34 protein-coding genes and 2 tRNA genes (2 of these 36 only partly in view) are annotated in these 57,671 nt (G+C 65.3%); 22 read left to right on the top strand and 14 right to left on the bottom strand.

Features of this window, described 5'->3' with window-relative positions; translation table 11 throughout:
* The 3 genes from GGR46_RS01905 to GGR46_RS01895 all read right to left on the bottom strand — a co-directional run.
* A protein-coding gene (locus GGR46_RS01905; protein ID WP_183994042.1) for a tryptophan halogenase family protein crosses the window boundary here: on the bottom strand, positions 1-279 show its 5' end (the start). It extends 1,284 nt beyond the left edge of the window; only the first 279 of its 1,563 coding nucleotides appear in the window; the start codon lies at positions 277-279; its stop codon lies beyond the left edge, outside the window.
* Positions 280-346: 67 nt separating this feature from the next.
* Complete coding sequence (locus tag GGR46_RS01900) at positions 347-3,706, bottom strand: TonB-dependent receptor (protein WP_183994040.1); 3,360 nt, start codon at positions 3,704-3,706, stop codon at positions 347-349.
* 490 nt (positions 3,707-4,196) lie between these two features.
* Positions 4,197-5,741 (bottom strand): MFS transporter, encoded by a 1,545-nt coding sequence (locus GGR46_RS01895; RefSeq protein WP_246425871.1) that lies wholly within the window; start codon positions 5,739-5,741, stop codon positions 4,197-4,199.
* A 58-nt stretch (positions 5,742-5,799) separates the two neighbouring features.
* Here GGR46_RS01895 and GGR46_RS01890 point away from each other — a divergent pair, with 58 nt between their 5' ends.
* A complete protein-coding gene (locus tag GGR46_RS01890) occupies positions 5,800-6,813 on the top strand; it encodes a LacI family DNA-binding transcriptional regulator (protein ID WP_183994038.1) in 1,014 nt (337 codons plus the stop codon).
* Between the two features lie 585 nt (positions 6,814-7,398).
* A complete protein-coding gene (locus tag GGR46_RS01885; protein WP_425506506.1) occupies positions 7,399-8,670 on the top strand; it encodes an MFS transporter in 1,272 nt (423 codons plus the stop codon).
* 52 nt (positions 8,671-8,722) lie between these two features.
* Here GGR46_RS01885 and GGR46_RS01880 read toward each other — a convergent pair whose 3' ends face one another.
* Together GGR46_RS01880 and GGR46_RS01875 are read right to left on the bottom strand one after the other, a co-directional pair.
* Positions 8,723-8,893: a hypothetical protein gene (locus GGR46_RS01880; RefSeq protein WP_183994034.1), complete on the bottom strand. Its 171-nt coding sequence runs from the start codon at positions 8,891-8,893 to the stop codon at positions 8,723-8,725.
* Between the two features lie 80 nt (positions 8,894-8,973).
* A complete protein-coding gene (locus GGR46_RS01875) occupies positions 8,974-9,981 on the bottom strand; it encodes a LacI family DNA-binding transcriptional regulator (RefSeq protein ID WP_183994032.1) in 1,008 nt (335 codons plus the stop codon).
* Positions 9,982-10,064: 83 nt separating this feature from the next.
* On the opposite strand from GGR46_RS01875, the gene GGR46_RS01870 reads away from it, so the two are divergent.
* Positions 10,065-10,817, top strand: coding sequence for a kinase (locus GGR46_RS01870; protein ID WP_246425870.1), 753 nt, complete (start codon positions 10,065-10,067; stop codon positions 10,815-10,817).
* A 341-nt stretch (positions 10,818-11,158) separates the two neighbouring features.
* On the opposite strand, the gene GGR46_RS01865 is transcribed toward GGR46_RS01870, so the two are convergent.
* From GGR46_RS01865 to GGR46_RS01855, 3 genes are all read right to left on the bottom strand, one after another.
* Positions 11,159-33,097, bottom strand: coding sequence for a YDG domain-containing protein (locus GGR46_RS01865; RefSeq protein ID WP_183994030.1), 21,939 nt, complete (start codon positions 33,095-33,097; stop codon positions 11,159-11,161).
* Between the two features lie 11 nt (positions 33,098-33,108).
* The gene (locus tag GGR46_RS01860; protein ID WP_183994028.1) at positions 33,109-34,821 is read right to left on the bottom strand and encodes a ShlB/FhaC/HecB family hemolysin secretion/activation protein; all 1,713 of its coding nucleotides are present in this window, start codon (positions 34,819-34,821) and stop codon (positions 33,109-33,111) included.
* Positions 34,822-35,133: 312 nt separating this feature from the next.
* On the bottom strand, positions 35,134-36,264 hold the full coding sequence (locus GGR46_RS01855; protein WP_183994026.1) for a helix-turn-helix transcriptional regulator: 1,131 nt from the start codon (positions 36,262-36,264) through the stop codon (positions 35,134-35,136).
* Positions 36,265-36,510: 246 nt separating this feature from the next.
* Here GGR46_RS01855 and GGR46_RS01850 point away from each other — a divergent pair, with 246 nt between their 5' ends.
* Positions 36,511-37,191, top strand: a complete 681-nt coding sequence (locus GGR46_RS01850; RefSeq protein WP_183994024.1) for a response regulator transcription factor — start codon at positions 36,511-36,513, stop codon at positions 37,189-37,191.
* A complete protein-coding gene (locus GGR46_RS01845; protein WP_183994022.1) occupies positions 37,178-39,088 on the top strand; it encodes a sensor histidine kinase in 1,911 nt (636 codons plus the stop codon). The genes GGR46_RS01850 and GGR46_RS01845 overlap by 14 nt, the downstream gene beginning before the upstream one ends.
* A gap of 99 nt (positions 39,089-39,187) precedes the next feature.
* Here GGR46_RS01845 and GGR46_RS01840 read toward each other — a convergent pair.
* A tRNA-Ala gene (locus GGR46_RS01840) sits at positions 39,188-39,263 on the bottom strand.
* A gap of 83 nt (positions 39,264-39,346) precedes the next feature.
* Entirely contained in the window at positions 39,347-39,667 is a 321-nt protein-coding gene (locus GGR46_RS01835; protein ID WP_183994020.1) for an FYDLN acid domain-containing protein, read from the bottom strand.
* 102 nt (positions 39,668-39,769) lie between these two features.
* On the opposite strand from GGR46_RS01835, the gene aroA reads away from it, so the two are divergent.
* The 3 genes from aroA (at position 39,770) to GGR46_RS01820 (ending at position 42,781) form a co-directional block, all read left to right on the top strand.
* Entirely contained in the window at positions 39,770-41,095 is a 1,326-nt protein-coding gene (gene aroA / locus GGR46_RS01830) for a 3-phosphoshikimate 1-carboxyvinyltransferase (protein WP_183994018.1), read from the top strand.
* Positions 41,092-42,081 carry a proline iminopeptidase-family hydrolase gene (locus tag GGR46_RS01825; RefSeq protein ID WP_183994016.1) on the top strand — a complete coding sequence of 330 codons (990 nt, stop codon included), beginning with the start codon at positions 41,092-41,094 and terminating at the stop codon, positions 42,079-42,081. The genes aroA and GGR46_RS01825 overlap by 4 nt, the downstream gene beginning before the upstream one ends.
* A gap of 61 nt (positions 42,082-42,142) precedes the next feature.
* Positions 42,143-42,781, top strand: coding sequence for a (d)CMP kinase (locus GGR46_RS01820; protein WP_183994014.1), 639 nt, complete (start codon positions 42,143-42,145; stop codon positions 42,779-42,781).
* A gap of 31 nt (positions 42,782-42,812) precedes the next feature.
* Here GGR46_RS01820 and GGR46_RS01815 read toward each other — a convergent pair whose 3' ends face one another.
* Complete coding sequence (locus GGR46_RS01815) at positions 42,813-43,085, bottom strand: hypothetical protein (RefSeq protein WP_183994012.1); 273 nt, start codon at positions 43,083-43,085, stop codon at positions 42,813-42,815.
* Between the two features lie 305 nt (positions 43,086-43,390).
* Here GGR46_RS01815 and rpsA point away from each other — a divergent pair, with 305 nt between their 5' ends.
* From rpsA to GGR46_RS01800, 3 genes are all read left to right on the top strand, one after another.
* Positions 43,391-45,103 (top strand): 30S ribosomal protein S1, encoded by a 1,713-nt coding sequence (gene rpsA, locus GGR46_RS01810; protein ID WP_183994010.1) that lies wholly within the window; start codon positions 43,391-43,393, stop codon positions 45,101-45,103.
* Between the two features lie 178 nt (positions 45,104-45,281).
* The gene (locus GGR46_RS01805; protein WP_116838546.1) at positions 45,282-45,560 is read left to right on the top strand and encodes an integration host factor subunit beta; all 279 of its coding nucleotides are present in this window, start codon (positions 45,282-45,284) and stop codon (positions 45,558-45,560) included.
* An 81-nt stretch (positions 45,561-45,641) separates the two neighbouring features.
* Positions 45,642-45,728 (top strand) — tRNA-Leu (locus tag GGR46_RS01800).
* 95 nt (positions 45,729-45,823) lie between these two features.
* Here the strand turns inward: GGR46_RS01800 and GGR46_RS01795 are convergent.
* Entirely contained in the window at positions 45,824-46,960 is a 1,137-nt protein-coding gene (locus GGR46_RS01795; RefSeq protein ID WP_183994008.1) for a tyrosine-type recombinase/integrase, read from the bottom strand.
* Between the two features lie 164 nt (positions 46,961-47,124).
* On the opposite strand from GGR46_RS01795, the gene GGR46_RS01790 reads away from it, so the two are divergent.
* The 11 genes from GGR46_RS01790 (at position 47,125) to acpS (ending at position 55,219) form a co-directional block, all read left to right on the top strand.
* A complete protein-coding gene (locus GGR46_RS01790) occupies positions 47,125-48,513 on the top strand; it encodes a hypothetical protein (RefSeq protein ID WP_183994006.1) in 1,389 nt (462 codons plus the stop codon).
* A gap of 227 nt (positions 48,514-48,740) precedes the next feature.
* Positions 48,741-49,112, top strand: coding sequence for a hypothetical protein (locus GGR46_RS01785; RefSeq protein WP_183994004.1), 372 nt, complete (start codon positions 48,741-48,743; stop codon positions 49,110-49,112).
* 10 nt (positions 49,113-49,122) lie between these two features.
* A complete protein-coding gene (locus GGR46_RS01780; protein WP_183994002.1) occupies positions 49,123-49,479 on the top strand; it encodes a helix-turn-helix domain-containing protein in 357 nt (118 codons plus the stop codon).
* Positions 49,472-50,491: a protease inhibitor I42 family protein gene (locus GGR46_RS01775; RefSeq protein WP_183994000.1), complete on the top strand. Its 1,020-nt coding sequence runs from the start codon at positions 49,472-49,474 to the stop codon at positions 50,489-50,491. Before GGR46_RS01780 ends, GGR46_RS01775 begins: the two co-directional genes overlap by 8 nt.
* On the top strand, positions 50,488-51,126 hold the full coding sequence (locus GGR46_RS01770) for a C1 family peptidase (RefSeq protein ID WP_183993998.1): 639 nt from the start codon (positions 50,488-50,490) through the stop codon (positions 51,124-51,126). The genes GGR46_RS01775 and GGR46_RS01770 overlap by 4 nt, the downstream gene beginning before the upstream one ends.
* A 2-nt stretch (positions 51,127-51,128) precedes the next feature.
* On the top strand, positions 51,129-51,950 hold the full coding sequence (locus tag GGR46_RS01765; RefSeq protein ID WP_183993996.1) for a thymidylate synthase family protein: 822 nt from the start codon (positions 51,129-51,131) through the stop codon (positions 51,948-51,950).
* Positions 51,947-52,522 carry a hypothetical protein gene (locus GGR46_RS01760; protein ID WP_183993994.1) on the top strand — a complete coding sequence of 192 codons (576 nt, stop codon included), beginning with the start codon at positions 51,947-51,949 and terminating at the stop codon, positions 52,520-52,522. Before GGR46_RS01765 ends, GGR46_RS01760 begins: the two co-directional genes overlap by 4 nt.
* Positions 52,509-53,279 carry a dCTP deaminase domain-containing protein gene (locus tag GGR46_RS01755; RefSeq protein WP_183993992.1) on the top strand — a complete coding sequence of 257 codons (771 nt, stop codon included), beginning with the start codon at positions 52,509-52,511 and terminating at the stop codon, positions 53,277-53,279. Before GGR46_RS01760 ends, GGR46_RS01755 begins: the two co-directional genes overlap by 14 nt.
* A gap of 99 nt (positions 53,280-53,378) precedes the next feature.
* On the top strand, positions 53,379-54,380 hold the full coding sequence (locus tag GGR46_RS01750; protein ID WP_183993990.1) for a nucleotide kinase domain-containing protein: 1,002 nt from the start codon (positions 53,379-53,381) through the stop codon (positions 54,378-54,380).
* A 74-nt stretch (positions 54,381-54,454) separates the two neighbouring features.
* Complete coding sequence (locus GGR46_RS01745) at positions 54,455-54,808, top strand: hypothetical protein (RefSeq protein ID WP_183993989.1); 354 nt, start codon at positions 54,455-54,457, stop codon at positions 54,806-54,808.
* Between the two features lie 3 nt (positions 54,809-54,811).
* Positions 54,812-55,219, top strand: a complete 408-nt coding sequence (gene acpS, locus GGR46_RS01740; protein WP_183993987.1) for a holo-ACP synthase — start codon at positions 54,812-54,814, stop codon at positions 55,217-55,219.
* A 365-nt stretch (positions 55,220-55,584) separates the two neighbouring features.
* On the opposite strand, the gene GGR46_RS01735 is transcribed toward acpS, so the two are convergent.
* The gene (locus GGR46_RS01735; RefSeq protein ID WP_183993985.1) at positions 55,585-56,370 is read right to left on the bottom strand and encodes an aKG-HExxH-type peptide beta-hydroxylase; all 786 of its coding nucleotides are present in this window, start codon (positions 56,368-56,370) and stop codon (positions 55,585-55,587) included.
* Positions 56,371-56,377: 7 nt separating this feature from the next.
* A protein-coding gene (locus tag GGR46_RS01730; RefSeq protein WP_183993983.1) for a hypothetical protein crosses the window boundary here: on the bottom strand, positions 56,378-57,671 show its 3' portion. It continues 128 nt past the right edge of the window; 1,294 of the gene's 1,422 nt are visible here — the last part of the coding sequence; its start codon lies off the right edge, out of view; the stop codon is at positions 56,378-56,380.

Genomic DNA, 57,671 nt, shown 5'->3' with positions numbered 1-57,671 from the left:
CCAGCCGACGAACTCGATGCCGAGCTTGAAGCTGCCCTGGGTGGCGCGCAGGAACTCGGCCTCGTCGAGCCCCAGCATCGCGTTGAAATCGCGGATGTGCGGCAGCGTCGCCTCGCCCACCCCGACCGTGCCGATCTCGTCGGATTCGATCAGGGTCAGCGCGTAATCGGTATTGGGAAGCAGGCGGGTCAGGCCGGCCGCGCACATCCAGCCTGCGGTCCCGCCGCCGACGATGACGACGCGCAGGGGCGTCGCGCTAGGGTTCGACCTGGGCTGCATGGCACCCGCTCGTGAAGAGGAAAAAACTGGCGCCGCCGGGGAATGAAGCCGACGGCGCCGAGGGGAGTTAGAACTTGAACCGGGCGCCGAACTGGAAGCGGCGATCGACGCGGCTCCAGTTTGCGTCACGGTAAACAGGCTTGGCACCCGGCGTTGCCGCGGAGTCGCCGAATATCTGCTGCTGGAACACCGTGGTGGTGCCGAGCAGGTTCGATCCTTCGATCGAGAGCTCGACCCATTTGGCCAGCGAGAAGCGGATGGATCCGTCGAGGAAGCCCGCCGCCTTCTGGAACACCGGCAGGCCGATGCAGCAGTCGAGGTTGTTGGTCAGGAAGCGCGAGCGCCAGTTATAGGCGAGACGCATGCCGATCGGGCCCTTCTCGTAGAGCGCGACGGCGTTGAACGTGTGCTTCGAGATGCCCGCCAGCTGGTGCGAGTCGATCACCACCCCGCGGCCGCCCGACACGTCGAGGCCCGCGCCGAAGCCGCCGGTGCCGCCCGCATCAAGCGCACCCTGAGTCACCAGGTTCGAGTTGTTGATCCCCGACTGGTCGACAAAGGTGTAGTTCAGCTGGGTGCCGAGGCCGCTGAGCGCGCCCGGCAGGAAATCGAAGAAGGTCTGGAACGCGACCTCGACGCCCTTCAGCGTACCGCCATCGGCCGAGTTGCGCGGACCGCGCATCTGCACCGTCTGGGTGGAGCCGTTGTTGGTGAAACTGCGCAGGAACTCGCCGTAGGAGATCGTGCCGTTGAGCTTCTTGTAGAAGCCGTCGATCGTGAACGAGCTGCTGCGGCCGAAGTAATGCTCGAAGGTGAGGTCGAACTGGTCGGCCGTGATCGGCTTGAGCGCCGGGAAGCCCGATTCCGCGCGGAACACGAAATTGTAGCCGGTGACCGTGCCGCCCGCGTTCTTCACCAGATAGGGCGAGTTCGCGGTGCCATCGAGGATCGGTCCCTGGATCGAGACGAAGTTGCGCAGCAGGCCGAAGTCAGGCCGCGACATGCCGCGCGAATAGCCGAAGCGGATGAAGCTCTTGTCGTCCAGGCCGAGGCGCAGGTTGAAGCTGGGCAGCCAGTTCTCGTAGCTCGACTTGTAGGCGTTCGGCGAACCGGCGCCATTGGCGAAGGCCGACACCGCCGGGGTGACGAAGCACATCGGGTTGACCACCCAGCCCGCCGGCAGCGGACCGCCGCAGGGGACATAGTTGTTGAAGGTGGTGGTCAGCGGATACCCCACGCTGCCGTCCGAATTGATGTCGGTGCGGACATAGCGCAGGCCGATATTGCCGCGGATGTTGACCCCGCCGATATCCTTGCCCTCGCCGCCGAAGCGGAGCATCGCATAGGCCGCCTTGGTCTTCTCCTTGACGTGCATGATCTCGGACGGGAGGTAGCAGCCATCGACCGTGCCGGTGCGCGAGCAGATCGGCTCCCAGCCCATCGGCGAACCGGTGGTCGTGCCGCTGACGCCCTGCACCAGGCGCGCCCGGTCCATCAGCGTGTCGCGGTTCATGTAGACCAGCGGATCATTGGCGTAGACGCCACCATTGTAGAAGTTGTCGCCGAGCGTGACCGACTCCCACATGCCCGCGCCATAGCCCTTGAAGGGTGCGTGGGTGGCGTTGCAGGCGGGATAATTACCGCCGGTGGTGTTGTCGATGTTGAAGCCGGGGCCGTTGCAGTTCCACGAGGCCGCGACCGGGCTCCAGTTGAAGGTCGAATAACGGACCGTCTGGCTGCGATCGGCATAGCGCACGCCGATCTTCAGCGAGTCCAGCCAGCTGCCTTCGTTGAAGTCGTAGCCGACATCGCCGCGGAAGGCGGTTTCCTTGGCGTCGTTGTTCTCCATGTGCGCCTGGATGAACGGCATCCAGTAATTGTGCGGGTTGGAGAGGCCACCGGCCGCATAGTTCACGTTCGAGCCCGGTAGCAGCTTCACATTGGGCGTGCCGTCGCTGTTCGTGCTGTACTGCATGTTGGCCATCGAGCCGACCGCGACGAGGATGTCGTCATTGGTCGTGTTGGCCCAGATGTGCTGCACGTCGAGATTGACGTGGAGCTTCTCGGTCACGTCCCAGCTGATGTTGCCCGAGAGATCCTGGGTCCGCTCGCGGTGATCGAAGTTGCGCGCCTCGTTCTGGAAATAGAGGCCGTCCTGCAGCGTGGTGCAAACCGACGGGGCGGCGCAATTGTTGACGAAGGGCTGGCCCGGCACGGCCGAGCCGGTGTTGATCGCTTCCTGGGTGCTGTCCCAGCTGCCGCGCCAGCTGCCATGCGCCTGGGTGAGCGTGCCCGAGCGGAGCATACCGTCGGGACCGAAGACGAAGGCCGAGGTGCCCGGCGCCGCGCCGAGGATCGAGCTGGTGCGCGGGAAGAAGGCCGACTTGCCGTATGCGTCGCCCTGGAAGATCACGTGGCTGGCGCGCTCGAGCCAGGCATTGTGATATTCGCTGTCGTTGTACTGGGCGGTCATGCGGAAATTGCCCGCATTGTTCTCGTACTGCGCCGCCGCCGAGATGCCGCGACGGGTGCGGTCGTAATCGACCTGCGAGTAGCGGATGCCGTCGGGGATATAGGCCCAGCCCGAGCCGCCGAAGGGATTCGAAGCGCAGGCGACCGAACCGTCGGAACCGACAATGCCGTTGCCCTGGGCGTTGGTCGAGCCGGTGGTGCAGAAGGTGTCGATCTTGTCCATGATCACGCTTTCGGTGCGCGTGACGACATGGCTGCGGGCGAAATTGGCCATCAGGCCGAAGCGGCCGATATTGGTGTCCCAGGTATTCGAGATCAGGCCCGAGAACTCGCCGGTCCACTCCTTCGAGCGGGTGCCATAGGTCGCCTTGGCATTGCCGGCGATCACCAGGCCCTTCTGGTCGAACGGCAGGCGGGTGCGCAGGTTGACCGTGCCGGCCAGGCCACCCTCGATCATCTCCGCCGTCTGGTTCTTGTACGCGTCGACGCCGCCCATCAGCTCGGGCGAGACGTCGTTGAAGTTGAGGCCGCGATAGCTGTCGGCCGAGAAGCTGTCGCGCCCGTTGAACTCGGTGCGGACGAAAGTGAGGCCGCGGATGAGCACGCTGGTCGGCTCGCCCGAGGGGTGCGTGGAGTCGTCGGTCGACTGCAGGCGCGAGGTGGTGATGCCCGGCACGCGCTGGAGCGCGCCCGACACCGAGGTGTCCGGAAAGGCGCCGATGTCGGTCGCGGTGATCGAATCGACGACGGTGTCGGAATCGCGCTTGATCGTCTGTGCGGTCTCGAGCGCCTTGCGGACGCCGACGACGACGATCGCGCCGCCGCTGCCATCGTCTTCCTGCACCGTTTCGGATGCGCTGGCCGGCGCGGTCTGCGCCTGGGCAATGCCGGCCAGGCCCATCAGGGCCAAGGCGGCTAGCGAGGCGCTGCCCCGCAAGATGGTGGTCTGCTTCATCTTTCCTCCCTCCGTCGCGCCTTTGCGGCGCTGTTGCATGCACGCAGCCACGGAGCCCCCGCCCCGCGACGTCGCTTCAGATTTCGTGTCGGTGTGCAGAGGGGCGGATGCGCGAAAGCCGCGCAGGGCGAAGCCCGACGCTGCTGCGCATGATCGCAAGCCGGCTATGCCGCGCTTCCCCCAAGACACCCTCCTATGTGCCGGCGGCGCTCTTCGGCGCAGCCATCCACTGCGAGCCGCCCAGGCCGGGAAGCTCTTTGCGTAACTTTGCGTAAATTGAGCAAAGCCGCAAGAGGGAAATTTTCGAAAGTATTATTGGAGTTATACTGTTATAAAACAACCATATTATGCCATATTCCGAGTGAATTTGGCCTTAGAGAGGGCTGCCGCCGCGAGTCGCGGCGTGCAATTTTGCCTTGCAATCAATGCAAGTTTTGCACAACTTGGCACGGCTATGCAAAGCAGTGCAAAGCCTTGCGCCCGCAAAGGGCTATTGCCGGGAGCCGGTATCGGCGCTGGGCGGGAGCGTGAGCGCGAAGCCGGCCGCGATCAGCAGCGCCGCGGCGGCGAGGATCAGCGCATATTCGGCCTGGCCGTGGAAGACATGGCCGACCAGCGGACCGAGCATCGTCGAGGCGACGAGCTGGGGGATCACCAGGAACATGTTGTGGATGCCCATGTAGACGCCGGCCTTGCCGGGCGGCACGCTGCCGGCGAGCATGGCATAGGGCATCGACAGTATCGCCGCCCAGGCCAGCCCCACCCCCACCGTCGGCAGCCAGAGCGCGAGCGGATCCTCGACCAGCAGGAAGCCGACCAGCCCGACCGCGCCGAAGACCAGGCACAGCGCATGGGTCGCGCGGCGGCCGAGCCGCTCGCCGATACCGGGGAGCAGCAGCGCGCCCAATGCCGCGACACCATTATAGCCGGCGAACAGCACCCCCACCCAGTCGGCCGCAGCGTTATAGCCCGGCGAGGTGGGGTCGGCGGTGCCATAGTGGCGCAGCGCCAGTGCCGGCACGGTATAGATCCACATCGCGAACAGGCCGTACCAGGTGAAGAACTGGACAATGGCGAGGCGCTTGAGCAGCGCGGGCATCGAGCGGATATCCTCGACAATCTCGAGCATGCCGATCGAGCTGCGGCCGAGACGGCGCAGCCGGACCACCACCGCCTGGAGCAGCCCGAACAGGAAGCAGATGCCGGCGACGACATAGATTTCGCGCTTCCAGCCGGCGAGCGCGGCGGCGCCGGCGATCCCGGCCCCGGCCAGCATCCAGGCGACGCCGTGGCGGACCAGCGAGGCGGCGCGCTCGGGCGAGAGGACATGCGGCGGCATCGCCTCTTCCGGCAGGCGCGGCGGCGCCGGGCACTCGCGGGTGGTGACGATCGTCCAGCTGACCGCGACGAGCAGGCACACTCCGCCGATATAGAAGGCGGTGCGCACCGATTGCGGCAGCAGATGCGGTTCGGGCTGACCGCTGAGGCCGGCCCAATGGACGAGCATCCAGGGCAAGGCGGAGGCGAACACAGCGCCGATGCCGATGAAGAACACCTGCATCGCGAACCCGGCGGTGCGCTGCGCCTCCGGAACGCGGTCCGCCACCAGCGCGCGGAACGGCTCCATCGCGATGTTGATCGAGGCGGTGAGCACCCAGAGCATCAGGCTCGCCGCCCACAGGCTGGTGGCGTTGGGCATCAGGAACAGCGCGAGCGCCGTGCAGACCGCGCCGGCCAGGATATAGGGGCGACGGCGGCCGAGAGGGCCGCGGGTACGATCGCTCAGATGGCCGATGATCGGCTGGACGAGCAGCCCGGTGGCCGGGCCGGCGATCCACAATATGGCAAGGTCGTCGAGCTCGGCGCCCAGCGTCTGGAAGATACGGCTGGTGTTGACGTTCTGCAGGCCCCAGACGATCTGGATGCCGAGCAGGCCGAAGCACATGTTCCAGAGTTGCAGCAGGCGAAGCCGGCCCGTGCCGGGCGCTGGCGTGCAGGCGATGTCGATCGCCTCGCTCTGCCGGCCTGCTTGCAATGCTCCCCCCTCACCGTTCTAAACATGCCGTATTCGGCTTTCCTCAAGCTTGGGCACAATGGGCAGCAGTAGCAACAACAATACGACGCTGGAGGATCTGGCGAAGCTGGCCGGCGTGTCGATCTCGACCGTGTCGCGGGCACTCAACGATCATCCCCTGATCAGCGCGCGTACCAAGCAGAAGATCTGGGCGCTGGCACGCGAGCACGACTATCCCTTCCGTCCCTATATGCCGGCCGCGCCGGTGGGCGCCGAGGGGACGATCGTGATCGTCACGCCCTTCATGCGCGGCCGACCACTGCCGCTCTCGCATCCCTTCTTCCTCGAGCTGCTCGCCAGCATCGGCGAGGCGGCGCGTGCGCGCGACTGCGACTTCACGGTGAGCCACACCACGCCGGCCAATTACGAGGACCTGGTCGCCACCACCACGACCAGCCGGGCAAGCGGGGTGATCTTCCTCGGCCAGTCGATGCTGCACGACGCGTTCAACCAGCTGACCCAGACCAACGCCAATTTCGTGGTGTGGGGCGCGCAGATGGCCGGGCAGCTCTATTGCTCGATCGGATCGGACAACCAGCTGGGCGGCCGGCGCGCGACCGCGCATCTCGCCCGTCTGGGGCGCAAGGCAATCCTGTTCCTGGGCGGCACCGATCCCGAATCGATGCAGCGCAAGCGCGGCTATGACGAGGCGCTTAAGGAGGCCGGGATCGCCGCCGATCCCAAGCTGGTGGTGCCGGTCGATTTCGAGCTCGAATCGGCCGATGCCGCGATCAGCCGGCTGCTGCGCCGTCACGTCCATTTCGACGGGATCGTCGCCTCGTCCGACCTGATCGCGCTGGGTGCGATCCGCGCGTTGCGCCGCGCGGGCGTGTCGGTGCCCGGCGAGGTATCGGTGATGGGCTATGACGACATGCTGCTCGCCCGGCTGTCCACCCCCGCGCTCAGCACGATCCGCCAGGATACGTTCGAGGCGGGACGGCAGCTGGTCTCGCGTATCCTCGACCCCTCCCCCGATCCCAGCGCCGAGCGGTTGCCGACCGACCTGATCGTACGGGAATCATGTGGGGCTTGAATGCAACCGGTTCCGAGACGAACCGAATTGCGGCAGCACCCCGAGCAGCTAGGAAGGTAACAATGTGAAGCAATCGTCTCCCGCTCCTTGTTCCCTTGGCCTTGCTGGCAGCTTGTACGCAACAGCCTGAACGCGAAGCGTGGGCGGTAGTCGTCAGCATCGCGCCGCATGCCAATCCCAAATGGAACGCCGACGAGGTGGTTGTCACGGCACGAAGCGAGGGTGGCGCGTTCGGGGAGAAACGAGTGTTGATTGCTCGCCTCAATTGCCGTGTCGGCGACACGGTACATGGCGTTGCACGCGGACTGGCCCTGACTCTCGACGAGCGCGCCTGCGAGCGTTGAAACTTGCCATCGAACCCCGTCATCCCCGCGAAGGCGGGGATCCAGAACCAGGAGCGGAACAGCAGAGAAATCCTGGATCCCCGCCTTCGCGGGGATGACGGTCAAAGAAGGCCCGGCGCGGGGGAAACCGATTAACCGATTGCCGCCGTGCATGCCGCTCGGCTATGCCCGCCCGACATTCAGCGGAAAAACCGCAATCAGAGGTGAAGGTTAGCTTATGCATGGTGCGGCGCTCGGTTTGATGCGGGAGCGCCGGTTCCTGCCGCTCTTCGTCACCCAGTTCCTCGGCGCGTTCAACGACAATCTGTTCAAGAACGCGATGATCTTCTTCGCGACCTACCAGATCTTCAACTCGGTCGAGGACGAGACCCGGTTCAGCGCGATCGCGACGGGCATCTTCATCCTGCCCTTCTTCCTCTTCTCCGCGCTCGCCGGCCAGCTCGCCGACAGCTACGACAAGGCGAAGATCATGCGGATCATCAAGGCCGCCGAGATCGGGATCATGCTGATCGGCGCCTCGGGCATCTTCCTCAAGAACCTGGAGCTGATGCTCGCCGCGCTGGTCGGCATGGGCATACACTCGGCGTTCTTCGGCCCGATCAAATACGCGATCCTGCCGCAGCACCTGGATGAGGACGACGTGCTCGGCGGCACCGGCATGGTCGAGGCCGGCACCTATATCGCGATCCTGTGCGGCACGATCGCCGGCGGGGTGATCAGCGCCAAGGCCGCCGCGTTCGCGGTGATCGGCGTGGCGCTTGTCGGCTGGCTGGCCTCGCAGCGCATCCCCTCCGCGCCGCCGCTGACCAAGCTCAAGATCGACTACAACATCTTCCGCGCCTCGTGGCGGCTGATCTCGGCCACCATGCACATCCGCCGGCTCTATCTGGCGATCATCGCGATCAGCGTGTTCTGGACGATCGCCGCGGTGCTCGGCGTGCTGTTCCCGCCGCTCGTCAAGAACGTGTTCCACGCCCAGAAGGACGTGGCGAGCGTGTTCCTGGGCATCTTCTCGGTGGGCATCGCGATCGGATCAGTGATCATCAACCGGCTGCTGAAGGGGCATGTCTCAGCGAAATATGCCGTGCGCTCGGTGCTCTCGATGATGATCTTCGTGATCTGCTTCTATCTCACCGCGCACTTCTGGCCGGTGCATGAAGGGCCGCTGCTCAAGACTGCCGATTTCCTGTCGATGCCGATCGGCTGGGCGGTGCTGGGAACACTGCTGGCGATCGCGACCACCGGCGGCATGTTCGTGGTGCCGCTCTATGCCTTCCTGACCACCACCGTGGAGAAGTCGCAGACCGCGCGCACCGTGGCGGCGAACAACATCGTCAATTCGGGCTTCATGGTGTTCGGGTCGGTCGGCATCTTCGGGATCAGCAACATCCCCGGAGTCGGCGTGGCCGAATGCCTGCTGGTGGTGGTGGCGCTGTGCCTGGCCTCGGCCTGGTGCGCGAACCGGCTCTACAGGGCCGAGGACGCGCCGCACGCACCGGACGTGCTTCCCTGATGCGGTTCAGCTGACGCTGAAGCTGGACGGCACCGGGCCGGTGCCGTCGCCGTCAGGCAATGAACGTGAAGAAGCAGACGAAGAAGGCGGTGAAGCTCAGGGCGAAGAGCTTCACGTCGCTGTCGTCGCGCAACTTGCGCTGCTGCGCCACGGCGCGGCGGACATAGCGGCGGAACGGGTGGCGGCGGGGGGCATAGCCCTCAAGGACGAGCTGGCGTTGCATGCCAGCAGTTAACGACTTCTTAACTTTTGCCGCCAGCACCAGCTTTGGTTAACCGAGTCCAACTGCGGGACGGCATTTGGTTACCGGGGCGCCGGCCCCGTGCTCGCCCGCACCATCAGCTTGTGCTCGAGCGTCACGCGCGATTGCGGCGCCGTCCCGGAAAGGATCAGCTCCGCCGCCGCCGAGGCCAGCTCGTGCACCGGCTGGCGAATCGTGGTGAGCGGCGGCCAGACCGCGCGCGCCAGGTCCGAATCGTCGAAACCGGCGATCGAAAGCTGGGCCGGCACTTCGATGTCGCTCTCGTGCGCAGTCGCGAGCGCGCCGGCAGCCATGTCGTCATTGCCGGCGAAGATCGCAGTCGGCCGGTCCTTCAGCGTCAGCAGCTCGCGCGCGGCGGCCGCGCCCGAGGCGAAGTCGTTCTCCGCCGCGACGACCAGCGCCGGATCGAAGGGAATGCCATGCGCCTCCAGCTCGGCCCTGTAGCCGGCGAGACGGTCGGCCGAGGAGGCGTGGCTCTCGAGACCACGGATCATCGCGATGCGGCGATGGCCGAGCCCGATCAGGTGCGCGGTCAGCTCGCGTGCGGCAGCGACGTCGTCCATCGAGGCGGACATGCCGGCTTCCTTGCGCGTGCCCGGCGCGATCCGGACATAGGGCAGGCTGCGCCGGTCGAGCTCGTCGAGCAGTGCCGTCGCCTCGGTCACCGGCGGCGACAGTATCAGGCCGTCGAGATGGGTCTCGTCGATCAGCGCGAGCACGTTCGAGACCAGATCGGGCGACTGGCTGTCGATCGGCTGGAGGAGCAGGCGATAGCCCAGCTCGGTGCAGCGCTGCTGCGCGCCGGTCTGGACGTGATAGATGTAATAGGGGCTGGGATTATCGTAGAGCAGCCCGACCTGGAAGGATTTGCGCCCGGCAAGCGTGCGGGCGGCGTGGCTCGGGCGGAAGTTGAGTCGCGCGACGACTTCCTCGACGCGGCGGCGCGTCTCTTCGCTGACATGCTTTTCGTTGTTGAGCACGCGGCTGACGGTCTTGAACGACACGCCTGCGATCTTCGAAACTTCCTTGATCGTCGGACGACTGGACATCGCTTTCCCCACCGGGAGGCAGCCCCGGCCCGTGACAGCCTTATTTGACAGCGCTGGCAGTGCGCAAGCACAGAAGCAGGGCAATGGCCCCGCTTCCACCCCTTCCCGCCGCGGACTGGATCGCCGCAAGGCTGCGGCCGGGCACAAGGCGGCCCTTCGTGCTGGGCATCGCCGGCGCCCAGGGCAGCGGCAAGTCGACGATCGCCCGCGCCCTCGCCAGCCGCTTCGGCTGCCCGGTTCTGTCGCTCGACGACCTCTATCTCGACGGCGCGGCACGGCAGCGGCTCGCCGAGACCGTCCATCCGCTGCTGCGCACCCGCGGCGTGCCGGGCACGCACGACGTGGCGGCGGGACTGGCGGCGATCGAGGCGCTGGCGCGCGGCTCCGCCCTCCTCCCCCGCTTCGACAAGGCGCGCGACGAACCCGGCGCCCCCGAACAGGTCCCCGGCCCCGCCGAGATGCTGATCCTCGAGGGCTGGTGCCTGGACGCGCGGCCGCAGGGCGAGGCCGAGCTGGCAGCGCCGGTCAACGCGCTGGAGCGCGACCGCGACCCCGATGGCCGCTGGCGGCGCTGGGTGAACGAACAACTTGCCGGGCCCTATGCGGCGCTCTGGGCGCGGATCGACCAGCTGGTGTTCCTCGAGGCGCCGGGCTTCGAGATCGTGGCGGACTGGCGGATCGAGCAGGAGCGCAACGCGGGCGGGCCGATGACCGACGGCGAAGTTCGCGGCTTCGTCCAGCATTACGAGCGGCTGACCCGCCACATGCTGCGCCATGGCGCGGAATGGGCGGACCTGACACTGCGGCTCGACGTCAGCCGGGCGCCGATTGGCTGAAGAGGCGATCAGGACAGGGGAGAATGCGACATGCGTTCAAGCCGCTGACGAGGATATTCAAGGAGAAAGCGCCCTCCCTGCGCTAGGCTGCCGCGTGACAGCCGCGGCGCGACGCGGGGTGGCTGGATCCCTACCCGCTCGCGCTTGCTGGCGCCGGCCCTTTGGGGGGGCCGTGAGGGCCCGTGCAGGGGGACTGCGCGGGCCCTCTTTGCCACCTGCCCCACACCGGCCTGCAGCAACCGGTTTCCATGCAAAGGGCGCCGCGGTCCCCCCACCACGGCGCCCCACCCCTCCCCCGAAGGGCCGAGAGCCCGCGCGGCACAGCCACGCGGGCTCTCTTGCTACTTGTCGTTATCGGCTTGGTCCTCGCCTTCGCCATCGCCCTCGAGATTCCGGGAAGGGTCCTGGTTGAGCGAGAAGCCGCCGCCGATACCGACCTGCAGCGTCTTTAGGGCGTCGCCAGCGTCGGCGCCCGATTGGGTGAAGCTGATCACCAGCGTGCCCGGGATCACGGTGAGCAGGTAATTGGCGGAGAGCGCCAGCGTGCCCTGCCCGATCGCATAGCTGCCCACCTGCTCGCCCGCCGCACGGGCCAGCGCGCCGGTGAAGCCGTCGCCGTTCACCACAGAGCCGTTCGAGACGGTGTAGCCGAACACCGGATCGGGCTGACCGAAGATCTTGGTCGTGCCGTTCACCGTGACGGTCACCGCGCGGCGGGTGATGTCGGCGGTCACCGGGGTACCGGACAGAGTGACCGAGTAGTTGGCCGCATCGGCCCCGGTCAGCGCCAGGCCGCTCACCTGCACGGTGCGGCCGGTGCCGGCATTGGCATCGGCGAAGCGGTAGCTGGCCGTACCAGTCACCGTGTCGCCCGAGATCAGGCCGGTCAGCGCAATCCGGCCGGTGGTGGCGGTGGTACCGTCATAGGCCCGGCCGTCCGCCGTCGCCGTGGCGGTGATCGCGCGGGGCGAGATCACCGCGGTGCCGGTGGTGGTGCCGGTGATCGTGTAGTTGCCGGCATCGGCGCCGCCCAGCATCAGGCCGCCGGCGGTGGCGGTGCGGGTGCCGGCATTCTTGCTGTCGAAGGCGATGCCGCTGGTGCCGACCGTCACCTGCTCGCCCGAAAGCACGCCGTTCAGGCTCAGCGAGCCGGTGGCGGCGGTGGTGCCGTCATAGGTCTTGCCATTGGCGGCCAGCGTGGCGGTGATCGCCTTCGCCACTATGTCCGCGAGGTCGGTAGCCATTGTGCTGGCGATCACATAGTTCCCCGCGTCTGCGCCCGAGAGGCTGATGCCGCTCGCGGTTACGGTCCGGCCGGTGCCGGCATTCTTGTTGTCGAAGGCCATGCCGGTGCTGTTCGCCGACACCGCATCGCCGCTCACGACCCCGTTCAGGCCCAGCGTGCCGGTGGCGGCAGTGGTGCCGTCATAGCTGCGGTCGTTCGCCGTCAGCGTCACGGTGATCGCCTTGGCGAGGATGTCCGCCAGGGCCGTCGCCGACAGGTTGACGGTGTAGTTGCCCGCATCCGCGCCCGACAGGGTGATGCCGCTCGCGGTCACGGTGCGGCCGGTGCCGGCATTCTTGCCGTCGAACGCCAGGCTGCCATTGGCGCTGACCTGGTCGTTGCCGATCACGCCACCCAGCGTCAGCGTGCCGGTGGCGGCGGTGGTGCCGTCATAGGTCTTGCCGTTGGCCGACAGCGTCGCGGTGATCGTCTTGGCGAGGATGTCCACCAGGGCCGTCACGCTGGTGCCGCTGAGCACATAGTTGCCCGCGTCATTGCCCGAGAGCGCGATGCCGCTCGCGGTCACGGTGCGGCCGGTGCCGGCATTCTTGCTGTCGAAGGCGTAGCTGCCGTTCGCGCTCACCTGGTCGTTGCCGATCAGGCCGTTCAGCGTCAGCGCGCCCGTGGCGGCGGTGGTGCCGTCATAGGTCTTGCCATTGGCAGACAGCGTCGCGGTGATCGCCTTGGCAAGGATGTCCGCCAGATCGGTGACCGTCGTGGCGGCGAGGACATAGTTGCCCGCATCATTGCCCGACAGGGTGAGGCCGCCGGCGGTGACCGTGCGGGTGCCGGCATTCTTGTTGTCGAACGCCAGGCCCGCGCCGTTCACCCCGACCGTATCGCCCGCGAGCACGCCGTTCAGGCCGAACGTGCCGGTGGCGCCCAGGGTGCCGTCATAGGTCTTGTCGTTGGCGTTCAGCACCGCGCTGATCACGCGCGGATCGATCACCACCGTGCCGGGGACGAAGGCGAAGGTGTAGCCCATCTCCGAGGCGAGCGTGCCCAGCGCGCTATAGGCGAAATAGGTGCCGGCATTGCGGCCGACGCCGCTGATCTCGGCCGCGCCCGACCAGGCATTGGCGGCGCTGTCGCCATTGACCAGGCCCGTGATCGTCGTGGTGACGTTGGGCACGGTGCCGTCATAGACCAGGTGCAGGCTCGACGGCGTGACCGTCAGAACCGGGCGATAGCCATAGACGAAGCGGTTGCCCGCATTCGGCGCGGTGGCGAAGCTGCCGGTGGCGAAATCATAGGCGTCGCCATAATAGCTGATGCCCGCCAGCCCGCCGAAGTCGTTGCCCGGATCGGAGATGCCCGGGTTGCCGCCGGTCTGGGTGTAGACCAGCCAGCGGCCATTCGACGCGCTCAGTGCCGAAGCGCCGGCGAAGTTGGCGAACAGCCCGTCCGAGGCGAGCGTGATCGCATCCCCGCCGGCCGAGGAGACGATGCTGCCGTCGGTGCCGATCTCCATGCCGCCGTGCGAGGCGATCGTGACGGAGCCGCCATTGCCCTGGACCAGGCCATCGATCACGAGTGCCGCGATGGTGTTGAGCTTCAGCCCGTTTGCCGAGAAATCGCCCAGCACGCCGATCCGGTTGTCGCCACCCAGGGTCGCGGCGCCGGTCACCTGGCCTTGCAGGCGATCGGCGGCGATATAGCCGCTGCTCTGGCTGAGCGCCCCGGTCACCCCTAGGTTCAGCGTGCCACCGACTTCGATCGCACCGTCCAGGGCGAGATCGGCCAGGTTGCGGAGCGCGAAGCCGCCATGAACCGCCAGCCCCGTCAGGCGGGCGACGCGCGAGCCCGTGCCGCCGGCATCGAGATCGACATCGCCGTTCACCGTCACCACGCCGAGTGTGGCGGCCGATACGCTAGCGCCGGTGATCGCGCGCGCCGCCTGGAGCGACACGTCGCCGCCGGTCACGTTGCCGAGGGTCAGGCTTCCGGTGCTCGCGGCGAGATTGACGACGAAGTTGCCCCGGACGTCGCCCAGGCTGGTATTGCCCTGGCCGCTGATATTGATGTGGCCGGCGCTGGTGGTCACATCGCCGAGGGTGAGCCTGCCCGACGGCCCCTGGACGGCGATCGCGCCCACCGCATCGATGTTGCCGGCGGAGAAATCACCGTTCCTGACGGAGATCTGCACCGTACCGCCGTCGATCGCGCCCAGCGCACTGGCCTCGTAGAGGTTGATCGCGACATTGCCGCCGGCCTGTATCGTGGTGCCGGTCAGGCTCGCGCCATAGTTGGTGAAGACGTTGCCCGCCGTGACCGAGGCCGCATCGGCCGCGCCGAAGCGCAGGTCCCCACCGGCGATGAGCGACAGGCTGTTGGCGCCGGTATCGAAGTAGCGGGCGCTGGCGAGCGACAGGTCGGTGCCGGCGGTCAGGCTGATCGCACTGCCCGCCTGGAGATTGCCGATGTTGAGCAGTCCGTGCGAGGCACTGATCGAGATCGCTCCCATGAACAGGAAGTCGGTCGCGCCGAAGTCGAAATCGCCGACGGTATCGGTGATCGTCAGCGAGCCGGCCCTCGACGACCAGGGCGCCAGGGTCTCGCCGGCAAAGTCACCGGCGGTGAGCGTGTAGTTGTTGTCCACGCCGACCGAGTTGACCACCTCCGCGGTGCCGGTGCCCGCGTCGATGGTGACGTTGTGGCCGAACACGCCGTACAGGCGGACGCCCTGCCCGATCGCCGTGACGTCGCCCTGGGCATCGAGCGACAACAGGCCGGTGATCGCCCCGTGCTGCGCCTCGACATGGATGTCGCCGGAGGAAATGAACACGCCGCTCGCGCCAAGATCGCCTGCCGTGTCGATGATCGTGACGTCGCCGAACGCGCCGGCGCCGCCGGACAGCGTGGGATGGAGCGCGTCGCCGCCAAAGTCCGCCGCGGTCAGCGTGTAGCTGCCGCCGCTGTTCCCGACATCGAACATCGTCAGCACGCCGTCCACCGAAGCGCTGATATTGTGGCCGCGGAGCTGGTTGATCCCCAGGTCGCCAGTGCCGACCGCGATGGCGACGTCACCCGCATCGGCGCGGACCGCGTCGAACACTCCGGTAACGCCGGACAGGTTGATCGAGACGTTCCCGCCCTGGGAGACGACGATCCCGCCACCGCTGTTGCCGCCCAGCGTGCCACCGGTCGAGACCGTATTGCTGGTGCCGGGTGTCACGCCCGCATCGGCACCGAGCGTGACATTGCCCTGCGCGTCGAGGCGGAAGCCTCCGCTCGCGATGACGGTGCGCACCGTGAGCGCGTCACCACCGAGAAGGACCGCGGCAGTGCCGGTGCCGGCATCCAGCCGGTCGATCGCCAGATCGCCGAAGCTGACGTTCACGCCGACATTCTGCGCCCGGACCAGATCGAGCGCTGCCGAATGATCGAGGTTGACGAACGCGCCGCCCGAACCGGTGACCGAGACGGTCCCGACGGAATCCGCCGCGCGCTCGAAATAGTTGTCGGTGGTGATCGAGCCAATGTTGCTTGCACCGAGCGTCGCCGTTCCGGTGATGCTCTGCACGCTGAGGCTGCCGGTGGTGCCGGTGAGCTTCGCCTGGCGCAGCGTCGCGTTGCCCATCAGCGAGAAGACGCTGATGTCGCGACCCGCGCTGGCGGAGCCGGCCGTGGTCGATCCCATCGAGGTCAGGTTCACATCGGTGCCCGCCTCGACGCCGCCGGTCACGGTGAGATTCGCCTGGCCGCGCAGCGTCACGCTGCCGGTGGAAGCGCCGGCATGGACCAGCTGGAGCCCGCCCATGGTAGAGGAGAGGTCAATCTCCGTCGCGGCCGTGATCTGGTCCAGGTTGATGGCATTGGCGCCGCCGGTAACGGCACCATGGGTCGAATTGATCGAACCGTTGCTGAGCAGGCCCGCGACGTTGAAGTCGATATCGCCCTTATAGGTGACCGTGGCGCCGCCCAGATCGAGGGCGCCCAGGCCGGTCAGGGTGAAGCTGCCTGTCTGCAAGCCGACCGGCGTGAGCGCGCTGTTCAGGAAGGTGCGGCCGGTCAGCGCGTAATCGCGACCGACGCTGACCGTGCCGACATCGACCGTGCCGGTGCCGTTGAGCACCACGTCATAGGCATTGTTCGCCTCGGCCAGCGTGATGTTGGCGCCGTTGACGGTGAGCGTGCCGTCCATGGCGAGGCCCGCACCCAGTATCGCCGTACCGCCGAGCACATTGCCGGCAGCGGTGATCGTGGTGTTGCGGCGGGCCGCGATGGTGCCCGACAGGGTGAGGTCGCCGGCAGTGTCGGTGATCAGGATGTCGAGCGGGTTGCCGCCCAGGATGTTGAACGCGCCCCCGCCGATGTCGTCGGCGGTGACCGAATAGACTCCGGGCGTGGTGATCGAACTCGCGATCAGGTCGGTGCCGGCGATCAGCGTGACGTTCGCGCCGGAGACATTGCCCAGCAGCAGCTGGTTGTTCGACTCCGCATGGACGTCGCCGGCCGCGGAGATGCTGACCGCGGTATTGTACATGGCGTCGACGGCCAGCGTCGCGTCGCCGGTAGCCAGGACGGTGATCGTGCCCGGCGTCGCGCCGACGCTATAGTCGACGGAGTTCGAGCCGCCCGGGGCGCCGAGCATGACGTTATGGCCCGAGATCAGCGCATTGTAGCCGTCGCCCGCCACGTCGTTGTTGCTGGAGCGATAGAGCGTGCCGACCGTGACATTGCCGGTGGCGGTCACCGAGATGTCGTCGCTGGTGATGATGTTGCCGATCGTCAGGTCGTTCGCCCCGCCGATGACGGTGACGCTGTTGCCCCACAGCTCGCGCATATAGCCGCCAGCCGCCGTGATACGGATGTCACCGTTGGTATCGATGCCGGCGTTGTTGATGAAGTTGCCGCCGATATCGAGCGTGACGTCGCCCGATCCGAGATTGCCGATCAGAGTCAGGCCGCCGGCGTTGGTGAAGCTGAACGCGGTGCCGCCATAGGCGCTGCCCTGCAGCCGGTTGACGTGGTTCTGCCGCTCGGCGGTGATGCCATAGCCGTTGAGCGTCAGCAGATCGGCGGTCAGCGATCCTCCCGATTGGGTGAGCTGGCCGTCCACGTCGATCACCGCGCCCATCGTCGCGACGAAGTTGCCGGTCAGATCGAGCGAGCCGGCATTGTAGATCTCGAAGTTGCCGGCGCTCACATTGCCCAGCGCCCTGAAGCTGACGGTGCGCGGATTCATCGGCGTGCCGTAGAAGCTTGCCCAGGCGCCCGGGGTGAACACGTTCAGTGTGCCGCCGCTGACCGGATCCGCGCCGGTGATGCGGATGTCGCCGCCCGCGGTCAGCGTCATGGCCGAGGTCGCGCCGGCGGTGAGCGTGCCGGAGATGTTGAGGGCGCCGCTGGTCTTGAAGGTCAGGTCGCCGGTGGCGGTCAGCCCGTTGATCCGGCCGATCGTATTGTTGCCGCCGAGCAGCACATCGCCGGTCGCCATGCCCTGGATGTTCGCGGCGGCGATGACCGAGCCGCTTGCCTGGGTGATCGAGCCATTGGTGGCGCTGAGGAATACACCGCCCCCGCCGCCCGCCTGGACGGTGCCGGTGAGATCCACCGACGCGGCGCCAAGCCCGATATAGCCGCTGCCGGTCAGGATATCGCCGAAATGGCCGATATTGTCGGTGCCGAAGTTCAGGCTGATATCGCCGGTATTGTTCTGGGCGCTGATCGTGCCGCTGATGGCGCTGGGTGCGCCGGAGGCAGTGATGGCGCCGTTCGCGCGGAGCGACAGATCGCCATCGACGACCGCGTTGTTCAGATAGATCGCGCTGCTCGACGCGTTGATGCTGGCATTGCCGTTGAAGTTGAAATTGAGCTCGAGCTGGCTCGACGGGGTGGTGATGCTGGTCAGCGTCGCCGTGCCCGCGCTGCCGGTGTTGCTGAGGCTGATCATCCGCGCCCGCAGCGCGCCGCTCGAGCCCATCCCGAGCGCGAAATCGGTCGCCAGGCCCGAGCGGACAAAGGCGATGCTGTTCGAGGCGTTGATAGAACCGGTGATCGCGGTCTGGCCGACCGCCAGCGAGATATTGTCGCCGAACAGATAGCCGAGACGATCGATCAGATTGTCGCCCGTCAGCTCGATATCGTGGCCGGTGGCATCGACGTTGAGCAGGCTCGCCTTGACCGAATTCGCGGTGATGCGGCCGACGGTGAGGTCGACCGTGCCGTTCACGGCCGAGATCAGGTTGCCGCCGAAGATGTTCGAGGTGGTGATGACAGTGACGTCGCCATTCTGCGACACCAGCCGGTCGATAAAGTTGAAGTTGCCGCCGTTCAGGTTGACCTCGCCGGCCGCAGTGACGTCGACGATGTTGGCGGTGAACAGCGCGCCGGGGTTGGTGACGCTGCCAGTATCCGAATAGAGGCCGAACTTGCCGCCCACGACGCTGTTGCCGCTGGCCCAGAGCTCGATGTCGCCGACGTTGCGGAAGAGGAAGTCGCCGCTGGTGGTTACCAGCCCGAGCTGGTCGACCACATTGGCCTGGCGCAGGTCGGCGCTGCCCGCGTTGACCGCCAGCGACTGGGCAGTGATCGTGCCACCGGTCTGGCTGATGCCCGCGCCGCCGTTCAGCGAGGCAGTGATGCCGGCGGTGACGTCGTCGGTCAGCGCATAGGCGGTCGAGCCATAATAGGTCAGCTCGGTGCCGGCGCTGAGCTTGCCGAGAGTGCCGATCACATTGCTTTGGTTGAACGAGATCGAGCCATGCGCCGAGGCAGTGAGCGAGCCGCCGTTCATCACGCCCGATTGCCAGATATTGCCGTTGGTCGAGGTCAGGTCGATCGCGCCGGTGGTCCCGGCATCGATCCCGCCGACGGTGAAGGTCCCGTCGTTCACGAAGGTCACATTGTCGCCGCTCAGCGAGACGGTGCCGCCGGCATCGACAAGATTGGCCGCATCGAGCGTGACGTCGCCAGCAGCGTTGACGTAGAGCCAACCCGCCTTGATCCGCCCCCCGGTCTGGTCGATCGCGCCACCGGCATCGAGGCTGAGATAGCCGCTCGCGTCGATATTGCCGGTCAGCGCGACCGCGTCGAGGCTCTTGATCACGACGTCGCCGAAGCTGCTGCTCAGCGTGCCGAGCGCGGCGATATGGTTGGTGGTGCCATCGAGGTTCACGCTGCCATAGCCGCTGGCATTGAGCAGGTTGGCGGTGATCGAGCCGGAGGTCTGGCGGATGAAGCCGCCATTCGCGGTCCCGCCCAGCGTGACGGTGTCGCCGCGGATGTCGCCCTGGATATCGAGCAGGCCCGACAGGATCGAGACGTCGCCGGTGGTCGTGGTCGCCCCGTAGACATAGCTCAGATTGCCGGTGATCGAGATGCCGGTCGCCGCCTGAAGCGTGACGCCGCCGCTGTTGACCGCACCGCCCGCCATCGAGATCGAGCCGCTCTGGCTGGTCAGGAAGGTCTGGTACATCCCGTTCTGGATCGCGCCGGCAATCGCGAAGCTGCCGTCGTTGACGAACTCGAACTGGTAGCCGTTGAACCCGCCGATCGAATTGACGTGGTTGGCGGTGTTCAGGAAGACACCGCCGCCGATCGGGTTCACGGTCAGGAGGTTGGCGGTGATGTTGCCGCCACTGATGTCGCCGCCATTGTTGATCGTGACATTGTGGCTGCCGGCGTTGATCGCGTCGATCTGCAGCGCCACGCCGTTGCGCAGGCTGAGGTCCGAGCCAGTCGAGATCAGGCCGATGCGGCTGATCTGGTTGCCCGTGTTGTCGAGCACGACATTGGTGCCCGTGGCCGAGAAGGTGCCCGCGAGGATCGAGGTGCCGGCGAGTTGGGTGACCGCGCCGCCGTCCGAGATCATCTCGACGATATGGCCGGCCGCGCTGATGTTGCCGAGCTCGAAATCGCCGGTGTTGCGGAAGCGCAGGTCCTTGCCGTTCGAATTGAGCATCGCCTGGGCGACGTCGTTATGGCCGAGCAGGCTTATGCCATTGGCCGCAGTCACGCCGCTGGTGGCCTGGAGCTGGCTCGACTCGATCACCCCGGTGGCGGCGACCTGGGTGATGTTGCCGCCCGCGCTGAGCTTAACCAGCGTGGGCGCCGTGATCGTGCCGGTGAGGCTCAGATTGCCGGTGGTGTTGAAGGTGAAGCTGCCGTCGGTGGCGACGTTCCCGACCGCGCCGATCGTGTTGGCCTGATCGAGCACGATATCGCCGTCGAGCGAGGTCGCGGACAGCGACCCGGCCGAGATGGCGACGTTCTGGGTGATGCCACCGCTGTCCGAGGTGAGCGAGAGCTGGCCCGCCGCGCTGACCGGGCCGAGCAGGATCGCGTTCGTCGAACGATAGCTGATGCTGCCGGTCGTCGAGATCAGCTCGGTGACGAGCACGGGCTCGATATTGTTGGCGCTGTCGAGCGTGATCGAGCCGTTCGCATGCGCGACCAGGTTGCCGGTGCTGATCACCCCGCCCTGCTGGAGGATCGCGCCGTTGTTCGAATAGAGCGAAACCTGCTGGCTGAGCGTACTGATGTTGTCGGTGAGGACCAGGTCACCGGCATTGGTGAGCGTGATGCTGCCAAGACCGCCAACATTGCGGACCTCACCGAAGCGCGCGACCGAATTGGCCCGGTTCAGGTTGATGCCGGCAAAGGCGGTCAGCGTGGCGGTGCCGCCCACCGTCAGCGTGGTACCCAGGTTTTGGCCGATGATCCGGGTGTCCGACAGCAGCGTGAGGTCTCCGCCCACGCTGAGGTTCGACAGGACGAGCTCGCCATAGTTGCGCAGGCGCAGGTTGCCGGTGGTCGTGCTCAGATCGCCCAGGGCATCGAAATTGTTGGCGCCGAACAGGTCCAGCCCGGTGCTCGCATGGGCCGAGAGGTTCGCCGTCACGATCGCGCCCACGGTCTGGGTGATCGCGCCCGTGGTGGAATTGAGCGTGACCGAGCTGCCGACAAGGTTTCCGGCAACGCCGTAATCGCCATGCCCGGTATAGCTGATCGCGCCGCCCGTGCTCAGCCCGCCCAGCTGCACGAGCTGGTTCTCGCGGGTCAGCGTGATGTCGCCGATCGCGTTGGCGTTCAGAATGCGCCCGGTGAGGATGCCCGCATTCTGCGTGATCGAGCCCGCGGCAACGGTCAGCCGGATATCGCCTGAGTTCCCGGCAGTGATGTCGCCGGCCAGCACGACGCCGCTGGCGCCGGTATAGGTGATGTCGCCGGACTGGGTGGTCAGGCCATAGATGGTTCCGATGGTGTTGGCCGAGCCGAGCAGGTTGATCACATTGACCGCGCTCGCATCGAGCCCGCCGGCCGTGATCGAACCGCCGAACTGGGTGATGCTTACGCCCGAGCTGAGCGACAGGCGGCCCGTGCCGATGTTGATGTTGCCGCTCAGATCGAAGCTCGAGCTCGAGCGGAAGGCCGCGTCGCCGCCCGCCGTGACATCGCCGATCTGGCCGATGCGGCCGCCCAGGCTGATGCCGCCGCTCGCCGAGGCGGTCAGCGTGTCGATATCGGCGTTGTCGCCCAGGCTGCCGATGCTGCCATTGGTGACGGTGAGCGAGACATTACCACCCTCGAGGCGGTTGAACCGGGTGTTGCCGTTCGAGACGGCGGTGATGTCACCAGAGCCGCTCGCAGTAACGAGGTTCGCCCTGTCGAGCTGGTTGGTGGCGCTGGTCAGGCTGATGCTGGTGCCAAGGAACGAAAGCTGGCCTGCCGGACCGGTGTTGACGATTCGGCCGCCGCTCTGGGTGATCGCTCCGTTTGCAGTCAGATCGACATAGTTGGTGGCAATGTCGCCGCGCAGATCCAGCGGCCCCGATACGGCCAGGACGAGCTGGGTATCGACATTGCCGAGCGCGTCGATCGCGTTCCCGATGCCGGAAAGTCCCTTGAGCTCGACGTAAGCGCCCCCGGTCACATTGAGCGTACCGGCGGTGATCAGGCTGCTGCCGGCCTGGAGGATATATCCGGTCGTGGCATTCATCGAGCGGAGCGAAAGCGCCTGCCCCGCGGCGCTGATGTTGCCGTTGATGTTGAAGCCGTCGGCATCGGTATAGGCGATGCCGCCGCTGGTGGCGTTGCTCAGCCCGGCGATGCCCGTGATGTTGTTGGTCGTGCTGGTGAGCGTGAGGCCGGTGACGGCGCTGGCGTCCAGCAGACTGGTGACGATCCTGCCGCTATTCTGGGTGAGCGCCCCGCCGCTGGCGAGCGTCACCGTCTGTCCGACGCCGGTGATGTCGCCGTTGATCGTCACGCTGTTCTGGCTGCGGAAGGCGATCCCGCCGGCGCCGCTGGTGCTGTTGCTCAGCCCGCCGATCGCATCGATCGTGTTGCCCGCATTGCTGAAGTCGATGCCGGTCGCGGCGCTGAGCGTGACGCTGGTGGCGTCCACGGCGACGGACTGGGTGATCGCGCCGGTGTCGGAGATCAGCGTTAGCGCACCGCGGCCGTTGTAGAATCTGAAGTCGCTGTTCGCCTCGATGCTGCCCTGGTTGCGGAACGCGATCGAGGTGCCGCCCGAGCTGAGATAGTTGCCGATCGCGCCGACCTGGTTCGCGCCGAGCAGGCTGATGTCGCCGCCAACGGCCGAGATGTACTTGGCAATGATCCGCCCGCCGGTCTGGGTGATCGCGCCGTCGGTGGACAGGCCGATGCCGCTATTGGCGCCCGTGGTGATCGTGCCTGCGCTCTGGTTCAGCGTGTGGCCGCTTAGCTCGATGCCACCAGCCGCGGTGATGTCGCCGACGATGTTGAGGTTCGAGCTCGAGGTGTTGATCTGGATGTCGGTGCCGCTCTCGATGGAGTCGAGCGTGTTGAGATTGGTGAAATCGAGATTGAAATTGTCCTCGGCGCTGCCGGTCAGCCGGTCCGCGCTGACATAGCCGGTGCCGTTGACCGCGCCGCCCGAGTAGAGCGCCAGCGTGCCGCCCACCGTGCCGCCGGCCACTACGATGTCGCCCGGTGTGTTCACGGTCAGCGAGCCGCCGACCGACATGCCAGAGGCGAGCGTGGTGGCGAGCGCGGAGCGCAGCGTCGCGTCGCCGGTGACGTTCAGCCCGAAGGTGCCGACCTGATTGGCGTTGTCGAGGACGGCCGAGGCATTGGGGGCCGTGGTCGCGACGTTGAGCCGGTTCGCGGTGATGACATTGCCGGTCGCCTGGCTGAGCCCGTCTTCCGCGGTGATCGAGACGGTCTGGCCTGCGGCGGTGATGTCGCCTTCCAGGATGACGGTGCCCAGCAGGTTGAGCGCGATGCCGCCGCTGCCGCTGTTGGTGACCGTGCCGAGATGGTCGACCGCGATCTGCCCGCCGGCGCCTGGGCCCGAATAGATGCCGTTGGCGGCGGAGAGGGTCAGCGTGCCGGCCGAAGACGAGCCCGCGCCGGTGAAATTGATGTTGCCCTGCGAGGTGATCGTGGCCGCGCCGCTGGCGTTGAGCCGGAGGTTGAGATCGCCATAGGACAGGAAGCTGCCGCTGCCCATCGTGATATTGGCCTGGCCGCCGACGATGTTGATGACATTGCCCATGTCGAGCGTGCCGGCGGTGTTCAGGTTCAGATTATAGGTGTTGATCACCCCGCCCTGGCCCTGGGTGATGCCGGCGGCATTGGTGAGCGTGGTGGTGCCGCTGACCACGATGTTGCCGTTCAGGCCAAGCGCCCCGGTCGACAGGTTCGAATTGGCGGTGAAGTCGCCGTTGTCGATCTGGATGGAATCGAGATTGTCGAGCGCGTTCGCGCCCAGCGTGGCGCTGCCGTTCATCAGGCGGAGCCGCAGGTATCCGCCGGTGATCGTGCCGCTGTCCTGGACCAGCGCGCCGTTGCCGACGAAGAAACTGACATACTGGCCCGGCGCAGTCACGTCGCCGGCGAGGTGCATCTCGACATCGGAGGCGATGGCGATCCCGACATTGGCGGCGCTGCTGCTGTTGGTCAGGCCGTCGATAGTGTGGATCTGGTTGCCGATCTGGTTGAGCACCAGCCCATCGACCGCCGAGGCGGTGAGGTGGTTGGCGATGACGGTGCCGCTATTCTCGCGGATCGCGCCGGCATCGGCGATGAGCGTGACATGGTCGCCGCGCACATTGCCGGCGATCTGGAAGCCGTTGATGTCGTGGAAGCTTACGTCGCCGTCGGCGGTGAGCGCGCCCAGCGTACCGATATCGTTGGCAGCACCCAGCGTGATCGCGCCGGTAGCGCCGCCCGCGGTCGCATAGAGCGACGTGGCGGTGAGCGTGCTGTTGTTGCCCTGCGTGATCGCGCCCTGGGCGCCGAGCGTCAGCCTGCCGCCGACACTGATATTGTTGAGCAGGCCGAGCGACGTGCTGCCCGTCGTGAACGTGGCGTCGCCCGAGGCGCTGACCGCGCCGAGATAGGTGAAGCTGTTGGCGGCGTTGCCGAAACTGACGGTGCCATGCTCCGCAATCGCGGACAGCGCGTTGGCGCTTATGGCGCCCGTCGAGGTGATCGAGCCATTGTCCGAGGTCAGCGCCAGGTTGCCGCCCGACGTGAAGCCGCCCAGCGCGTCGAGGTCGATCGATCCGGCGTTGCGCAGGATCAGGCCGCCGTTCGTGGCGACGGAAACCGAGCTGCCGGTGCTATTGAAGCTGTTCGCACCGTTGAAGATGATCGCGTAACCGCTCAGCGCGATGGTATTGGCCACGATCCGGGCGGTGGTACCGACCTGGCTCAGATTGCCCACGCTGGTGAGGTGGACGTCGTCGCCGGTGATCGTGCCGCCGAACTGCGAGATTCCGCCCATATTCGCCCGCAGGTCCACGGTGCCGAGCGTGCTCGTGCCGGCGGTGACGTCGCCGAGGATCTGAAAGCTGTTGGCGTCGGTGAACAGTACATTCCCGGACGTCGTGACCAGCTTGCTGACGCTGTTCACATCGGTGTTGAACGTGAGGTCGATCGCCCCGCCTGCGGTGAGCGACAGGTCGCCCGCCCGGATATAGGCTCCGAGCACGCCGCCCGCCGTGGTGACGACCGCGTTGCCCGTGGTGCTGACGGTGAGGTCGAGCGTGGATGTGCCGGCATTGTTGAAGGTGACGGTGCCGCCGCCCTGCGACGTGCCGCCGAAACTGGAGAGGCTGTTGGCCTTGTCGAGCGTGATGCTGCCGGCCGCGCCGGTGAGCACGGTGTTGCCGGTCACGATGCCGGCGCTCTGGGTGATCGAGCCGGTATTGGCGATCAGGCTCGCGGCGAAGAAGTTGCTCGTCGCGGTCAGATCGATGCTGCCATCGGCGACCAGCGTGAAGCCGCTGCTGACCGAGGACGCGCCCAGGTTGATGTCGCCGGCGGTGTAGACCGTGGCGTTGACCGCGGAAACGGTGAGCGTATCGGCATCGACCTTGCCATGCGGAGTCGTGACCACGCCGACCGTGGTAGTGCCAGTGGTGATGTTGCCGCCGCTGGCGAGCGCAACGGTGCCGGGCGCGGTGATGTCGCCTTCGATGGCGAAGCCGTTGGTGTCCGCGATCCGGATGTCGCCCACGCCAGTGGAGAGACCGGACAGGGTCGTGAAGTTGTTGGCCTGGGTCAGATTGATGCCGGTGGCGGCGTTCGCGATCAGCGTAGCGACAGTGATCGCGCTCGTCTGGCCAATGCTGCCCGTATCCGACGTCAGCGTGAGCGTGCCGAAGCTGTTGGCGGTGCCCGGCAGCGTGATGCTGCCGAGGTTGCGGATGGTGACGTTCTTGCCGTTGCCATGGCCGAAATCGAGCAGCTGACCGAAATTGTTCGCGCCGCCGAGCAGCAGGTCGCCGCTCGTGCCCGTATAGAGCCGGTCCGCGGTGATCGCACCGCCGGTCTGGTTGATCCCCTGCACGGCATAGATATTGACGCCGCCGCCAGTGATGTTGCCCGTCAGGGCCAGCAGCGAGTCACTGAAGATGTCGATATCGGTGCCGCCGGTGTTCTTGGCGGTCAGGTCGCCGAGCGAACCGATGTGATTGTTGCCATAGTTGAAGACGAGCTTGCCGTTGCTGGCAGTGGCGCTCAGCCTGTCGGCGTTGATCGGGCCGCCGATGATGTCGCCGGTATCGGAAATCAGCGTGGTGTAGTGGTTGCTGCCGGCCTGATTGGCGGACCCGCTCATGTTGATCGTGCCGACCGCGCGCAGCGCCAGGTCGTGGGTGACCGTGTAGATGCTGATCGAGGGGATTTCGTTCGCGCCGAGCAGGGACACGTCGGTGGCGCGGAAGCTCAGGCCATAATCGCCGGCCACCACCTTGGCACTGGCGTCCTGCGTGACCGACTGGGCGGCATCGAGCTCGACGCTGTAGCCGCTGATCGTGCCGCTGTACTGCAGGAGCGAGCCCTGGCTCGAGTTCAGACGGACATAGCTGGAGCCGGTCCCGCCGCTTGCGGTGACATCGCCGTCGAGGTTGATGTCACCCTGATTCTCGACGTCAATCGCACCGGCCGACGAGGTCAGATAGCGATAGCTGCCGACATTGATGGTGACGGTCTGGTCGTTCAGATAGACACCGCCGGCCGCGTTGATCCCCACCGAATTGGCGATCACGCTGTCGTTGTTGCCGGCATAGCCCCCGGCATCGACGGTGAGGTCGCCGGTGGTGTCGATCTTGAAGAAGATATCAGCATTGCCGGTAAGGTTGATGTCCCCGCCGTTGCTCGAACTCGCCCAGATGATCGCGTTGCCGGTGCTATCGAGCCTGATGCTGTCGTGCGCGGTGGCGGTGACCTTGTTGGCCGAGATCGTGCCGCTGGCGCCGCGTCCGATCGTGCCGAAATTCGCCGTCAGCGCCGCGTCGCCGCCATTGGTGTTGAGCAGGCCGGCGACAGTGAGATTGCCATCGGTGTCGATCGCGAAATTGCCGTTGGTGGTGACGGTGCCGAGCTGGATGTTGCCGCCGGCGACCAGATTGGCGCTGGTCGCCGAGACGTTGAGCAGGCCGCCCGCAACGACCAGCCCGCCATTGGTGGTGATCGCCCCGCCCGAGGTGAGCGAAAGCGCGCCGGCCGCACGCACCTGACCTGTCAGGTCGAAGGCATTCGCATCTACGATGGTGACGCCGCCGCCCTGGCTGCGGATCGCGCCCAGATGGCCGATAGCGTTCCCTGCATAGTCGAGCACGATGTCGCCAGCTGCGTTGGCCTTGAGCGTACCGGCCTCGAAGCGGTTGCTGAAGCTGGTCTGGCTGATCCCGCCGGTGTCCGAGGTGAGCGTGACGGTGCCGTCCGGCGCCTCGATCTGATAGTCGAGCACGATGGCACCGACATTGTGCAGCGTGATGTCGTGGCCGGTGCCGCTGTCGTACTGGTCGGTGTCGAGCCGGCCGACCACGTCGATCTGGTTCGCCCCGGTCAGCGAGATATTGCCGTTGGTGATGACGTTGAGCCGGTCGGCATCGATGATGCCGCCGGTCTGGCTGAGCCCGGTATTGCCGTAGAGGCTGATGTTCCGGCCGGTGACATTGCCGGTCAGCACCATGCTGCCATTGTAGGTGGTCAGCAGGATGGACTGGCCGGCGGTGATGGTGCCAAGCGAGGCGATCGTACCGTCGAGGCTGATCGAACCCGCCGCGCTCACGGTCAGGCGCGAGGTGTCGATACCGGAGTTGGTGCTGAGGATGTTCCCGGTATCGGAGATCAGGGTGAGCGCGCCACCCGTGCGATATCCGCCGGTCCCTCCCAGGATCGGGCTGAGATCGATGTTGCCGAGGTTGCGCAGCGTCAGGTCGCCGCCCACCGCAAGGTCCGTAAGGGTGGTGAAGTCGTTGGCCTCGCCCAGCGTCGTATTGCCGCCGCTGGTCAGCGAGAGGTTGGTGGTGTGCAGGCTCGCGCCCGTGCCCTGGCTGATCGCGGTGCCGGCATTGAGCGCTATCGTATCGGCGGTGAGCGTCGTGCCCGCATTCTGGGTGATCGCGCCGCTGTTCGATGTCAGGTATATCCCGGCGCTTACGCCGATCGACTGAGTGACGTTGAAGTTGCCGGCATTGGCGAAGGTCACCCCCGGCCCGGTCATCGCGCCGAGATTGGCGACCTGGTTGGCGCCGCCGACATTGATCCCGCCGGTCGCCGACATGCTCAGCGTATCGGCGGTGATCACGCCCCCGGTCTGGAGAATGTAGCCGGCGACATCGGTGATCGACACCGTCTGCCCCGCCGCGCTGATGTTGCCGGTCAGGCTGGTGTGCGACCCGCTATAGCTGACGATGTTGATGCCGCCGCTGGTCGTGTTGGTGACCGTGCCGAGATTGAGGATGCCGTTGTAGCCGCCGAAAAGCGTTGCGCCCGGCAGGTTGATGCCGGTGACGGCGCTCAGATTGGCGGTATTCGCCCCAAACGTGGCGGCATTGCTTTGGGTGATCGCCCCGCCCGAGCTCAGCGAGATCGTGCTGAAATAGACGGACTGGTCGATCAGCAGGTCGGTGGTGCTGTTGAGCGAAAGCGTGCCGTTACCCGAGGTGGCGATGAGCCGGTGAATCCGGTTCGCCTGGTTGAACGTGGCCGAGCCGCCGCCGACGGTGATCACGCCGAGATAGTCGACGTCGATGATGCCGGCGCTCTGGGTGATCGAACCCGCACCGGCGGTGCGCAGCGAAACGCCCCCAGTGCCAGCTGTGGTCGCAGTGATGTTACCCGCGATGTCGAAGCCATTGGCATCGCGATAGAAGATGCCGCCATTGGTGCTCGACGCTCCGCCAAGCGTCGCGATGTTGTTGCTGGTGCTGAGGAGCGTCACGTCGCTGGCGCCGCTCAGGAAGAGCTGGTCCGCAAGGACGTAGATACCCGCGCCACTGTTCTGGCTGATGCCGCCGGTGTTCGAGGTCAGCCTGAGCGTGCCGCCCGCGGCGTCGACCCGGCCGTTAAGGATGATGTCGCCATTGTTGCGGAAGGTGATGCTGTGGCCGCTGGTGAACAGATTGGCGTTGAGGCTGCCCACCGTGGTGACTGCATTCGCCTGGTCGAGCGTGATGTTGTTGTTGGCGGTGGCGTTGAGCGTGCCGGCGGTGATCTTGGTGCCGGCGTTCTGGGTGATCCCGCCATTCATCGCGAGCAGAGTCACATTCGTGGCGGTGATGTCGCCGGTCAGGGCGAATCCGGGGAGATCGGTGCCGATCTCGATGTCGCCGCCCGCCTTCAGCGTGCCGAGCGAGCCGATCAGATGACCGCCGCCGCCAAGCAGGATCGACCCGTTCAGCGCCGTGGCGGTTAGCTTCGAGGTGGTGACGACATTGCCGGCAGAGATGTCGCCGGTGTCCGAGGTCACGGTCAGTGCGCCGCCCAGGGTTGCGCCGCCGCCGACGGTCGGATCGAGATCGATGCTGCCCAGGTTGCGCAGCGTCAGGTCGCCACCGATCGAGAGAACGGCGATGCTGGTGAAGTCATTGGCCTGGCCCAGCGCCACGCTACCGCCGCTGGTGAGCGACAGGGCGCCGCCGTGCAGCGTGGCACCGCTGCCCTGGGTGATGCCGGAGGCGCCGTTCAGCTTGATGTTGTCGCCGGTGATCGTGCCGGAATTCTGGAGGATGCTCCCGCCCGAGATCAGGCTGACGGTGTTGCCCGTGCCGCCCGCAGTGACGTCGCCGTCGAGCTTGATGTCGCCGGTAAGGTCGAGGCTGACCAGGCCATCGTCCGTGGAGAGATGGCTGAAGCTGCCGATATCGACCGTGAAGCCCGTGTTGACCAGGTTGATCCCGGTGCCCGCGCTGATCGACACTGAGCTGGCGACCACGTCGCCGGTGTTGCTCGCCTGCCCGCCCGTCTCGACGGTTAGGGTGCCGGTGGTGTTCGCTGCGAAGCCGAGATCATTGTCGCTGCTGAGATGGATGGCGCCGCCGCCGCTCGAGATCGCCCAGAAATTAGCGTAGCCGGAGCCGACGAGCGTGATCGCCCCGGTGGCATCCGCCGTCGTCGAAAAGGCGGAGATCGTGCCGCCATTGCTGGTGATCGCGCCATTGGTGGTGGACAGGATCAGGTTGCTGGTGCCGGTGTTGATCGCGCCGGTCAGCTCGATATTGCCGTCGCTGCCCAGGTAGAAATTGCCGCCGCCAGACGTGCTCACTGCGCCCAGCTTGATAGCGCCGGCCCCGGTCAGCGATGCGCCGCCGCCGGCGGTTACCGCCAGCGTGCCGCCGAGCGAAAGCGCGCCCGAATTGGCATCGATCGCCCCGCCGGACTTGAGGGTAATGTTGCCCGCCGCCGCGCTGATATCGCCATCGATGGTGAAGCCATTGTCTTCTCTAAGGCTGATATTGCCCGTCGCGCTCGTCAGGCCGGTGACGCTGCCGACCTTGCTCACGATGTAAGTCGCATCGTCGAGCATGATGTCGCCATGCGCCTGAACGTTCAGCGTGTCGGCGGTGAAGCCGCCGTACACGCCGACGGAACCCTCGTCCGAGATCAGCTTGAGCGTGTGGACGGGAACGAGCCACGCGCCCAAACTAGTATCGACGGACAGATTGCCGAGCGAGCGTATCGTGACGTTGGCGTTGGTGCCCCAGCTGAAATAGGGGAAATCGCCTAACCGGTTCGCGCCGGTTAACAGCAGGTCGGTACCGGCAAGTGCCCCAAAAACACCATTGCTTGCCTGAACGCTCGCGCTGCTGTCCTGCTTGATCGCGTAGGTGGCGCGGAGGGAGATGTCGGCGCCGAAGATCGTGCCGGCGGCCTGGGTGAGCGTGCCGTTCGGCGCGACCAGTTCCACCCGACCGACGTCCGCTCGGCCGACATCCCCGTCGACCGTGAAGTCGCCGTTGTTATAGACAGAGACGTTCGTGCCGATCAGCCGATGATAGGTGTCGACAGCAACCGTGTTGCCATTGCTGCCAATCTGGATGTCGCGAGCGGCCTCGGCGGTCAGCGAACTGGCGGTGAGGCCGGGGCCCACGACGACATCGCCACTCTCGCCATAGAGGCTGACGTCGCCGAGCGCGCCGTGGAGGTAGAGTTTCATCGCGTCGCCGCGAATCCGCACGGCACTGCCGTTGCCGCTGGTGACGTCCGAAACAAGGCTCTGGTCGCCCAGATGGTTGCCCGTCTGGTTCAGGTCGATCCCGGTGACGGCATTGAGGGTGAAGCTGGTGCCCAGGCTGATCGTGCCGCTGGTCTGCCGGATCGCGCCGCCCCGCGAAGTGAGCGACAGCGCGTTGCCCGCATGGATAACGCCGCCGAGAACGAGATTACCGTCCATCGCGAGGGTGATGTTGCCGCCCGCGCTCAGATCCCCGAACTCGGTGTAGCCGCCGTCCGAGCTGAGATTGATCGCACCGCCTGCGGTCACGAACAGCCCGCCGGAGTTCAGTGCGTTCGTGCCCGAAGACGTCGCATTGCCCCCGACGGTGAACCGCGCGAGCGAGAAGGTGTTCACCTTGAAATCGAGATTGCCCGTCGCGTTGACCGTGACGCGCTCGCCATCGGCGGAATTAGCGGTGAGGCTGGTGAAGCTGTTGGCGCCGCCAAGGTCGATCTCGCCAGCGGCATTGGCGATGACGGTGCCGCCGCCGGAGATGAAGCCACCGGTCTCGCGGATCGCACCGGTATCCGCGGTGAGCGAGAGCTGGTCGCCGAGCAGCATCCCGAACTCGTTCGACAGCGTGATGCCGCCGGTCGCCTGGATCGTCACCGCGCCCTGGGACTGGCCGTAGCCGATATTGGCGTCGCCATTGACCTTGAACGAACCGCCGCCGCCCAGGGACAGCTCCAGGCTGCCGGCGCTGATCGAGCCAGTGGTGGTATCCATGAAGCCGCGCGCGCCGAGCGTGACCTTGCCCGGAGCGCTGATCGCGCCGGTGAGGATGACTCCATCCTCGTCGCCGATATAGGCGAGATCGCCCGTGACAGTGTTGAGCGCGCCGAGCTTGTCGACCCGGTTGGCGCTGAACGAGTTGAAGTTGATGCCCGTCTGCGCACTGGCGGTGAGCGTGTCGGCCGTGATCACGCCGGCGTATTGCTTGACGTCGGTATTGTCGCTGCGGAGATTGACGACGGCACCGCTCTCGCCGACATCGCCGCGCAGCAGCACGTTCTCGGACGCGACGAAGTCCACCTTGGGCCCCGCGACCGACCCGCCGTACGTGGTGACGTATCCCGCCCCGATGCCGGATAGCGGTGCCGCCGCCGCAGCGCCGTTCACGATATCGTGGTTCGCGCTGAGTACGATCGCGCCAGTCTCGTCAGTCGCGACCGTGGTGGCGCTGATCGTGCCGGTGTTCATGATACCGGCCACCAGGCCCGACTTCGAGACCGCCGCGACGAACACGCGGTTGCCGCCGATGTTACCGGCCAGGTTGATCGCATCGGTGCCGGAAGTGCCGGCGCCGTCCGCCACCTCGAAGCTCAGCAGATCCATGTCGTCGGTCGAGGTCGGCCGGAAGCTGATCTGGTATTTGGACGCCGAGCCGACGAGCACATTACCGCCGTCCTGCGCCGAAATGCTCGATCCCGTCTCGGTGGTGACCACCGGTGCCACCAGCGCGATCGCGCCGCCATGGCTGTTGATCTGGGCACCGTTCTGCACGGTGATGTTGCCGGTCCCCGCCCCGGTGAAGCCGAACTGCGTCGAGCCGCCGTCGAGGAATCCGCCCGCGCTGCTATCGGTCGCGCGGTCGATCGCCGCGGTGGTGACGAGCAGGCCGCCGGTGCTGATCCGGGCATTGGCGCCGATCACCACGCCATTGGCGTTGTAGATCCAGATATTGCCGCCGGTCGGACCGCCCGCGCCGATCATGCCGTTCAGACTGCCGTTGATCGTGCTGCCCGCGCCGCTCACCCGGTTGAGCACGATGTCGCTGCGATTGGCGAAGACGAAGTTCGCCGTGTCGCCCGAATTGATGTCGAACTTGTCCCAGTCGATCACCGTGCGCGTGGCACCCGCTCCCATCGTCACCGTGGTGGTGTTGGGGAGCGACTGGTCGATCGCCGGCCCGGCACCGTTGCTCTGCGCGGGCGTGCCGCCCTGGACCAGCTGGGCATGCGCGGGCGCGGCCCAGACCGCGGCGAGCGCGAGCGCGCCGAAGGCCGAGGTGGTGAGCAGGCGGCGATTGGGGCGGCGGCGGAGAGCGGACATGATCTGAACCCTCAGAAGATCGAGGCGGTGAGGCTGACGAGGATGCGGTCGCCCGGCTTGGGCGCATTGGGCGCCACCCGGTCGAACGGATGCGCCCAGGCGGCGTCGAGCGAGAGCCACGGGCCGATCTGGGCGCGGATGCCGTAGCCGGCGGAGCGCAGCGTAGTCCGGTCGGCACCCGGCCCGATATTGGTCAGCCGGACGGCGTCGAGGAACGCATAGGGGCGGAACACCGATCGCTTGGCGAACTGGAAGGGTGCGGTGCTGATCTCCAGCGTCGAGCCCAGCGCGCGGTCGCCCGAGGCGGCCGAGGGATCATAGCCCCGGCCGATCGAGAGCGTGCCGGCCGAGAACTCCTCATAGGAGAGCAGCGGCGTGTCCGTGTACTGCCAGCTGGTCGAGACGCTGGCGGTCACCGGGCCGAACAGCCGCCCGCCGACCGACATGTCGGCGCGGAACACCGTCGCGTCCGGTCGGCCGCCGAAGCGCGAGGCGAGCCGGTTGCCAAAGGGCGTAGCGCCCAGGCCGTTGACGCCCCTGCGCAACTCGATCGATCCGGTCGCCACCACCGAATGGGCGGCCAGCTCGCGCGGCGCGAAGAAGCCGTCGAGCTTGGCGAAGAACACGCGGAGCTTGTCGTTGGTCAGCGTGGCGATGCCGCCGCCGAAATCGACCTTCTGGTCGATCCATTCCAGGCCACCCGACAGGTTGAGATTGTAGCGGCGGTGGCGCAGCAGCGGATAGCTGAGCCGGGCATTGCCGGCGAAGCTGTTGCCGAGCAGGTCGAGCGGCTTGAGCGCCGCACCCGGCCGGGTCCGCGCGAGCGATCCGGACAGGTCGAGCTGCAGCCCCTCCCCGCCCAGCTTCACGCTCTCGGTCAGCTGGATGACGCGCTGCTCGGGGCTGGTGATCGTGCCGTAACCGACGATCGTGGTGCGCTCACCGAGCGGAGTGAAACTGTTGTAGTCGACCCGCGCGGTGGCCAGGTCGCGGCCGATCGATTCCGATCCGTAGTTGTTCGCCGCGAAGCTGGCGGTGACCGGGGTGCGCGAGACTTCGATGTTCAGGTCGACCGCGCCCTGGCCGCCGGGCGCCTGCTTGAGCGAGGCCTGGACGATCACGCCGGGAACGTCCGAGGCCAGCAGCAGGTAGCGCTGGGCGACGTTAAGGTCGAACGGAGTCATGCCCTTCAGCTTGTCGAGATAGCGCTCGACCTGGCGCTGCGCGGGACCGACATCGCCGTGATAGTTGACCGAGGTGACGTGCGCCTCGGTGACCGAGAGGACCAGCTTGCCGTCGGCGATGCGCTGCTGCGGGATCTCCACCGCGGCGAGCACGCCCCGGCGCAGATAGAGCGTCGCCACCCGGTCGCGGATGGTGCAGATCGTGCCGATCGGCACTTCCCGGCCGATCAGATCGGCATAGGCGAGGCGCAGCCTGTCGTCGGACAAGGCGAGCTTGCCGTTGGTGCCCTGGAACTCGACGCCGGTGAGCGTGACCTTCAGGTCGCTGCCCGCGAAGGGGCACGGACCCGCCTCCATGTCGCGGAACAGTTCGCCGCGCGGTGCGGCGGGGACCGCGGATTGCTGGGCCGGGTTGAGCTGCTGGCGCGAAGGCAGCACCTGCGCGGCTGCGGGCGTGGCGAGCGCCGTGCCCGCGAGAAACGAGAACAGCGCAAGCGTCTTCCGCCCGCTGGGGCGGTGGTGCACGGCAACCTTCGGCATCGATCGGCCTTTTTTTGTCTGGAACGAAGAAACTGGAAGGCCGCCCTGCCCCACGACCCGGGTGGGCGATCCTGCATCCGTAATGTACCGGAGGCGGGTTTTTCCGTCTGTCGCTACTAATAGTGACAGCGACGGAACGACGTTACGGAAGCCGACATTCCTCGACCCCAAACCCCACCCGACAGCTAAGCCACGGCGGGAAAACCCCTTTTCCATCGACGCAATCCCCCCTCCGCGATCGTGCGCGCACGACCCCGAGGCTGGTTGCCTAGGAAGGCCCGGCGGGAGCGAATAGCTCCCATATGGGGGTGGTCAGACGGGCCGGATCGTCGGCACCGACATGGCGAGCCGGACGAGGTCCATCTGGCGATGGCAGCCGGTCTTGGCCTGGATGGTCTTGAGCCGGGTACGCGCCGTCGAGAGCTGGATGCCCAGCTTCTCCGCCGCTTCGTTCAGCGGCACGCCGGCGATCACCGCATCGGCCAGCTTCTCCTCGGCGGGCGACAGGCCGAAGCGTCGCGCGATCCAGGCGACCGCGCCCGGCGGGGTGTCGTCGGGATCCGATATGACCAGCAGCAGCTGCCCCGGCAGGCTCGGCAACCCGAATTCGGCGGCACTGGCGATCGGCCAGACCATCGCGTGGAGCGCCGCTCCGTCCACGCGCCGCGGCAGCATCACCCCGGACAGGTCGCCTGCCCCCTCGATCGGCGAATCCGCGCCCGCCCGGCAACTGGCGAACGCGTCCTCCAACGCGCGGCTGCACTTGTCGTCGAAGCTGCGCGGCTGGCCGAAGCGGTTGAGCCGCACGCCCTCGCCCCGCGCCACCAGCGCCTCCGCCTTGCGGTTCATCGTCATCACCCGGCCTTCGCGGTCGAGCACGAAGGCGGCGTGCATCCAGCCGTCGAAGACGGTGCGCGAGGCCATGCCCGCCGAGCACATGTCCATCAGCGTGCGCCGCAGCTTGAACGCCCGGGCGAAATGCGGAGCGAGCAGGTGGAGCATCTGCATCTGGTGCTCGCGCCGTGCCACGTCGTTCCAGCGATCGGCGAAGGAGAAGGAGGCCCAGCCGCCGGGTTCGCGCTCGAGCACCATGCCGGTGCCGTGGCGGCCGATCCCGTGCGGGCGCATGAAGTCGTTGTAATGCTCGGTGCGGTACAGCTCCTCGTCGCGGATGATCGCCTCGGTCCGCACCGGCCTGCCGACCTGGTTACGCGGGACGAAATCGACATAGGGGCTGGTGGAGAAGTGATGCGCCTTATAGTCGCGCAGCGCGGCATCGGAGTAGTTCGCGACCACGTTGAGCGCCGCCGCGGGGACGGTGGTCTCGTGGCTGAACAGCGCGACGGTCATCTCCGGATAGACCGACTCGATCCGATCGACGAACAGCTGCCACAGGCGTGCATCGAGCGCGGCCTCGTAGATGCTGCCGACCAGCTCTGCCACCAACATCGGGGTCAAGGGTTCCGGGCTTGGCATGGCGCGACTCGTTGTTTGCCGGACCTGGGCAATGCGCAATTAACCCAGCCCAGGCTCCGGAACAAATTGTAACGAGCCCGAAATATTGCGTATGTCGCTATTTCTAGGGACAAGCTCGGGGCCTGAGCGATGGTAAAAGCGCGAAAACCGGGCGCCGCCAGGCGCTCCTCAGATGGCCGCGCACCGGGGCGCGGGCCGCTCCAGGATGTCCGAATGGCCGATTCCGCTCCCTCCCAGCTCAAGGTCGCGCTGGTCGAGGACGACATCGCCTTCCAGAACAGTTTCGCCGCGGCGGTGCGCAGCTCGGCGGACATCCAGCTGATCGGCATGGCGCACAATGTCGCCCAGGCGAAGAAGATGCTGGCCGGCGATCCGCTCGACGTGCTGGTGGTCGATCTCGGCCTGCCCGACGGATCGGGCATCGACGTGATCCGCGCCGCCCATGCCGCCTGGCCCGATTGCGGGATCATGGTGAGCACCACCTTCGCCGACGAGAAGCACGTCATCGCCTCGATCGAAGCCGGCGCCGCGGGCTATCTGCTCAAGGACAGCTCGGCCGAGAAGATCGCCGACGAGATCCGTGCGCTCCATGCCGGGGGCAGCCCGATCAGCCCGCGCATCGCCCGCCAGATCCTGCTGCGCTTCCGTCCTGCCGAGCCGGTACCCACCGCCGCTGCGATCGCGACGGCCACGCCCATGGCCACGCCACTCTCCCCACGCGAGCGCGAAGCGCTGGAGCTGATCACCAAGGGCTTCAGCTATGACGAGATCGCGGAGCTGATGCAGGTCTCGCGCAACACGGTGATGACCTTCGTGCGCCGCATCTACCAGAAGCTCGAGGTCACCTCGAAGGCCGAAGCGATCTTCGAGGCCCGCAACCATGGTATCCTCTAGGACCCTGCGCGCCACCCTCTTCTATTCCGGGCTGGCGCTGCTCTTCCTGCTCGCCTGCTATTACGGATCGCGCCCCCAGGGCATCCACCTGACCAGCGCCGAGCTGCTGGTACAGGACACGCTGGGCTATCCCCCGCCTGCGCGCACCCAGGACTGGCGCGCGCTGCAGGGCCAGTGGCAGCAGGTCACACTGCCCCATGCGCCGCGGCCCAGGATGGTGCCGGGCGCCGGCGACGGCGGAAAGCTGCCCACCCGGACGAGCTGGTATCACTTCACCCTCGGCCCCCAGCATGTCGCCCCGCCCGGCGCCTATATCTACATCCCGCGCTGGAAGACCGATGGCGAGCTGGCCATCTATATCGACGGCCGGCTCTTCTATCAGACCCATGCCAATCTCCAGTGGAACGGCTCGAACCGGCCGCTGTGGATCCCGCTCGAGGAAGCCGCGGAGAGCACCCCGCCCAGGGACATATTGGTCCGCATCCGCCACGTCCGCGGCATCGGCGGCGCGCTCTCCTCGGTCTGGATCGGCGACTACCGCCAGCTCGGCGCCGCCTATTACATGCGCGCCTTCTTCCAGGCCGAGCTGCCGTACATCAGCTCGGCGCTGTTCCTCGCGACCGGGGTGTTCGCCTTCCTGATCTGGCTACGTTCGCGTAGTGAATCGCTCTATCTGCTCTATGCAGTGATGACGGTGGTGACGTTCCTGCGCGTCATGCACGCCTATATGGGCGCGGACCGGCTACCGATCTCGGACGCCTGGTTCGGCTGGATCACGGTCAATTCGGTCGGCTGGGCAGTGCTGGTCACCCACCTGTTCCTCACAGCGCTGCACCATCACCACGTCCGTGTGCTGACCTGGATCATCACCCTGATGTGCATCGGCTTTGGCGGGATCACCCTGCCGCTGTTCGAAGGCACGACCGATGCGACGATCATCTCCCCGCTGATGTACGTCACCATGGTGGCGGTGGGTTCGGTCACCTTCGCCCTGCACATCCACTGGAGCCGCCGCGCCGGCACGCTGGAGGGCGCCGGCCTCGCGATCTGCGGCCTGCTCTCGTTCATCCTGGGCGCACGCGACATGCTGCTCCAGAACAACATCATCAATATCGAGAGCCTGTTCGTCTCCTTCTATGCCCAGATCTCGCTGATCGTGGTGTTCTGCCAGATCATGCTGAGCCGCTATCTCAAGGCGATGAAGGCCGTGGCCGAATCCAACGTCGTGCTCGCGAGCAGCCTCGCCGAGCGCGAGGCCGAGCTCACCGCCAGCCACCAGAAGCTGCGCGAGATCGAGCGGCGCGAAGTGTTGCTCCAGGAACGCCAGCGGCTGATGCAGGACATGCATGACGGGCTGGGCTCGTCGCTGGTCAGCACGCTGCGCATGGTCGAGCACGGCCATATCGACGAAGCGGACATCGCCCAGCTGCTCAAGGGCTGCATCGACGATCTCAAGCTCACCATCGATTCGATGGAGCCGGTCGAGACCGACCTGCTGCTACTGCTCGGCACGCTGCGCTTCCGCCTCCAGCCCCGGCTCGAATCGACCGGCATCCGCCTGCGCTGGGACGTCCGCGACGTGCCGCCGCTCGGCTGGCTGGACCAGCGCCATTCGCTCCACATCCTGCGCATCCTGCAGGAGGCCTTCACCAACGTCATCAAGCATGCCGGCGCGACCGAGATCACCGTCACCACCGGCGTGCGCGACGGCTGCGTGTGTGTGGGCGTGGCGGACAACGGCAAGGGCTTCGATGTCGCCGCGACCGGCCCCGGCCGCGGCCTCGGCAACCAGGCACGGCGTGCCGAGGTGATCGGCGGGCGGGTGGAGATGGAATCGGGCCAGGCGGGCACCCGCTTCAGCCTGCTGCTGCCGGTGGAGGCGACGGCGGGGTACTGACACCGGCCTGGCTCAGGCCCGATCGAGTTCGCCGCCGAGCGAATCCCCCAGTCCAAAAACGAAAAAAGCCCGCATTTCTGCGGGCTTCTTCGGGAGGAATGGTGGAGCCGAGGGGGATCGAACCCCTGACCTCTGCAATGCCATTGCAGCGCTCTCCCAGCTGAGCTACGGCCCCATTCCCTCGGGAGACGGGCCCTCTAGATGGGCCCTTCCGGTCTGGCAAGGGCCTTTTTTCGACCCTTGCCATTTTCCCGGAGATTACTGCTCTTCGTCGTCGCCGCCGGTCTCGACGCCCAGGTCGTCGTCGCCGCCCAGATCGACGTCGTCGTCGGCCGAGGGCTCTTCGTCCTCGCCGATGTCCAGATCCTCGTCGCCGAGATCACCGTCCTCGGTCTCGGGCTTGTCGCCGTCCTTCTTGACCATCTCGAAGGGAAGCGGCTGCTTCGACTTCAGGATGGGTTCCGGATCCCATGCGAAGCCGCAGCTGATGCAGGTGACGGGTTCGTCCTTGGTCAGATCATAGAAGCGCGTACCGCACTTCGGGCACGCGCGCTTGGTGCCCCATTCCGGCTTCACCATGTGTTGCCTCTTCGCCTTTCAAAATCTCGGATTTCGGGATGTTGTCCCGGAAAGTGGGGCGCGCCTTGCCATGCCGCAAGGGCGCTGTCAAAGCCGCGCGTTATGTCCACTGCCACGCCCCGCCCGCTCGCCGTCTCCTCCCGTGGTCCGCTGAAGGGCCGAGTCACCGTTCCCGGTGACAAGTCGATCAGCCATCGCTCGCTGATGTTTTCGGCACTTGCAGTCGGGGAAAGCAGGATCGAGGGCCTGCTCGAGGGCGAGGACGTGCTCGCCACCGCCGCCGCGATGCGCGCGATGGGGGCGACGATCACGCGCGGCGACGATGGCGTGTGGACCGTCAGCGGCGTCGGCGTCGGCGGTCTGCTCCAGCCCGAGCAGGCGCTCGACATGGGCAATTCGGGCACCTCGACCCGCCTGCTGATGGGCCTGGTCGCCAGCCACCCGATCACCGTGACCTTCACCGGCGACGCGTCGCTCTCCAGCCGCCCGATGGGCCGGGCGATCGAGCCGCTCAGTCAGATGGGCGCCGAGATCACCTCCAGCCCGGGCGGCCGGCTCCCCCTGATGCTCAAGGGCATCAGCCCGGCGGTGCCGATCACCTACACGCTCCCGGTCGCCTCGGCGCAGGTCAAGTCGGCGGTGCTGCTCGCCGGGCTCAACACCCCGGGCATCACCCGGGTGATCGAGCCGGTGCCGACTCGCGACCATAGCGAGCGCATGCTCAAGGGCTTCGGCGCCGAGCTGACCGTCGAGGACGGCCCCGAGGGCAAGATCATCTCGATCCGCGGCGAGGCGGAGCTCAAGCCTCAGCACATCATCGTGCCGGGCGACCCCTCCTCGGCGGGCTTCTGGATGGTCGCCGCATCGATCGTGCCGGGATCGGACATCACCATCGCCAATGTCTGCATGAACCCCACTCGCACCGGCCTGATCAAGGCGCTGCGGATGATGGGCGCGTCGATCGAGGCGGTCGATTCGCGCGAAGTCGGCGGCGAGCCGGTCGCCGACCTGCGCGTCCGCCACGCGCCGCTCAAGGCGATCGAGGTCCCGCCCGAGCTCGCGCCCAGCATGATCGACGAATATCCGATCCTGTTCGTCGCCGCCTCGGTTGCCGAGGGCCGCACCGTCGCCCGCGGCGCGCACGAGCTGCGCGTCAAGGAATCGGACCGGATAGCGACGATGCGCGCCGCGCTCGAAGCCAATGGCGTGGTGCTCGAGGAGTTCGAGGATGGCCTGGCGATCACTGGCACCGGCGGCGCGCCGATCCCGGGTGGCGGCGCTGCCGTGTCGAAGCTCGACCACCGCATCGCGATGAGCATGACGGTTGCCGGCCTTGCCGCCGCCGCGCCGATCGCGATCGACGACGTCGCCCCGGTGCAGACCAGCTACCCCGCCTTCTTCACCGTATTGGACAGCCTGACCGCATGACCCCGATCGGCCGCCGCGCTTTCCTCGGCGGCCTCGCGGCCGGCGCCATCGCCCTGCCCGCCTGGGCGCGGATTGCCGGCCGCGACATCCGGTTCGCGCCCGACAAGGAGCTGATGGTCCCGGTCGAGGGTGGCAGCGTCTATGTGCGGGTGAATGGCGACCTCAAGGGCAAGCTTCCGCCGCTGATCTATGCGCATGGCGGCCCGGGCGGCGATCATTCGGGCCTGCTGCCCCTGACTGCGCTGGCACAGGAGCGCGCGGTGATCCTGTGGGACCAGCTCGACAGCGGCCGTTCGGACGCACCGCTCGATCCGAAGAACTGGCACGTCTCGCGCTTCGTCGACGAGATCGACCGCATCCGCAACGCGCTCGGCATCACCCGCTGGCATGTCGGCGGCGGCAGCTGGGGCGGCACGCTGGCGATCGAGTATGGCGCGCGGCGCCGGCCCGATACCGCCAGCCTGATCGTCCAGTCGCCGCTCGTGTCCACGAAGAGCTGGCTCGCCGACGCCAATCTGCTGCGCTCGCAGATGCCCGCCGAGGCGCGCACGACGCTGGAGAAGTGCGACACCGCAGCCCCGCCTCCCGAGGCGACCTGCGAGGCGGCGACCTGGGATTTCTACCGCCGCCACGTGATCCGCTCGCAGCGCGCCGATGGCGTGGCCGAATATCGCGCCCGGGCGCCGCGCGATGCCGGCGACACGCTTTACAACCGGATGTGGGGCAAGGCCGAGTTCGTCTCGACCGGCACACTCAAGGACTATGACGGCGAGCCGCTGCTCGCGAAGCTGGATGGGCCGAAGGCCCTGTTCGTCTGCGGCGAATATGACGAGGCCCGCCCGGAAACCGTCGCGAAGTTCGCCGCGCGCGTGCCCGGCGCGACCTTCAGGGAAGTGATGGGATCGGCCCATTCGATCCTTTCCGACCAGCCCGACGCCTATCTCGCCCTGCTGCGCGACTGGATGGCGCGCCACGACGCCGCCTGAAGGCGAAATTATCTTGCGAATCGCTTGACGCCGCGCCCGCGTGCCGCGAACGCTCAAGCATATGATCATCGCAGTCGACGGACCGGCAGCCTCTGGTAAGGGCACCATCGCGCGCGCCCTAGCGCAGCATTACGGGCTGCCGCATCTCGATACCGGGCTGCTCTATCGCGCCGTCGCCGCCGCGGTGCTGCGCGAGGATCTCGATCCGTCGCGCGAAGCCGATGCCGTGTCGGCCTGCAGCTTCGAGGATTATCTGCTCGACGACCCCTGGCTGCGTACCGACGAGGTCGGCAAGGTCGCATCCGTGGTCTCCGCGCACCCGCTGGTCCGTGCCGCCCTGCTCAACCGCCAGAAGAAGTTCGCCCGCCAGGCCGGCGGCGCGGTACTCGACGGGCGCGACATCGGCACGGTGATCGCGCCGGACGCCGACGTGAAGCTGTTCGTCAAGGCAACCCCGATGATCCGCGCCCAGCGCCGTCATCTCGAACTGCGCAAGAACGGCGTACTCACCAGTCTCGACAAGGTGCTCGCCGATATTCGCGCCCGCGACGAACGCGATTCGAAGCGGACCGAGGCGCCGATGCTCCAGGCACCCGACGCTGCGCTGCTCGACACCAGCTTCCTCTCGATCGACGCCGCCGTGCAGCGCGCGATCGCCATCGTCGAGAGCAAGACCAACCCGGCCAGCACGCCCGCCTGAGGGCGGGCGGTCAGCGCGCCGGATATCCGCCCTATCGGTCGATCTGGAACTCGCCCGCGGTAGGCTCGGTGAAGCCGCGGATGATCTGCAGCATGCCCTCGGTGCCGAACAGCTGGTAGAGCGTGTGCAGTCCCTGGGCGAGATCCCCGCCGAACCGGATCTGGAAGCGGTCCATCCGGCAATCGGTCATGTCGACCGGGCCACCCGAATAGATCAGCGTCACGTTATTGAAGCTGCAGTTGCGGTAGCTGTTGCCGTCGAGCGTGACTTCGACGCCTTCGAAAGTCTGGTTGTCATATTCCATTGCAGTGCCTCGCGACCTTGTCCGAAACCCTGCACGTCGCACCCTGCTCGCCTCTCCGCAATGCTTGCGGATAAGGGCCGTTTCCGCTAAGGCGCGCCCGTCCGACGGGCAGTGCCCGCGGAGGAAGGCGCGGAGAGTTGACTCTCACGCGCCCTTTTCGCTTTCACCGGCGGCTAGTCCTTCCTCCGCTTGCTCCTGCGCGACGGATGCCGCGACCGGCGATCGGCCGCCGCGGCGACTCTGGCCCAAAGACCGTCGGACCCAACCGACTGGCCGGAAAAACATTGTTAGGAACTGAACCTCTTATGGCCACTACGGCAAATCCGAGCCGCGACGATTTCGCGGCCCTCCTCGAACAGACCCTCGGTCAGGCGGACGGCTTCGAAGGCCGCGTCGTGATCGGCACCGTCACCGGCATCGAGAACGACCTCGCGGTCATCGACGTCGGCCTCAAGTCCGAAGGCCGCGTGCCGCTGCGCGAATTCGCTGCGCCGGGCCAGAAGGCTGACCTCAAGGTCGGCGACGAAGTCGAAGTCTATGTCGATCGCGTCGAGAACGCGAACGGCGAAGCGATGCTCAGCCGCGACCGCGCCCGCCGCGAAGCCGCCTGGGACAAGCTCGAGACCGAATTCGCCAAGTCGGCTCGCGTCGAAGGCGTCATCTTCGGCCGCGTCAAGGGCGGCTTCACCGTCGACCTCTCGGGCGCAGTGGCCTTCCTCCCCGGCTCGCAGGTCGACATCCGCCCGGTGCGCGACGTCACCCCGCTGATGGACATTCCGCAGCCCTTCCAGATCCTCAAGATGGACCGCAAGCGCGGCAACATCGTCGTGTCGCGCCGCGCCGTGCTCGAAGAGACCCGCGCCGAGCAGCGTTCGGGCCTCATCCAGAGCCTTGCCGAGGGCCAGATCATCGACGGCGTCGTCAAGAACATCACCGATTACGGTGCGTTCGTTGACCTGGGCGGCATCGACGGCCTGCTGCACGTCACCGACCTGAGCTACAAGCGCGTCAACCACCCGTCCGAGATGCTGAACATCGGCGACACGGTGAAGGTGCAGATCATCCGCATCAACCGCGACACCCAGCGCATCTCGCTCGGCATGAAGCAGCTCGAGAGCGATCCGTGGGATGGCGCCGGCGCCAAGTACCCGGTCGGCGCGAAGCTGTCGGGCCGCGTGACCAACATCACCGAGTACGGCGCATTCGTCGAGCTGGAGCCGGGCATCGAAGGCCTGGTCCACGTCTCGGAGATGAGCTGGACCAAGAAGAACGTGCACCCGGGCAAGATCGTCTCGACCTCGCAGGAAGTCGAAGTCGTGGTGCTCGAGGTGGACGCCGAGAAGCGCCGCATCTCGCTCGGCCTCAAGCAGGCCCAGGGCAATCCGTGGGAGGCCTTCGCGGCTGCCCATCCGGTCGGCACCGAAGTCGAGGGCGAAGTCAAGAACGCCACCGAGTTCGGCCTGTTCATCGGCCTGGACAACGACGTCGACGGCATGGTCCACATGTCGGACATCGCTTGGGGCATCTCGGGTGAAGACGCGCTCAACCTGCACCGCAAGGGCGAGGTGGTTAAGGCCATCGTGCTCGCAGTCGAGCCGGACAAGGAGCGCATCTCGCTCGGCATGAAGCAGCTCGAGCGTGGTGGCGTTGCCGCTGCCGGTTCGACCGCCTCGGCCGATCGCCTGAACAAGAACCAGGTCGTCACCGTGGTCATCCTCGAAGTCCGCGACGCGGGCCTCGAAGTGCAGGTTGGCGAAGACGGCGCGACCGGCTTCATCAAGCGCACCGATCTCGGCCGCGACCGCGACGAGCAGCGTCCGGAGCGTTTCGCCGTCGGCCAGAAGCTCGACGCGATGGTCACCGGCTTCGATCGTTCGAAGAAGCCGACCTTCTCGGTCAAGGCGATGCAGATCGCCGAAGAGAAGCAGGCTGTTGCGCAGTACGGCTCGTCCGATTCGGGCGCGTCGCTGGGCGACATTCTCGGCGAGGCCCTCAAGGCCCGCAACGAGAAGAACTAAGACATCGGGACGGGGAGCGGCAAAACCGCTCCCCGTTTTCGATTATTCCCGAATATCATAGGTTAATAGCAATCTGCGGGTTGATGCAGGTTGCTGAACGGGGCTAGAGAACCCCAACTGGGATTGGCGCTCGCGCGGAGAAGTCCGCAGACCCGTGCGCGCAAAGGGAGGGTTGCGGATGATCCGCTCGGAACTGGTTCAGTTGCTGGTGCAGGACAATCCGGGCCTTTCGGTCCGTGAGGTCGAGAAGATCGTGTCGGTCTTCTTCGACGAGATCGTCGGGCGCCTGCAGGAAGATGGCCGCGTCGAGCTTCGCGGCTTCGGCGCTTTCTCCACCCGCGCACGCGATGCGCGTACCGGCCGCAACCCGCGCACGGGCGAGACGGTCGAAGTGGACGCCAAGCGCGTCCCCTATTTCAAGCCTGGCAAGGAAATGCGCATCAAGCTCAACGTCTGAGCCGGCGCGCCTCAGGCGCACCGCTTTTCGACGAATGCTTGACCCCGCACCACGCATGCGCTTGGTGCGCGCTATTCGCATGCGGACGTGGCGGAACCGGTAGACGCCGGAGACTTAAAATCTTCTGCCCCTCGGGGCGTGCGGGTTCGAGTCCCGCCGTCCGCACCAGTTAAGTTATTGAAATAGATAGAGTATTTTATGGGCGTGGGCAAATACCCCCGTTAAGCTATTGTTTTAGCAAGCAGATTCCTGGGCAAATTATTTTATTGCGCCGCGCCCGGGGCAAACAACGCATTCATTTTCCGAACCTCCTTCCGGCGTTCGGAATCCTCGATCCACCGGGCGTAGTGTTTGAATAACGTCCCCGCATTGCTGTGCCCCAGTTGGCGCGCAATGTAGGCGGGATTGACCCCACCCATCAGCGCGATCGTCGCGAAGGTATGTCGGGTATGATAGGCATTCCGCTTGCGGATGCTGAGGGCCGCCAGCGCGGGCTGGAAATAGGACTTTCGCTGATCATCCGATGCCGCCCAGGGCTTTCCGGTCGCGGGATTCAGAAAGATCGGTGTATTCAAGCCGTTTTCAAAACTGCGCGACTTTTGCCGTTCCAGAACCGCGATCATCCTGTCGTTCAAATCCACATCACGCATCTCGTAGGTTTTGGTGGGTTTGATCTCTCCCCTCACCTTCGCGCGCTGGATGCGTATCGCCGGCGTTTGCCAATCTATATCGCTCCAGCGTGCCGCGATCTGTTCACTGGGCCGAAGGCCCGTTCCGAACGCGAATTCGTACCAGTTCCACGCCTGCTCCGGCGCCCGCGAACGAAGATGGGAGAGGATGGCCTCCATCTCGGCGCTCGTGAAAGGGTCCGGCAGCGAATGTTGGATCTTCAAATTACGGATGGAAGCCAGAGGCGAGCGGTCTAGCAGACCGTCCTCGATTGCCAGCCGAAATAGCCCGCGAAGGGGAATGAGATGGTTGTTGAGCGTCCTCGGAGATACGCTCTCGCTCCGTGCCCGAACCCACGAGCGTATCTCGGAGGCCTTGATGTCGGCGAGATGCCGTTCTCCGAACGTCGGCAGCCAGATATTTTCGATCGCCTGACGGTAGCTGGCCATCGTCGACTTGGTGACCACCAAGGCACCGAGATATGTTTTCGCGAATTCGGAGAACGTCCCGGTTATTGCCTCACATGATTTGGGGAAATGACGTCGATAATCGAAGATTCCCAAATCTATGTCGCGACGCACCCGCACCATCAACCGCTCGGCAGACCTGATATTCGTTTGTGTGGGGGCCATCTTCAACGTGACGGAGCGCCTCACCCCTTCATGTGTGAATCGAACCCTTATGCTCGATTTCAGCGCTTCAACTCCCGTACCCGGCTTGCCACGTCGCATTGATAATCCCTCTATGATTGAGGGATGGCTCCATCTGCGGGCAAAGGTTGCGGTCGGATTTCCGGGATGCGCCTGTGTCGTGATTTGGGCCGGCTGCCGACCGGCAAGATCTAGGATCAAACTGACAGAAAGCGGCCGTGACAGCCTGGCGCCATTGCGCCAAAGTGTCCTTCGCAATGCGGCTCCCCCTACACAGCGATATCGGCCGGTTACAGACCTACCTGCCGCGATTTGTCGCGATGATTGGCGTCAAGGCGTGGGACAAGCGTGCGACCGCGCTCTTACAACAGGCACGTGGCACGGCGTTCCAGTCCTACGTGGTCGAGCGCTATCACTGGCTTGAGTTAGAACTGGCCTATCTCAGGAGGTGGCGACAGAAAGCCGGCGGTCTGTCACCTAGAATGGAAAGTGCTGCCAGCACTTCGGCGCTTCGTTTCGCGGCCACCTGCGTGGAAATCGATGCACGCCTGAACCCTCGCGGTCGTGCCGAACTGCGTGGCCGCCTGCGCGACGCGCTCAAATCGGACGGTGGGTTTGCGCCCCTCTATATCGAGGTACTCCATGCTGCGGCGCTCTCCAGCCATGGCTTCGAGATAGATCTACCCGATCTTGAAAAAAGCGCGCGTTACGATGTCGAAGGAGAGAGAAACGGCACCGTTTTCACGATCGAGTGCAAGCATATCAGCGCGGACGCGGGACGGCGTATTCACCAGAAGGATTTCTACCGCATCATTCACGAGTTGTTCGACACCTTGGTGCCGCCCGGCAGCGCCCGGGCGGTCCCCGCGATAATCTTGATCACGCTCGACGATCGTCTGCCCGCCGCCGATGCCTCGCGTCGTGCGATCGCCGGGGCTGTAAGGCAGATCGTCAACGAACCGCTCGAGACGAGGGTTCGGGGCGCATTTTTCGAAGTCGCGAAACTCAGCTACGCAGCGAATTTTGGATTTGATCCAATCACCGATCGAACAATCTTCCGTGAACGCGCGCAAGAATTGTTTGGTGCGAATTGTCATGCCGTAACTACTGCCGACCAATATGCTGGCCTCACCATCGTGATGCGCAGCCTTGTCGAGGACGATCATACCAAACCGCAACTCGAAGCACTCAAGGCAGCAGCTCGGCAGCTGCCGACCGATAAGACAGCCTTTGTAGCCGTCCAGTTCGATGATCTCGACTTTTCCGAGCTTCTCTATCCACATGTCGCCGAACGATTGCAGATGGTCGCCAATTATTTCTTCGCGACACGCGATTCGGCCCATATTGGCGCTGTAGTGTTCAGCGCCTATCGGCCCTCAAGGCGCATCGATCCGGTCAACGAATGGAATCCTCTCGTCGTTTGCTGGAATCCGGCGTTCAATGAAGAATTCAAAACCGGGCTGCCATTCCAGAGCGAGATCGACATGCAGATCGCACGCTCGATCTCCGACACGACGCGCTCCAGACGGGCGACCCGTGCCGAATTTAACAGGTCGCCATCGAGCGCGTCATACCGCCGCCGGGCGGTGCGGCGTCGACGCCAGCGCGGACAATTGGCACGCCGCCCATCCTGAAGCCTAGCTACCCAACATCGCTCAGTGTCAGCTATTCGACCAGGAAATCGAAGCCATGATTATGGTGATCCCCGTGTGGAACGCGATCAAATGAGCCCCTCGTGATGTGGTGATCCTTCCTTCAGTGGGAGTCCGTAGCGGCGTGGCGCTTGGCGACACTTGATTGGCCGTTGACAATTCCGACATCGCATACCATCTTTGTTAGATAATCGAACGCGAGGTCTGTTATGAATGCGGACATCGAAGAGAAGAGAAAACGGTTCAAGGAAAAGTCGGCACTCCTTATCCGGGAGCTGGAGGCTTGGTTCGAAGAGGAAACCGCGCCGATAGACGGGTCGCCTGCGCCACCGGCGCCGGCCGGCGGCGGCGGATCGATCATTGGTATGCGACCGGCAATCGATTCCAAGCGAGTAGTGGATGCGGCCCGCGTAACGCGCGCGGTACTAGAAATCGAGCTTCCGCCCGAGATCATCAAGCGCGGTGGCTATGAGAGTTGCGAGGAAATGATCAACGATCTGATGCCCAAACTTGAGCGCGTCTATACCGGCGAGCTGAAGGTGAAAAAGCGCCGCCCTGCCAAAGTTGCCGAGCCGGCTTGAGGAACGCCCGATGACCGAAGAGACGGGAAATAGCGGAGGTATCGGCGAACGCCTTCGCAAGGCGCGCGAGTTCTTAGAGCTAACGCAGGAAGAGGCGGCGACCGCCGTGGGGATTTCGCGCTCGGCGCTTTCATTGATTGAGCATGGTCGCCGCAAGGTAGATTCGGAGGAACTGGCGCGGTTCGCCAAAGTATATGGCCAGTCGGTCGATGCGCTTGCCGGTGTGTCGCAGCTACCTCCGCTTCCGGAGAGCGTTAAGGCGCTCGCCCGTGCGGCGACCGAGTTATCGGCGAATGATCGCGACGAACTGTTGCGCTTCGCCGAGTTCCTGCAAGCCCGCTCCCCCAAGGTGGGCGGCAATGGCTAGGTCGCCAGCCGCCGCTGCACGCCTTGAGGCCGTTGCTGCCGCAAACCGGCTCCACGCAGATCTCGATCTGCGCCGTCGGGTGACGGAGGGGCAAGGCTTTGTGGATGTCTTCGAAGCGATCGGCGACCTCGATATCCCGCTCGTATTCAAGCCGCTCGATTCCGCCCTCGGACTTTGCTTGCCCGCCCCCTTGCGTGGCATCATGGTCACGACCAGACGCGGCCTACATATTCAACGGTTTACCGCCGCCCATGAGCTTGGTCATGACACGTTAGGGCATGAGGGAAGCGTCGATCAGGAGATTCTCGAACGCGGCCCCAATTCGCCGACCGATGGGCGGGATTTACATGAAGTCGCGGCAGAGGCGTTCGCGGCCGAGTTCCTGTTACCGAGGTGGCTCTATCGGCACCACATCCAGGCGCAAGGGTGGACCCTCGCGCACGACCTGCGCCGCCCCGAAACCATCTATCAGCTCTCGTTGCGCATGGTTGCGAGCTACGAAGCGACTTGCTGGGGCCTCCTGAGCCACCAAATCCTCCCGTATGAGCAGGTCCGCGAGCTCAGCCGCGTCAAGCTAGGCGACCTAAAGGTTGGTCTCGGCGAAGGACACAAGCCTCGCGATTCATGGGCCGATGTCTGGAAGGTGACCGAACGCGATCATGGTGCGACTCTAGTCGGCAACCCCGACGACCTGCTTCGTATCGAGCTTGATGAGTCGCCGAGCAGCGGGCAGCGTTGGGGCGTCGAGGCGCTTGGCGACCAAGACTGGGAGTTACTCGCAGATCGGTCGCAGTTTCAGACTTCTCCGGTGCTGTACGGCGCGCCGTCCCGTCGCGTTGTCGTCGCCCGCCCGCTCCATGGCGGGCTTGGCCGCGTCGCGCTGAATGAGCGCCAGCCTTGGGCTACGGGTTTGCCAAACGCCCCATCGTTCGAGATCGCTATTGCCCTGCAGGGACCGGAGCAGCCCGGCCTTTCGCGCATAGATCGGCAGCGCCTGGGATTGAACCAATGATCCGGGCCGTCCGGGATTTGCGGCCCACGTTGCTGGCGGTCCGCTCTCAAGGCAACCGGCCGACCTGCCTTGCCTTCGCGACCTCCGCCGCCAACGAGAATCTTGCGCGCGTCGATGAGCATCTCTCGGTCGAGTATCTCTATTTCCATGCCGTCTCGCGCACGCCGGGAGCGAGCCCGCATGCCGGCACGACGATGGAGGCCGCCGCCGAGGCGCTTATGCACGATGGCCAGCCGGTTGAAGCCCACTGGCCTTATCTTGACACGATCCCCGCTGGCTGGGCGCCGCCGTCACTCGCCGTCCAATCGTTTCGCGGTGCGCTCAGCGTCGGTAGGCTGACGTTCGATGAGATCGTCGCTGAGCTTGATGCCGAACGTCCGGTCGTTCTTGGTCTCTTGATCAGCGACGCCTTCTATGTGCCCGATGCCGATGGTCGAGTGGTTGCCGAGGCCGGCGACATCGTTCGGGGTGGGCATGCGTTACTCGCAATCGGGCACGGTGCGGATCGGGATGGACGCTTTCTGTTGGTCCGCAACAGCTGGGGCATAGACTGGGGGCTCAATGGTCATGCCTGGCTGCGGCAAGACTATGTCGAGCATCATCTGCATCAGACAGCCGCAATCGTGATGAGGTAAGGATGGAACTGCTCCAAGGCCGAACGATCCCTGAGGTGTGGCTCAAGGCCGTGCAGCATGTAGATGCGTGCCCGCGCAACGAGGATTTCGACGTCTTTCTGCACGTTCGCGAGCCGACGGTTCTCGAGGCCGAGGACCGCGCGATCTACGAGATCGTCGATGCGTTCTTTAAAAGGCATGGCGCGTACAGCATCCACACCGTCGCTGAGACGATCTTCCCGCTCGACGAATATATGCGGGGCGGCAGCGAAGCCGTGTTCGAGATCTATCCGCCGCGCATAAAGACCATCCATGCCGCGCGATCTGATCGGAATTGGGGTACCTATGCCTATCGACTGTTGCGGCAGAAAGATCGGGACGGAAAGATCTACAATCCGCTCAAGGATATGGTCGCGAAGATTCGCGCCCACGGCAAATATACGGCGTCGTTCGAGCTCGGCATGGGCCATCCGCTTGAGGAAGACATTCCCATTTACGAGGGTACGACCGATCGCCGGCGGCTCTATGGCGGACCTTGTCTCAGCCATCTCAGCATCAAAGTCCATGATGGTACGATTCGACTGAACGCTACCTATCGATCGCATTATTATGTTAGGCGATTGTTCGGGAATCTCGTTGGCCTTGGGAGACTCCAATATTTCCTGGCGTCCGAGACCGGCTTGGCAATCGGCGGTCTAACGATCAATTCTACCTATGCGAAAATCGATCGTGGGGATGGCGGGAGCTGTGGTGGTCATTGGACGAAGTCTGATGTCGATGGGCTGATCGCCGAATGCACGCGTGGTCTTGACCGCGAGCGGGAACATGGGGAAGCTTTGGCGTGACGGACGTAACGGGCATTTTGCGCGATCTGCAATGGCACCAACTGGTGCATGATGACGCCTATCACCGTGATATCGCTTCGATGCCGCCGGCAACGCGGATGAAGCATTTCGCCCTGCATATGGCCAAATATGCTGCCTATCTCCTCGACGCCGATGATCGCAATGATTCGGCGCTTGCTGAACGAGCGTTGGTTGACGCTTTCGCGATCATCCTCGCGGTTGGTAACACGCTGGGGCAGGATCTGTCGCGGGACCTGGCGGGGCGTAACGTCGATATTCGCGGCGACAACCAAGAGGGGTCGGTGCCGGTGTGGCGGGCCTTCATCAAAGAGACGGGCGCTTTGGCTAAGGCCTGCGAATCGCTCGACCATATCGAGGACTTGCCATTTAAGGCGCTGATGAAACAGGCCAACACAGCTTTGGCGGCGGTTGTGCTGCACGGCGCCAGCGTGCACGGCATCGATATTGTTCCCGCCTACAAGACGCGGCTGCGCGACGTCGAGAAGCGCTCGCCGTTCGACGATTTCATCCAGCAACGCCAGCCGGTCCGAAACGAAAATGTTCTGGGGTAGCAAGAGGCTCGCTCGCGAGCTCCCAAAGCTTATCCCGAGCTACGACGCGATACGACTTGATGGCGCAGCATATCGGCTGAGCGTCGGCGAGGAAGTATATGTCTCGCCAACCGGTCAGCCCGGCGACCTACGCAATAAGGCCAAGACCCAGCTCACCCCCGGCATGGGGTTTACGGTTCCGCCCGGCCAGTTCGGTTTCATCTTGACCGAAGAGGAGATCGAAGTGCCCGCGGAAGCACTCGCGCTCATTTCGATCCGGGCAAGCTACAAGTTTGCGGGATTGGTCAACGTCTCCGGATTCCACGTTGACCCAGGCTTCAAGGGCAAGCTGCTCTTCTCGGTGTTCAACGCCGGGCCCAATGCAGTGCATCTGTCGCGCAACGAGGAGTGCTTTCTGATCTGGTATGCCGATCTCACAGAGGCGGGACCGGCGCAGACTAAGATCGGCTATGCCAATATTCCCTCGCATCTGACAGGCCCGCTGGCCGCCGGCATCCAGTCCTTTGCTGGACTCGAGAGTAAGATCAGCGAGACCGAGAAGAAATTGACCGACCGTGTCACGACGCTCGAGCGCGAACAGGCCGTACTCAAATGGGGATTCGGGCTGGCGGCGGGTGTGCTGTTGACGTTGGGGCTCAAGCAATGCGGGATAGATCGCCCACCTGAACCCGCCAATTCGGCCATCGTCGCGAATGTCAGCCAAAGCGCGACGAACACGACCGGTGCCGGCCAGAACAGCTTGACGAACGCGAACTGACCGGAGAGAGCGAGGGCCGCCCGGATCGGGCGCTGTCGAGTACGACGCGATGCGGATGTGGACGGCGGCTCCCGATCGCTCCGACCATCCTGGTACACGATGCAAATAACTGAAGTATTTGACCTTTATTGGAAATTCGCTGCCGAGCGACAGCGTATCTACTTTAGGCGCCTGGCCGACCCAGAAGGCCCGTGGACGGATGACCAGGTTCTGGCGAACTACCGGTTCACCAACAGTTATCGGGCAAGCGACCGTGTGAGCCAGTACCTCATCCGCGAGGTACAATACCGATCCGATCGGCCGAGCACGCCCGACGAGCTCTTCTTCCGCACCATCCTGTTCAAGATCTTCAACCGGATCGACACCTGGGAAGTGCTCGAGGCGAAGTTCGGACCGCTGACCTGGGCCAATGTCGATCTCAATCGCATCGACGCGACCCTCAGCATGCTGATGCAGTCGGGGCGCCGCATCTATTCAGCGGCTTATATCATGCCCTCACCGCGCTATGGCCACGCACGCAAGCACGCCAACCATCTCGCCCTCATTGCCGACATGATGGACCAGCGACTTTCGCAACGGCTGCAGCAATTGCCGACGCTGGAAGCTGTATATGAGGCGCTGCTCCGCTGGTCCGGCATTGGCCCGTTCCTCGCTTTCCAGTACGCGATCGACCTCAATTATTCGGCGTTACTCGATCATGACGAAGCCGCGTTCGTTGTGGCGGGACCGGGCGCGCTCGACGGTCTGGCCAAATGTTTCGAGAATCTGGATGGCCAGAGCCCGGAGGAAGTGATTCATTGGATCTGCGATCAGCAGGAAAGCGCCTTAGGAGCCCGTGGTATCGACTTTCGGACGCTCTACGGACGCAGGCTCCAGCCGATTGACTGCCAGAACCTACTATGTGAAATTTCAAAATATGCCCGCGTCTCGCATCCGCAGTTCGCGGGGATCAGCGGGCGGACGCGCATCAAGCAGAGTTTTCGGGCAACGCTCAGGCCGATCCCTGCGCCGATGTTTCCGCCGAAATGGGGGCTCGACGTGACCACGCCTGATCTGACCATACCAGCGCTCGGCATGCACAAGCGAAGCCTTTTTGCATGACCGTGGTAACCCCACCACCCACGGCCCCGACCACTTCGCCGCAGCGCGGAGGCACGGGAGGATCAACCAGCCCGATGCCATCGACCGCCGTTGCCCCAGCCGCGATCGAGGCATTCTGGCCGGTCCGCGGAAGCGCACTCGTCATCGCGATCGTCACCTGCGCGACGACGACCATTGGCATCGTCACGCTCGTCCGTCGCTTGCCGGACGCCCAGCTTCTCAGGCTCGTTTTGGCTCATGGTCCTGCGATCGTTGGGATTCCTGCGGCCGCCTTGCTTAGCCTCACGATCGTTGCCGTTGCGCGCTGCATCGGCGGCGGCGCCATGATTCAGGTCATGGGTTTGCGCGCCGAAGGGGCGACGGCAACGCTGCTGCTCTGGATCGCCGCTTTTCTCGCTTGCGTCCTAGCCATCCGGGCCCTGTGGTAGCCGGTGCTGATCGGGATCGGCGCTGACATCCTGCAGATCGAAAGATTTCGCCGTTCACTGGCTCGATTTGGGCGCGGCTATCTCGAAGAAGTATTTTCTGAAGAAGAACTGGCACGGTCACGGGTTGCCGCCAATCTGACCGAGGCGTCGTTTTACGCGCGCGCCTTCTGCGCCAAGGAAGCCTGCGCTAAGGCGCTCGGCACCGGGATCGACGAGACCGTCGATTGGTACGATATCTCGGTAGATCAATCGACCTCGCCCGCGACGATTACACTCTCTGGTGGCGCGATAACCAGGTTAGCAGCACTCACGCCAACCGGCTTCCAATCCGTCATCTCGCTTGACCTCGGAAGCAAGAACGGCCTGGCACAGGCGTGCGTGATGATATCCGTCGTACAGACCGGACAGTGAGCGGCTAGCTGAACGAACGACGGCTGTTAGTGCCGCCGCGATCGCCTTCGAACGGCGACAATGGGGCGCAAAGCTGTCATCGCCAAAGAGAATTTCGTCGTGGCCAATTACGTGGCCCAATTAGGGGAATGGAGGGTCTTTCAGGGGACTAGAAATTGTAAAATCTAAATACCTTACCCCTGCATTCTCCTCCATTCCCCTGCGAGAATTTTCGAGTCCCGCCGTCCGCACCAGCAAGTCTTTGAAATACATAGAATTCAGAAAGATCGGGACGTTCAGGCCGCTTTCGAAGCTATGCGACTTCTGCGTTCCGGAACTGCGATCATCCCGTCGCTCAAACCTGCATCACGCGCCATCGCATCTATCTAAGCGACATCCCGGCTCGCCTTCAGTGCGGCTTCGCACCACCCAAAGAAGCCATCACAGAACTTCGCGCCGACCGCATCCGTTCGGAGTTCGCGGCGAAGCGTGGCAAGTCCTTTGGCCATGCGCGGCGCGTTGCGCGCAACCAGACTCCTGATATCTTCGCGGACGACAGGATCGTCCTCTTGCGCAAGCATCTCGAGATCGAGTTGCAACACGTGCATGAACGAATATTGCGCGTGCAGCACGGCCGTCATCGGCCGAAGCATCTCGGTAACGATCGGGCTTTCATAGAGCACATCCGGCGCATTTGCGACGATCCGGTCGGCCGATTCGTTGCCCACGCCCATCATTCGCAGCTTGAGATGCGCGGCCTCGTGGACGATCGCCTGCGCAGCTGCGAGGGGGCAATCGACCGTGAGCGCGATGACACCGGGGCGCGAGCCGACCGAATGGCTGGACGAGCATAGCGGTCGCCTGGTTTCCGTGTCGGTAAAGCACTGGATCGTGCGCACGATTGCCGGCCATTGCCGGGACATTGCGGGCCAGCGCGCAACATAGGCGATCGCGCGATCCAGTACAGGCGACACGCCCTCTACAGGTCCATAGCGCGGTGCAGGAATGAGCGGATCTTCATTCGATAGCAGAACGCCCCCGGCATACAGGCGATGTGCCTGGTCCGGCAGCACCACGCCCCCCTGCCCCTGTGCCTTCTCCAATTCGAGAAGGATCGCCGTATCATAGCCGTCGGGCTGCGGTTCGCTCATCCGTCGCCAGTCGATCTGCATATCGCGACTACGCTATCATGACCGCCGGCACGGGGCCGGCAAACAGGCAGGAGATATACCGAGCACGGCCCGCTACCGGCACGCCTCCGAGAGTTGACACCATCGCCTCCAGGGTCCCGAAACGGCCCAATGCCCGGTCGGTGGCAATGAACACCGTCGATCGCGCCAGTTTCGCCAGACCTGCGACGATCACGCCCCGCCGATCCCCGGAAAGATCGAGCAGAGGTTCGGGATCGACGAATGCCAGGTCGAAGCTGGCCTGCTCGGCGTCGCGGCGCTCCAGTTCCAGCATCCAGTCGGCCTCGACGATCATCGACCGGTCCTCTCGCAGTCGCGCGCGTGCGCGAGCCGCAAGCGTTACGTCGGCCTCGATCCCGCAGACGCGCAGCGATGGATGACTTTGCAGGAGCAACTCGAGCAGCAGGCCTCCGCCGCACGCGGGATGCACGATTGTCCGGGCCTTGCGGAGCAGTTTCGATTGCTCCCAGACGACCGTGCTCCACCGCGAACGATGTGCGAATGTATTGGCGAATCCCGCACGCGCGAAATCCTCGCCAGCCGGTGCGGACACAGCGGCCGCCGGCGCCACCGGCTTCCGGGCTGGCACCGAAGGCTTGGCGAAGATGGACGACAGGCCCGACGGCGCGGCCTCCGGCGTGCCGTTGCCGCTTGTCACCGATGGCGCGGCCGTCGAAGCATCCCCCGACTGCCAGGTGAAGCGGAAAGCGCCGGTCTCGACCTCCGCGATGCCGCCCACGAGCGAAGCCCGTACCCGCCATTCCACCATCTGCGCCAGCCAGCCCGCTTCGGCGGTAAAGCCGATCGACGCCATGGCCTCGAGGAATATACGCGCCATGTTGCCCGACGGCGCGCAATCCGGGTTGCAAGGCAGATGGCGCACGGGACCGAGACCGAGCGCTCCCAGCATCACGCCCGCCGTCAACGGCTTCCCGGCCCAACTCGACTCGGAAAGCAAGCTGGCAAGCGGATCGGCGGTGCCGGCGGCAAGCTTGCCGGCCCAAGCCGCGGCACAGCATGCCGGATAACCGAACATGCGGGCGGTGTCCGTGGGATCGTTCGTATCGATCGACACGCTGGCGGCATCGCCACCGGGTAGCGACACCATGAGGGGATAGGAAATCTGCGTGAGCAGGTCGAGTGCTGCAGCTTCCGGATCCGCGCGTTCGATCGCGCGCAACACCGGCTGCCCGGCCTTCCACTCCAAATGCGATGCCTTCAGCTGCTCGACGAATGCCGCGAGGCTATCGTACGGACACCAGACCAGACTGGCATCGAGCGCT

This window comes from Sphingomonas kyeonggiensis, assembly GCF_014196745.1.
Taxonomy (GTDB): domain Bacteria; phylum Pseudomonadota; class Alphaproteobacteria; order Sphingomonadales; family Sphingomonadaceae; genus Sphingomonas; species Sphingomonas kyeonggiensis.
This window is presented reverse-complemented; position numbering and strand designations above follow the sequence as displayed.

Excerpts from the sequence above, each read along its gene's own strand:
- GGR46_RS01850 (WP_183994024.1), top strand. The coding sequence starts at position 36,511 with ATGGCCGATTCCGCTCCCTCCCAGCTCAAGGTCGCGCTGGTCGAGGAC.
- GGR46_RS01755 (WP_183993992.1), top strand. The coding sequence starts at position 52,509 with ATGTTCTGGGGTAGCAAGAGGCTCGCTCGCGAGCTCCCAAAGCTTATC.
- GGR46_RS01835 (WP_183994020.1), bottom strand. The coding sequence starts at position 39,667 with ATGGTGAAGCCGGAATGGGGCACCAAGCGCGCGTGCCCGAAGTGCGGT.
- GGR46_RS01775 (WP_183994000.1), top strand. The coding sequence starts at position 49,472 with ATGGCTAGGTCGCCAGCCGCCGCTGCACGCCTTGAGGCCGTTGCTGCC.
- GGR46_RS01880 (WP_183994034.1), bottom strand. The coding sequence starts at position 8,893 with ATGCAACGCCAGCTCGTCCTTGAGGGCTATGCCCCCCGCCGCCACCCG.
- GGR46_RS01845 (WP_183994022.1), top strand. The coding sequence starts at position 37,178 with ATGGTATCCTCTAGGACCCTGCGCGCCACCCTCTTCTATTCCGGGCTG.
- GGR46_RS01735 (WP_183993985.1), bottom strand. The coding sequence starts at position 56,370 with ATGCAGATCGACTGGCGACGGATGAGCGAACCGCAGCCCGACGGCTAT.
- GGR46_RS01780 (WP_183994002.1), top strand. The coding sequence starts at position 49,123 with ATGACCGAAGAGACGGGAAATAGCGGAGGTATCGGCGAACGCCTTCGC.
- GGR46_RS01875 (WP_183994032.1), bottom strand. The coding sequence starts at position 9,981 with ATGTCCAGTCGTCCGACGATCAAGGAAGTTTCGAAGATCGCAGGCGTG.
- GGR46_RS01770 (WP_183993998.1), top strand. The coding sequence starts at position 50,488 with ATGATCCGGGCCGTCCGGGATTTGCGGCCCACGTTGCTGGCGGTCCGC.
- GGR46_RS01820 (WP_183994014.1), top strand. The coding sequence starts at position 42,143 with ATGATCATCGCAGTCGACGGACCGGCAGCCTCTGGTAAGGGCACCATC.
- GGR46_RS01865 (WP_183994030.1), bottom strand. The coding sequence starts at position 33,097 with ATGTCCGCTCTCCGCCGCCGCCCCAATCGCCGCCTGCTCACCACCTCG.
- GGR46_RS01890 (WP_183994038.1), top strand. The coding sequence starts at position 5,800 with ATGGGCAGCAGTAGCAACAACAATACGACGCTGGAGGATCTGGCGAAG.
- GGR46_RS01805 (WP_116838546.1), top strand. The coding sequence starts at position 45,282 with ATGATCCGCTCGGAACTGGTTCAGTTGCTGGTGCAGGACAATCCGGGC.
- GGR46_RS01785 (WP_183994004.1), top strand. The coding sequence starts at position 48,741 with ATGAATGCGGACATCGAAGAGAAGAGAAAACGGTTCAAGGAAAAGTCG.
- GGR46_RS01765 (WP_183993996.1), top strand. The coding sequence starts at position 51,129 with ATGGAACTGCTCCAAGGCCGAACGATCCCTGAGGTGTGGCTCAAGGCC.
- GGR46_RS01885 (WP_425506506.1), top strand. The coding sequence starts at position 7,399 with ATGCGGGAGCGCCGGTTCCTGCCGCTCTTCGTCACCCAGTTCCTCGGC.
- rpsA (WP_183994010.1), top strand. The coding sequence starts at position 43,391 with ATGGCCACTACGGCAAATCCGAGCCGCGACGATTTCGCGGCCCTCCTC.
- GGR46_RS01745 (WP_183993989.1), top strand. The coding sequence starts at position 54,455 with ATGCCATCGACCGCCGTTGCCCCAGCCGCGATCGAGGCATTCTGGCCG.
- GGR46_RS01860 (WP_183994028.1), bottom strand. The coding sequence starts at position 34,821 with ATGCCGAAGGTTGCCGTGCACCACCGCCCCAGCGGGCGGAAGACGCTT.
- GGR46_RS01815 (WP_183994012.1), bottom strand. The coding sequence starts at position 43,085 with ATGGAATATGACAACCAGACTTTCGAAGGCGTCGAAGTCACGCTCGAC.
- GGR46_RS01870 (WP_246425870.1), top strand. The coding sequence starts at position 10,065 with ATGGCCCCGCTTCCACCCCTTCCCGCCGCGGACTGGATCGCCGCAAGG.
- GGR46_RS01900 (WP_183994040.1), bottom strand. The coding sequence starts at position 3,706 with ATGAAGCAGACCACCATCTTGCGGGGCAGCGCCTCGCTAGCCGCCTTG.
- GGR46_RS01825 (WP_183994016.1), top strand. The coding sequence starts at position 41,092 with ATGACCCCGATCGGCCGCCGCGCTTTCCTCGGCGGCCTCGCGGCCGGC.
- aroA (WP_183994018.1), top strand. The coding sequence starts at position 39,770 with ATGTCCACTGCCACGCCCCGCCCGCTCGCCGTCTCCTCCCGTGGTCCG.
- GGR46_RS01795 (WP_183994008.1), bottom strand. The coding sequence starts at position 46,960 with ATGCGACGTGGCAAGCCGGGTACGGGAGTTGAAGCGCTGAAATCGAGC.
- GGR46_RS01750 (WP_183993990.1), top strand. The coding sequence starts at position 53,379 with ATGCAAATAACTGAAGTATTTGACCTTTATTGGAAATTCGCTGCCGAG.